Annotated in this window: 60 protein-coding genes and 1 other annotated feature (2 of these 61 only partly in view); of the genes, 36 read left to right on the top strand and 24 right to left on the bottom strand. The window is 46.0% G+C overall.

Annotated features, from left to right (window positions below; all coding sequences use genetic code 11):
• Together cydC and NSQ12_RS20500 are read left to right on the top strand one after the other, a co-directional pair.
• Positions 1 to 396, top strand: the final stretch of a protein-coding gene (gene cydC, locus NSQ12_RS20505) for a thiol reductant ABC exporter subunit CydC (protein ID WP_038428019.1). It extends 1,332 nt beyond the left edge of the window; the window shows 396 of its 1,728 coding nt (coding positions 1,333-1,728); its start codon lies off the left edge, out of view; it ends in the stop codon at positions 394 to 396.
• Positions 397 to 481: 85 nt separating this feature from the next.
• Entirely contained in the window at positions 482 to 1,312 is an 831-nt protein-coding gene (locus NSQ12_RS20500; RefSeq protein WP_038428017.1) for an NAD(P)H-hydrate dehydratase, read from the top strand.
• Between the two features lie 14 nt (positions 1,313 to 1,326).
• Here NSQ12_RS20500 and NSQ12_RS20495 read toward each other — a convergent pair whose 3' ends face one another.
• On the bottom strand, positions 1,327 to 2,700 hold the full coding sequence (locus tag NSQ12_RS20495) for a cytosine permease (protein WP_198878393.1): 1,374 nt from the start codon (positions 2,698 to 2,700) through the stop codon (positions 1,327 to 1,329).
• Between the two features lie 211 nt (positions 2,701 to 2,911).
• Between NSQ12_RS20495 and sigY the strand changes: the two genes are divergently transcribed.
• From sigY to NSQ12_RS20465, 6 genes are read left to right on the top strand one after another with little or no spacing between them, the layout of a single operon-like run.
• On the top strand, positions 2,912 to 3,448 hold the full coding sequence (gene sigY, locus NSQ12_RS20490) for an RNA polymerase sigma factor SigY (protein WP_339175518.1): 537 nt from the start codon (positions 2,912 to 2,914) through the stop codon (positions 3,446 to 3,448).
• Positions 3,441 to 3,761: a YxlC family protein gene (locus NSQ12_RS20485; RefSeq protein ID WP_003227289.1), complete on the top strand. Its 321-nt coding sequence runs from the start codon at positions 3,441 to 3,443 to the stop codon at positions 3,759 to 3,761. Before sigY ends, NSQ12_RS20485 begins: the two co-directional genes overlap by 8 nt.
• The gene (yxlD, locus tag NSQ12_RS20480) at positions 3,758 to 3,964 is read left to right on the top strand and encodes a sigma Y negative regulator YxlD (RefSeq protein WP_003227291.1); all 207 of its coding nucleotides are present in this window, start codon (positions 3,758 to 3,760) and stop codon (positions 3,962 to 3,964) included. Before NSQ12_RS20485 ends, yxlD begins: the two co-directional genes overlap by 4 nt.
• Positions 3,961 to 4,149: a sigma Y negative regulator YxlE gene (gene yxlE / locus NSQ12_RS20475; RefSeq protein ID WP_003227293.1), complete on the top strand. Its 189-nt coding sequence runs from the start codon at positions 3,961 to 3,963 to the stop codon at positions 4,147 to 4,149. The genes yxlD and yxlE overlap by 4 nt, the downstream gene beginning before the upstream one ends.
• 6 nt (positions 4,150 to 4,155) lie before the next feature.
• A complete protein-coding gene (locus tag NSQ12_RS20470; RefSeq protein WP_024573403.1) occupies positions 4,156 to 5,043 on the top strand; it encodes an ABC transporter ATP-binding protein in 888 nt (295 codons plus the stop codon).
• Positions 5,040 to 5,816 carry an ABC transporter permease subunit gene (locus tag NSQ12_RS20465; RefSeq protein ID WP_069703604.1) on the top strand — a complete coding sequence of 259 codons (777 nt, stop codon included), beginning with the start codon at positions 5,040 to 5,042 and terminating at the stop codon, positions 5,814 to 5,816. The genes NSQ12_RS20470 and NSQ12_RS20465 overlap by 4 nt, the downstream gene beginning before the upstream one ends.
• Here NSQ12_RS20465 and NSQ12_RS20460 read toward each other — a convergent pair.
• Entirely contained in the window at positions 5,813 to 7,015 is a 1,203-nt protein-coding gene (locus NSQ12_RS20460; protein ID WP_069703605.1) for an MFS transporter, read from the bottom strand. The two genes, NSQ12_RS20465 and NSQ12_RS20460, sit on opposite strands and share 4 nt — an antisense overlap.
• A gap of 103 nt (positions 7,016 to 7,118) precedes the next feature.
• Entirely contained in the window at positions 7,119 to 8,762 is a 1,644-nt protein-coding gene (gene katX / locus NSQ12_RS20455; RefSeq protein WP_015385023.1) for a catalase KatX, read from the bottom strand.
• Positions 8,763 to 8,890: 128 nt separating this feature from the next.
• Between katX and NSQ12_RS20450 the strand changes: the two genes are divergently transcribed.
• The 7 genes from NSQ12_RS20450 to licH all read left to right on the top strand — a co-directional run bounded on the left by NSQ12_RS20450 (position 8,891) and on the right by licH (position 15,243).
• Entirely contained in the window at positions 8,891 to 9,481 is a 591-nt protein-coding gene (locus NSQ12_RS20450; RefSeq protein ID WP_086344479.1) for a DNA-3-methyladenine glycosylase, read from the top strand.
• A 28-nt stretch (positions 9,482 to 9,509) separates the two neighbouring features.
• A complete protein-coding gene (locus tag NSQ12_RS20445; RefSeq protein ID WP_009968374.1) occupies positions 9,510 to 9,668 on the top strand; it encodes a hypothetical protein in 159 nt (52 codons plus the stop codon).
• A gap of 162 nt (positions 9,669 to 9,830) precedes the next feature.
• Complete coding sequence (gene licR / locus NSQ12_RS20440) at positions 9,831 to 11,756, top strand: transcriptional regulator LicR (RefSeq protein ID WP_191603930.1); 1,926 nt, start codon at positions 9,831 to 9,833, stop codon at positions 11,754 to 11,756.
• A gap of 128 nt (positions 11,757 to 11,884) precedes the next feature.
• A complete protein-coding gene (licB, locus tag NSQ12_RS20435) occupies positions 11,885 to 12,193 on the top strand; it encodes a PTS lichenan transporter subunit IIB (protein ID WP_003218755.1) in 309 nt (102 codons plus the stop codon).
• 15 nt (positions 12,194 to 12,208) lie between these two features.
• Positions 12,209 to 13,567 (top strand): PTS lichenan transporter subunit IIC, encoded by a 1,359-nt coding sequence (gene licC / locus NSQ12_RS20430; RefSeq protein WP_339175512.1) that lies wholly within the window; start codon positions 12,209 to 12,211, stop codon positions 13,565 to 13,567.
• Between the two features lie 18 nt (positions 13,568 to 13,585).
• A complete protein-coding gene (gene licA / locus NSQ12_RS20425) occupies positions 13,586 to 13,918 on the top strand; it encodes a PTS lichenan transporter subunit IIA (protein ID WP_195727693.1) in 333 nt (110 codons plus the stop codon).
• Positions 13,915 to 15,243 (top strand): 6-phospho-beta-glucosidase LicH, encoded by a 1,329-nt coding sequence (licH, locus tag NSQ12_RS20420; RefSeq protein WP_003244285.1) that lies wholly within the window; start codon positions 13,915 to 13,917, stop codon positions 15,241 to 15,243. The genes licA and licH overlap by 4 nt, the downstream gene beginning before the upstream one ends.
• Before the next feature lie 33 nt (positions 15,244 to 15,276).
• Here the strand turns inward: licH and NSQ12_RS20415 are convergent, their stop codons facing one another.
• From NSQ12_RS20415 to NSQ12_RS20385, 7 genes are all read right to left on the bottom strand, one after another.
• Positions 15,277 to 16,368: a branched-chain amino acid aminotransferase gene (locus NSQ12_RS20415; protein WP_003244231.1), complete on the bottom strand. Its 1,092-nt coding sequence runs from the start codon at positions 16,366 to 16,368 to the stop codon at positions 15,277 to 15,279.
• Between the two features lie 140 nt (positions 16,369 to 16,508).
• The gene (locus NSQ12_RS20410; RefSeq protein ID WP_003242574.1) at positions 16,509 to 17,267 is read right to left on the bottom strand and encodes an SDR family oxidoreductase; all 759 of its coding nucleotides are present in this window, start codon (positions 17,265 to 17,267) and stop codon (positions 16,509 to 16,511) included.
• A gap of 90 nt (positions 17,268 to 17,357) precedes the next feature.
• On the bottom strand, positions 17,358 to 18,536 hold the full coding sequence (gene dltD / locus NSQ12_RS20405) for a D-alanyl-lipoteichoic acid biosynthesis protein DltD (protein WP_003227323.1): 1,179 nt from the start codon (positions 18,534 to 18,536) through the stop codon (positions 17,358 to 17,360).
• Positions 18,536 to 18,772: a D-alanine--poly(phosphoribitol) ligase subunit DltC gene (gene dltC / locus NSQ12_RS20400; protein ID WP_003227325.1), complete on the bottom strand. Its 237-nt coding sequence runs from the start codon at positions 18,770 to 18,772 to the stop codon at positions 18,536 to 18,538. Before dltC ends, dltD begins: the two co-directional genes overlap by 1 nt.
• Positions 18,773 to 18,788: 16 nt before the next feature.
• Positions 18,789 to 19,976, bottom strand: a complete 1,188-nt coding sequence (dltB, locus tag NSQ12_RS20395) for a D-alanyl-lipoteichoic acid biosynthesis protein DltB (protein ID WP_003227327.1) — start codon at positions 19,974 to 19,976, stop codon at positions 18,789 to 18,791.
• The gene (dltA, locus tag NSQ12_RS20390; protein WP_195727694.1) at positions 19,973 to 21,484 is read right to left on the bottom strand and encodes a D-alanine--poly(phosphoribitol) ligase subunit DltA; all 1,512 of its coding nucleotides are present in this window, start codon (positions 21,482 to 21,484) and stop codon (positions 19,973 to 19,975) included. The genes dltB and dltA overlap by 4 nt, the downstream gene beginning before the upstream one ends.
• A 17-nt stretch (positions 21,485 to 21,501) precedes the next feature.
• The gene (locus NSQ12_RS20385; RefSeq protein ID WP_003227330.1) at positions 21,502 to 21,651 is read right to left on the bottom strand and encodes a teichoic acid D-Ala incorporation-associated protein DltX; all 150 of its coding nucleotides are present in this window, start codon (positions 21,649 to 21,651) and stop codon (positions 21,502 to 21,504) included.
• 149 nt (positions 21,652 to 21,800) lie between these two features.
• On the opposite strand from NSQ12_RS20385, the gene NSQ12_RS20380 reads away from it, so the two are divergent.
• The 6 genes from NSQ12_RS20380 (at position 21,801) to NSQ12_RS20355 (ending at position 26,426) form a co-directional block, all read left to right on the top strand.
• Positions 21,801 to 21,935 carry a hypothetical protein gene (locus NSQ12_RS20380; RefSeq protein WP_021480955.1) on the top strand — a complete coding sequence of 45 codons (135 nt, stop codon included), beginning with the start codon at positions 21,801 to 21,803 and terminating at the stop codon, positions 21,933 to 21,935.
• Between the two features lie 162 nt (positions 21,936 to 22,097).
• Positions 22,098 to 23,033: a 1,4-dihydroxy-2-naphthoate polyprenyltransferase gene (locus tag NSQ12_RS20375; protein WP_017697250.1), complete on the top strand. Its 936-nt coding sequence runs from the start codon at positions 22,098 to 22,100 to the stop codon at positions 23,031 to 23,033.
• 141 nt (positions 23,034 to 23,174) lie between these two features.
• A complete protein-coding gene (gene ywaC / locus NSQ12_RS20370) occupies positions 23,175 to 23,807 on the top strand; it encodes a GTP pyrophosphokinase YwaC (protein ID WP_003244564.1) in 633 nt (210 codons plus the stop codon).
• 128 nt (positions 23,808 to 23,935) lie between these two features.
• Positions 23,936 to 25,129 carry an MFS transporter gene (locus tag NSQ12_RS20365; protein WP_017697251.1) on the top strand — a complete coding sequence of 398 codons (1,194 nt, stop codon included), beginning with the start codon at positions 23,936 to 23,938 and terminating at the stop codon, positions 25,127 to 25,129.
• A gap of 6 nt (positions 25,130 to 25,135) precedes the next feature.
• A complete protein-coding gene (locus tag NSQ12_RS20360; protein WP_339175507.1) occupies positions 25,136 to 25,519 on the top strand; it encodes a carboxymuconolactone decarboxylase family protein in 384 nt (127 codons plus the stop codon).
• Positions 25,520 to 25,586: 67 nt separating this feature from the next.
• Positions 25,587 to 26,426 carry a helix-turn-helix transcriptional regulator gene (locus NSQ12_RS20355; protein ID WP_339175505.1) on the top strand — a complete coding sequence of 280 codons (840 nt, stop codon included), beginning with the start codon at positions 25,587 to 25,589 and terminating at the stop codon, positions 26,424 to 26,426.
• 48 nt (positions 26,427 to 26,474) lie between these two features.
• Here NSQ12_RS20355 and ywaD read toward each other — a convergent pair whose 3' ends face one another.
• From ywaD to ywaE, 3 genes are all read right to left on the bottom strand, one after another.
• Positions 26,475 to 27,842 carry an aminopeptidase YwaD gene (gene ywaD, locus NSQ12_RS20350; protein ID WP_003242515.1) on the bottom strand — a complete coding sequence of 456 codons (1,368 nt, stop codon included), beginning with the start codon at positions 27,840 to 27,842 and terminating at the stop codon, positions 26,475 to 26,477.
• A 155-nt stretch (positions 27,843 to 27,997) separates the two neighbouring features.
• Positions 27,998 to 29,239, bottom strand: a complete 1,242-nt coding sequence (tyrS, locus tag NSQ12_RS20345; RefSeq protein ID WP_160221895.1) for a tyrosine--tRNA ligase — start codon at positions 29,237 to 29,239, stop codon at positions 27,998 to 28,000.
• A gap of 41 nt (positions 29,240 to 29,280) precedes the next feature.
• Positions 29,281 to 29,495 (bottom strand) — a binding site (T-box leader).
• Entirely contained in the window at positions 29,490 to 30,005 is a 516-nt protein-coding gene (ywaE, locus tag NSQ12_RS20340; protein WP_003227345.1) for a tyrZ transcriptional regulator YwaE, read from the bottom strand. It overlaps the preceding feature by 6 nt.
• A 150-nt stretch (positions 30,006 to 30,155) precedes the next feature.
• Between ywaE and NSQ12_RS20335 the strand changes: the two genes are divergently transcribed.
• Entirely contained in the window at positions 30,156 to 30,869 is a 714-nt protein-coding gene (locus tag NSQ12_RS20335; RefSeq protein ID WP_024572602.1) for a TIGR02206 family membrane protein, read from the top strand.
• Between the two features lie 109 nt (positions 30,870 to 30,978).
• Complete coding sequence (locus NSQ12_RS20330; protein ID WP_015714932.1) at positions 30,979 to 31,839, top strand: glycosyltransferase family 8 protein; 861 nt, start codon at positions 30,979 to 30,981, stop codon at positions 31,837 to 31,839.
• Positions 31,840 to 31,891: 52 nt separating this feature from the next.
• Here the strand turns inward: NSQ12_RS20330 and sacY are convergent, their stop codons facing one another.
• The 3 genes from sacY to epr all read right to left on the bottom strand — a co-directional run bounded on the left by sacY (position 31,892) and on the right by epr (position 36,531).
• Positions 31,892 to 32,734, bottom strand: coding sequence for a transcription antiterminator SacY (sacY, locus tag NSQ12_RS20325; RefSeq protein ID WP_015714931.1), 843 nt, complete (start codon positions 32,732 to 32,734; stop codon positions 31,892 to 31,894).
• A 53-nt stretch (positions 32,735 to 32,787) separates the two neighbouring features.
• The gene (gene sacX / locus NSQ12_RS20320) at positions 32,788 to 34,167 is read right to left on the bottom strand and encodes a SacY negative regulator SacX (RefSeq protein WP_003243800.1); all 1,380 of its coding nucleotides are present in this window, start codon (positions 34,165 to 34,167) and stop codon (positions 32,788 to 32,790) included.
• A 426-nt stretch (positions 34,168 to 34,593) separates the two neighbouring features.
• A complete protein-coding gene (gene epr, locus NSQ12_RS20315; protein ID WP_339175499.1) occupies positions 34,594 to 36,531 on the bottom strand; it encodes a minor protease Epr in 1,938 nt (645 codons plus the stop codon).
• 227 nt (positions 36,532 to 36,758) lie between these two features.
• On the opposite strand from epr, the gene celB reads away from it, so the two are divergent.
• Complete coding sequence (gene celB, locus NSQ12_RS20310; RefSeq protein WP_106073271.1) at positions 36,759 to 38,090, top strand: PTS cellobiose transporter subunit IIC; 1,332 nt, start codon at positions 36,759 to 36,761, stop codon at positions 38,088 to 38,090.
• Between the two features lie 49 nt (positions 38,091 to 38,139).
• On the opposite strand, the gene glxA is transcribed toward celB, so the two are convergent.
• The gene (gene glxA, locus NSQ12_RS20305) at positions 38,140 to 38,520 is read right to left on the bottom strand and encodes a glyoxalase GlxA (RefSeq protein ID WP_003227362.1); all 381 of its coding nucleotides are present in this window, start codon (positions 38,518 to 38,520) and stop codon (positions 38,140 to 38,142) included.
• A gap of 120 nt (positions 38,521 to 38,640) precedes the next feature.
• On the opposite strand from glxA, the gene NSQ12_RS20300 reads away from it, so the two are divergent.
• On the top strand, positions 38,641 to 39,828 hold the full coding sequence (locus NSQ12_RS20300) for a class I SAM-dependent rRNA methyltransferase (protein WP_339175497.1): 1,188 nt from the start codon (positions 38,641 to 38,643) through the stop codon (positions 39,826 to 39,828).
• A 33-nt stretch (positions 39,829 to 39,861) separates the two neighbouring features.
• Here NSQ12_RS20300 and NSQ12_RS20295 read toward each other — a convergent pair whose 3' ends face one another.
• From NSQ12_RS20295 to NSQ12_RS20280, 4 genes are all read right to left on the bottom strand, one after another.
• Complete coding sequence (locus tag NSQ12_RS20295) at positions 39,862 to 40,059, bottom strand: YwbE family protein (protein WP_015385004.1); 198 nt, start codon at positions 40,057 to 40,059, stop codon at positions 39,862 to 39,864.
• A 33-nt stretch (positions 40,060 to 40,092) separates the two neighbouring features.
• The gene (locus NSQ12_RS20290; protein ID WP_015250930.1) at positions 40,093 to 41,295 is read right to left on the bottom strand and encodes a major facilitator superfamily domain-containing protein 6; all 1,203 of its coding nucleotides are present in this window, start codon (positions 41,293 to 41,295) and stop codon (positions 40,093 to 40,095) included.
• 103 nt (positions 41,296 to 41,398) lie between these two features.
• Entirely contained in the window at positions 41,399 to 42,076 is a 678-nt protein-coding gene (locus tag NSQ12_RS20285) for a CidB/LrgB family autolysis modulator (protein ID WP_128441942.1), read from the bottom strand.
• Entirely contained in the window at positions 42,058 to 42,444 is a 387-nt protein-coding gene (locus NSQ12_RS20280; RefSeq protein ID WP_003227375.1) for a CidA/LrgA family holin-like protein, read from the bottom strand. The genes NSQ12_RS20285 and NSQ12_RS20280 overlap by 19 nt, the downstream gene beginning before the upstream one ends.
• Before the next feature lie 105 nt (positions 42,445 to 42,549).
• Here NSQ12_RS20280 and NSQ12_RS20275 point away from each other — a divergent pair, with 105 nt between their 5' ends.
• From NSQ12_RS20275 to NSQ12_RS20245, 7 genes are all read left to right on the top strand, one after another.
• The gene (locus tag NSQ12_RS20275) at positions 42,550 to 43,455 is read left to right on the top strand and encodes a LysR family transcriptional regulator (protein ID WP_015250931.1); all 906 of its coding nucleotides are present in this window, start codon (positions 42,550 to 42,552) and stop codon (positions 43,453 to 43,455) included.
• 7 nt (positions 43,456 to 43,462) lie between these two features.
• Complete coding sequence (thiM, locus tag NSQ12_RS20270; RefSeq protein ID WP_339175493.1) at positions 43,463 to 44,278, top strand: hydroxyethylthiazole kinase; 816 nt, start codon at positions 43,463 to 43,465, stop codon at positions 44,276 to 44,278.
• Positions 44,278 to 44,946, top strand: a complete 669-nt coding sequence (gene thiE / locus NSQ12_RS20265) for a thiamine phosphate synthase (RefSeq protein WP_015250933.1) — start codon at positions 44,278 to 44,280, stop codon at positions 44,944 to 44,946. Before thiM ends, thiE begins: the two co-directional genes overlap by 1 nt.
• Before the next feature lie 156 nt (positions 44,947 to 45,102).
• Positions 45,103 to 46,548 carry a ferrous ion permease EfeU gene (gene efeU / locus NSQ12_RS20260; protein ID WP_160221892.1) on the top strand — a complete coding sequence of 482 codons (1,446 nt, stop codon included), beginning with the start codon at positions 45,103 to 45,105 and terminating at the stop codon, positions 46,546 to 46,548.
• Positions 46,545 to 47,702, top strand: a complete 1,158-nt coding sequence (gene efeM, locus NSQ12_RS20255) for an iron uptake system lipoprotein EfeM (RefSeq protein WP_029726199.1) — start codon at positions 46,545 to 46,547, stop codon at positions 47,700 to 47,702. Before efeU ends, efeM begins: the two co-directional genes overlap by 4 nt.
• 18 nt (positions 47,703 to 47,720) lie before the next feature.
• Positions 47,721 to 48,971: an iron uptake transporter deferrochelatase/peroxidase subunit gene (gene efeB / locus NSQ12_RS20250; protein WP_029318658.1), complete on the top strand. Its 1,251-nt coding sequence runs from the start codon at positions 47,721 to 47,723 to the stop codon at positions 48,969 to 48,971.
• An 88-nt stretch (positions 48,972 to 49,059) separates the two neighbouring features.
• Complete coding sequence (locus tag NSQ12_RS20245) at positions 49,060 to 49,662, top strand: DsbA family protein (RefSeq protein WP_124059396.1); 603 nt, start codon at positions 49,060 to 49,062, stop codon at positions 49,660 to 49,662.
• A 30-nt stretch (positions 49,663 to 49,692) separates the two neighbouring features.
• Here the strand turns inward: NSQ12_RS20245 and NSQ12_RS20240 are convergent, their stop codons facing one another.
• The 3 genes from NSQ12_RS20240 to slrA all read right to left on the bottom strand — a co-directional run bounded on the left by NSQ12_RS20240 (position 49,693) and on the right by slrA (position 52,140).
• Complete coding sequence (locus NSQ12_RS20240; RefSeq protein ID WP_029726201.1) at positions 49,693 to 51,234, bottom strand: cation acetate symporter; 1,542 nt, start codon at positions 51,232 to 51,234, stop codon at positions 49,693 to 49,695.
• Positions 51,231 to 51,539 carry a DUF485 domain-containing protein gene (locus NSQ12_RS20235; RefSeq protein ID WP_003227392.1) on the bottom strand — a complete coding sequence of 103 codons (309 nt, stop codon included), beginning with the start codon at positions 51,537 to 51,539 and terminating at the stop codon, positions 51,231 to 51,233. The genes NSQ12_RS20240 and NSQ12_RS20235 overlap by 4 nt, the downstream gene beginning before the upstream one ends.
• Positions 51,540 to 51,981: 442 nt before the next feature.
• On the bottom strand, positions 51,982 to 52,140 hold the full coding sequence (gene slrA / locus NSQ12_RS20230) for a transcriptional regulator SlrA (protein ID WP_003243648.1): 159 nt from the start codon (positions 52,138 to 52,140) through the stop codon (positions 51,982 to 51,984).
• A gap of 354 nt (positions 52,141 to 52,494) precedes the next feature.
• Between slrA and slrC the strand changes: the two genes are divergently transcribed.
• The 4 genes from slrC to galT form a co-directional block, all read left to right on the top strand.
• Positions 52,495 to 53,166, top strand: a complete 672-nt coding sequence (gene slrC / locus NSQ12_RS20225) for a transcriptional regulator SlrC (RefSeq protein ID WP_003227396.1) — start codon at positions 52,495 to 52,497, stop codon at positions 53,164 to 53,166.
• 17 nt (positions 53,167 to 53,183) lie between these two features.
• Positions 53,184 to 53,567, top strand: coding sequence for a GtrA family protein (locus tag NSQ12_RS20220; RefSeq protein ID WP_003227398.1), 384 nt, complete (start codon positions 53,184 to 53,186; stop codon positions 53,565 to 53,567).
• Between the two features lie 80 nt (positions 53,568 to 53,647).
• Positions 53,648 to 54,820, top strand: a complete 1,173-nt coding sequence (locus NSQ12_RS20215; protein ID WP_339175486.1) for a galactokinase — start codon at positions 53,648 to 53,650, stop codon at positions 54,818 to 54,820.
• Between the two features lie 3 nt (positions 54,821 to 54,823).
• Positions 54,824 to 56,146 carry the 5' portion of a UDP-glucose--hexose-1-phosphate uridylyltransferase gene (gene galT, locus NSQ12_RS20210; RefSeq protein WP_339175484.1) on the top strand. Its footprint extends 219 nt past the window's final position, so only the first 1,323 of its 1,542 coding nucleotides appear in the window; its start codon is at positions 54,824 to 54,826; its stop codon lies beyond the right edge, outside the window.

Genomic DNA, 56,146 nt, shown 5'->3' with positions numbered 1-56,146 from the left:
GCCGCAAAGCAGGTCAAGCTGCATGACTACATTGAGTCATTGCCTGACGGATATCATACCTCTGTACAGGAAACGGGCATCCGTTTTTCCGGTGGAGAGCGCCAGCGGATCGCACTTGCGAGGATTTTGCTGCAGGACACACCGATCATCATCCTCGATGAGCCAACAGTCGGCCTCGATCCTATTACCGAACGTGAATTGATGGAAACGGTGTTTGAGGTGCTGAAAGGAAAAACGATTTTATGGATTACCCACCATCTCGCGGGAGTGGAAGCTGCTGATAAAATCGTATTTCTCGAAAACGGCAAAACAGAAATGGAAGGAACCCATGAGGAGCTTCTGGCGGCAAACGAACGGTACAGCCGCCTGTATCACCTTGATGTTCCTGTAAAATAGAAGACAGCCCTAAAAGGCTGTCTTTTTTGTTTGAAAAAGAAAAGGGACAGGAAAAATAGGAAAAGAAAGCAGAGGAGGGATAGAGATGAATGTTCCATATTGGACGGAAGAGCATGTAAGGGCCACGCTTCCTGAAAGAGGTGCGGAGAGCCATAAAGGCACGTACGGTACGGCTTTGCTTCTGGCTGGAAGTGACGACATGCCGGGGGCAGCGCTGCTTGCAGGGCTTGGGGCCATGCGGAGCGGTTTAGGCAAGCTTGTCATCGGTACATCAGAAAGCGTAATCCCGCTAATTGTTCCTGTTTTGCCCGAGGCGACCTATTGGCGTGACGGCTGGAAAAAGGCGGCGGATGCTCAGCTTGAAGAGACGTACCGGGCCATTGCCATCGGACCGGGCCTTCCGCAAACGGAAAGCGTACAGCAGGCAGTCGATCATGTGCTTGCTGCTGATTGTCCTGTTATTTTGGATGCCGGAGCGCTGGCGAAGCGCACATATCCGAAACGGGAGGCTCCCGTCATCCTCACGCCGCACCCGGGCGAGTTTTCCCGAATGACAGGGGTGCCCGTGAACGAATTGCAGAAAAAAAGAGCGGAATATGCAAAGGAATGGGCGGCTCAGCTGCAGACTGTCATTGTGTTAAAAGGAAACCAAACCGTCATCGCGTTTCCTGATGGAGACTGCTGGCTCAATCCAACCGGAAACGGGGCGCTCGCCAAGGGCGGAACCGGTGACACGCTGACGGGCATGATATTGGGGATGCTCTGCTGCCATGAAGATCCAAAGCACGCCATATTAAACGCGGTCTATTTGCATGGTGCGTGCGCCGAGCTCTGGACGGACGAGCACTCCGCTCATACGTTGCTCGCTCATGAGCTATCTGACATCCTGCCCCGCGTGTGGAAACGATTTGAATGATAAAAAAGCTGTCTTCAGAGAGAAGACAGCTTTTCTTGATACCCCGCCCGTTTTTTCAGACGCGGTTTCATTAATACATAGTAAAGCACAGAAGGCACGGCCAAGCCGATAATCCATGCGATGTCTCCGCCGCCAAACATTTTGGCAAGCGGTCCGATGTAAAAGCTTGTGTTGATAAACGGAATTTCCAGCAAGATAGACAGAACGAACGCAATTGTGGTGATCCAATTGACCTTTCCATAAGGCCCGTTTACGTCGAACATGGCTTTGACTTGATACTTTCCGTGGCGAACGAAGTAGTAATCGACTAAATTGATTGCCGTCCACGGAATTAAGAAATAACTGATGAAAAAGATAAAATTCAAAAACAGCTCCATAAAATTGCTCTGTCCCAGTAGGCTTAAGACTGTGCCGACAAGCGTGACACCCAGGATCATGATGATTCTGACTTTGGGCGTGACTTTTAATTTCAGAAACGGCTCCAGCGTTGTTGTCGTGGACATGAAGGCCCCATACAGGTTAAAAACATTAATTGCCATTTGTCCAAATAGCACAATGATCAGCATAATAAACGAGAAGGGACTGAACAATTGGACAATCTGGCTGCCTGAGTTTGCCGTAAAGTCAGGAAGTGAGGTTGTCAGCAATGCGCCGAGCAGCATCATCCAGATGGAGCTGACAGATGTACCTGCATAGCTGTACCAAAATGTTTTTGAAGCCGGTGTTTTAACTGGCAGATATCTTGAATAATCGGCAACATACGGCGCGTAGGCAAGCTGCCACGTCGCAACTGCGCTGACTGCCACCAAGAAAATTGGCAGATCAATCGCTCCGGGAATCCAGCTGCCTGCCGGAATCGGCAATTGAAAAATGAGAATCGTTGCAGCAAAAAATACAGCAAAAGAGGTCCAAGAAAGGATTTTTTGCATTTTGTGAATCAAATCATGGCCGAAAATGGTGAGTAAAAAACATACGGCGCTTAAGCCTATAATGCTCCATGATCCCGGGATGGGAACAAAGCTGCTTAAGGTTCCGGCCGCCAGAATCGTGCTGCTTGCGAAGAAACCAAGGTAGATAAACATGACTAAGAAGAGGGGAAGAATCGCTCCGATTACGCCGAATTGGGCACGGCTTTGAATCATTTGCGGGATGCCTAGCTGAGGGCCTTGCGCGGAATGAGACGCCATAAATATGGCACCGATTAAGGTTCCGCAAATAATAGCGGCAACACTCCAAAACAGATTAAGTCCCATTGCAACGGGAATCGTGCCGGTCACTAACGTGGTGATATGCATATTAGCCCCGAACCATACGGGAAATAAATCTTTCGCTTTACCATGTCTCTCTTCATTCGGAATATATTCAATCGTTCGCCTTTCTACTTTCAATGCATCGTCCTCCATATTGGATGTTTTTTTGAAATCGACATAAAGTCATAGCTTAACAGACTATAAGGGGGTTTACAAATAAGGATATGCAGCCAAACGGCCGGGAAGCCTGATCTGTCAATGGCTGAAAAGAATTGTAAAAAAGATGAACGCTTTTGAATCCGGTGTCGTCTCATAAGGCAGAAAAACAAAAAAGGGGGGATCACGGTCATTGGATACACATGAAGAACAGCGGCTGATCCAGCAGGCGAAAGAGGGAAACGACGAGGCGTTTACAGCCCTTTTCCACTATCACTATTCTTTCTTATATAAATACTTGTTAAAGCTTTCCCTTCACCCCGATCTCAGCGAGGAACTTGTTCAGGAAACCTTTCTGAAAGGGTACATCCATTTAAGAAGCTTTCAGGGCCGTTCAAAATTCTCCACATGGCTGATCTCCATTGCATCGCGGCTCTATCTCGATCACCAGAAAAAGAGAAAGAGAGAATGGAAACGGAATCAGACAGTTACGGAGGAAACAATCCGCAAGATCAAGTGGGACGTGTCGGCGAAAGGGGCAGAGTGGAGCGAAACGCTCGATCTGTTTTCAAAGCTGGACCCTAAACTGTGCACACCGGTTTTATTAAGGCATTACTACGGCTATACCTACGCTGAAATCGGGGTGATGCTTCAAATCAAAGAAGGCACTGTAAAGTCCAGAGTTCATAAAGGGCTCCAGCAAATCAGAAAGGAGTGGGACGATGAATAAAGAAAAGCTTTCTGATCATTTAAAGTCAGAATGGAAAAAAATTGATCAAACAGCCAATCCCTCTATACCGAATCAAAAAGAACTGCTTCACCAGCTGTCACAAATGAAAGCTGAATACAGAAAAAAACTTCTTCAAGAGATCATTTTATTTGTATTCTGCGCGCTGATGGTTGTGAGTGCTGCAATCTTAGCTTTCACTCAAGCTCCTGCTGTGTTTATTGTGCTTCAGGTTTGTGTGCTTGCGGTGCTGCCGATTTTGATTGCGGCTGAGAAAAAAAGGCATCTCGGCGAATGCGAGGTGAAACGCGGATGACACAAACAGAAATTATCATAACGGTTGCGGCTTGTCTCATCGTATTGGCGCAGGGAATCTTTTTATTTATTGATGCGAAAAAACGTAATCGCATGGCATGGGTTTGGGGGATTGTCGGATTGATTCAAGCACCGATGCCTCTGATTTGTTATTACTTTTTTGTCATTAGGCCGGATCGGAAGAAAAGGGGGATCAAGCAATGAATATTTCTTGGGAAATGATTTTGCCGCTGATTGTATTACAGCTGGCTTTGGCGGTGTTTGCCCTCATCAGCTGTATAAAAGAAGAGCGGACGAACGGGCCAAAGTGGATGTGGGCTGCAATCATCGTATGTATCAATATTATCGGGCCGATATTATTTTTCACCGTCGGCAGAAAGCAAAGGTAAGCCGATATGCTGTCTATTGAATCATTATGCAAATCGTACAGGCATCATGAAGCTGTAAAGAATATCAGTTTTCACGTGAATGAAAACGAGTGTGTCGCGCTATTAGGTCCCAATGGAGCCGGCAAAACCACGACTCTGCAAATGCTGGCCGGTCTGCTTTCGCCAACCTCCGGAAACATTAAGCTGTTAGGAGAAAAAAAGCCGGATCGGCGTTTGATTGGGTACCTCCCGCAGTATCCAGCTTTTTATTCCTGGATGACCGCAAATGAATTTTTGACATTTGCGGGGAGACTGTCCGGCCTTTCGAAGAGAAAATGCCAAGAGGAAATCGGCGAGATGCTGGAATTTGTGGGTTTGCACGAAGCGGCGCACAAAAAGATCGGGGGCTATTCAGGAGGCATGAAACAAAGACTCGGTCTGGCACAGGCACTGCTCCATAAACCGAAGTTTTTGATATTGGATGAACCGGTGTCTGCGCTTGATCCGACAGGACGGTTCGAGGTGCTGGACATGATGCGGGAGCTGAAAAAGCATATGGCCGTTCTGTTTTCTACACATGTTTTGCACGATGCAGAACAGGTGTGTGATCAAGTGGTGATTATGAAAAACGGTGAGATTTCATGGAAAGGCGAGTTACAGGAGCTGAAACAACAGCAGCAAACGAACGTTTTTACCCTTTCAGTGAAAGAGAAGCTGGAAGGTTGGCTTGAAGAGAAGCCTTACGTCTCAGCTATTGTCTATAAGAATCCGTCCCAAGCGGTTTTCGAGCTGCCTGATATACACGCTGGCCGGTCATTATTAAGTGACTGTATCCGAAAGGGATTGACCGTCACCCGCTTTGAACAGAAAACGGAGTCTCTAGAAGACGTCTATCTAAAGGTGGTGCACGCATGAAGGTGATGATGGCGCTATTGCAGAAGGAGTGGCTGGAAGGATGGAAAAGCGGCAAGCTGATTTGGCTGCCGATTGCGATGATGATCGTCGGGCTGACACAGCCGCTGACCATTTATTATATGCCGGAAATCATCGCACATGGAGGGAACCTTCCTGACGGCATGAAAATCAGTTTTACGATGCCCTCCGGGTCTGAAGTGATGGTCAGCACGCTTTCTCAATTCAACACGCTTGGCATGGCTCTCGTCATCTTTAGCGTGATGGGCAGTGTAGCCAATGAAAGAAATCAAGGGGTAACAGCGCTGATTATGTCGCGGCCTGTGACGGCAGCCCATTATATCGTGAGTAAATGGCTCATCCAAAGCGTGATCGGCATTCTGTCATTCGCAGCTGGATACGGGCTTGCTTATTATTACGTCCGGCTGCTGTTTGAGGACGCATCATTCAGCCGCTTTGCCGCAAGTCTTGGTCTTTACGCTCTTTGGGTGATATTTATTGTGACTGCCGGCCTTGCCGGAAGCACGATATTCCGGTCTCTCGGAGCAGCTGCGGCTTGCGGGATCGGGTTCACAGCAGCTGTTTCCTTTGCTGTTTCACTATTCCCAGATCATGCGAAGTGGCTTCCGGCCGAGCTTTGCAAACAGGCGGAGCATATCCTTCTTCATGGAAAGCGGGCAGATTTTTTCGGATGGTCACTCACTTTCTCCATACTGTGCATCATGCTTCTTGCCATGTTTTCTGTGTGGCGCTTCCAGCGGTATGAAAGCTATTAACTGATCATGTTACGTTTTTGCGCGAGCATCACAAAAGAGGCGGCAAATGCCAGCGACCCAGCTCCATAAAAAACTCCCGCAAGCCCGAAAAGCTGTGCGATTTTCCCGGCAAGAAGGGGTCCGAGGAAGATGCCTAGCGCATAAAATGATTGATAAAACCCCATCACTGACATTTTTAAACGGACAGAACTGATTTCGACGACATGGCTTAGCAGCAGAGGAAAAACGAAGCCGAGCGCCAGCCCGATACAGGCGTGTGTGATGCAAACAGTGAACAATGTGGCTGAATAAGGAACATATAGCAAGCAGACCCCGGTGACAGCAAAACTAATGAGCATCACGAAGTAAGCGATACGGCTTGTAAAGCGCAGAAACACAAAGCTTAATGTGGCGGCTGCGTGTGGGAGGAAAAAGGCGCTCATCACCCAAAGAAGCTCCGCGTCGCCCATTCCGAGCTGATTCATGTAAAGCGGCGTAAAACCAAACACTGTGATAAATAATACGGCATGGGCCGTCATAGACAGGATGGTGAAAAGCTTCAGCTTTGGCAGCCGCAATGTATCTTTGATGTACTGATTGACACGAATGGTGCCACGGTTTGCGGGAGGAGCAGACGGATCCTGAATAAAGCAGCAGATCACCAGACCTGCGGCAGAAGCTGCCAGCGCCATCCAAAAAGGAACCTGCCTCCCTAAATGGGCTGCGGCGAGCCCGCAGAACACAATGCTGGCAAACTGAGGCATGACGGTAAAAAACTGCATGATGCCCATTGCTTTTGATGCATTGCCATTGTTGAAATAATGTGCGTATAAAATGGTCGCCATCACCCACGTAGAAGCAGTGATTCCCGCGAAAAGCCGGGCGGCCAGCACGAAGAAGAAAGAATCAAACATCAGAAAAAGCAGGCTGCTGAGGACGGAAAAGCCGAACCCGGCAATTAACAATTGCTTGCGCAAGGAAAACAGGATGTCTGACAAAAGGCCGAGCGGGAATCGCAGAAGGATTTGCGTGACCCCGTAGCTGCCGAGAATGATGCCGATTGCGCCATATGAAAAGTGCAGATCCTCCAAATACAGACTGAATACAGGAACGTAAATATAGCCTGAAAACCAGAAACAAAATACCATGCATAAAAAAACGGCGTGATCTAAGGCGCCGATTGTTTTTTTCTGAGGAATCAAGTCCTGCTGTAATTCCATCGTATCTCTCCACCCCTTTCCTTCCAGTACAACACAATTGTTGAAAGCGTTTCAATAGAAAAATAAAAAAACAGGGCTTCAAAAAAAGCCCTGTTCGCTTTTGTTAATACGGATCAGATGGATGGCTCTCCTGTTCAGCCTGCTTTGCAGCCTGTTCCGTTTCAGTTGTGCCGATCGGCCCGTTGCTGTTGTTTTCGGAAACCTTTTTTAGCCCTTCTGCTACGCGTTTTCCGTAGTCAGGATCAGCTTTTGTGAAATTCTCAATCATTTGATCCTGAATTTCTTTTCGGCACGTAGAAAGCGTATTCACCAAATTCGTAATCAATTCGTTCCGCTCAAATTCAGTAAATCTCCGGTACGTTTCTCCAGCCTGTCCGAAGTTGTTTGTTCTGTCAATCGCTTCACGCTTTACATCACCTTCGACATGCGGCGTATGGTCTTTTCCGTCCTGCTTCGCTTCCTTCAGCCCGCCCATAATGGATGGCTCATAGTTGACGTGCGGGTTTTGTCCTTCTGCTCTATCGACCCGATATTGCATTTGCCCGCCTTCCTGGTTGGTGGCGACATGCTTTTTCGGCGAGTTGATCGGAAGCTGCAGGTAATTTGCGCCTACACGGTAGCGCTGCGTATCAGAGTAGGCAAACGTACGCCCCTGGAGCAATTTGTCGTCTGAAAAATCAAGCCCGTCGACAAGCACCCCCGTTCCAAATGAAGCTTGCTCCACTTCCGCATGGTAGTTTTCCGGATTTTTGTTCAGCACCAATTTGCCGATCGGTTTCCATGGGAAATCGTCTTTATACCACAGTTTTGTCGGATCAAGAGGATCAAAGTCCAGTTCAGGATGCTCATCATCGCTCATGATTTGAGCATACACTTCCCACTCTGGATAATCGCCATTTTCAATCGCGTCATATAAATCCTGTGTGGCATGGTTAAAGTTTTTCCCTTGAATCTCTTCTGCTTCCTTCTGTGTCAGGTTGCGGATGCCCTGCTTCGGTTCAAAATGGTATTTCACGAGAACGGCCTTGCCTTCCTCATTCACCCATTTATAGGCATGTACGCCTGAACCCTGCATTTGCCGGTAGTTGGCCGGAATGCCCCAAGGCGAAAACAAGAAGGTAATCATGTGTGTCGCTTCTGGAGATTGAGAAATGAAATCGAAAATACGTTCACCATCCTGGATGTTGGTCACTGGATCAGGCTGAAATGCATGTACAAGATCCGGAAATTTCAGCGGGTCGCGGATAAAAAAGATTTTCAGGTTGTTCCCGACCAAATCCCAGTTTCCGTCTTCTGTATATAGCTTTACAGCAAAACCGCGCGGGTCTCTCAATGTTTCAGGCGAGTGTTTTCCATGATTCACAGTTGAAAAACGGACAAATGCCGGTGTTTTCTTGCCTTTTTCCTGAAAGAGCTTGGCCCGTGTGTATGTTGAAATCGGTTCATCTCCGAAGCTTCCGTACGCTTCAAAATATCCATGTGCACCTGCTCCCCTGGCATGAACAACCCGCTCTGGGATGCGTTCCCGGTCGAAGTGGCTGATCTTTTCGAGAAAATCATAGTTCTCAAGTGTTGTAGGCCCTCTATTCCCGACGGTTCTCACATTCTGGTTGTCAGTAACAGGATGTCCCTGCCTATTCGTTAAGGTATCCTCTGACTCGTTTTTCCCGGATGTCTTATGAGAAAGCGCTTCCTCGCTCCCTTGGGCATTTGATTGGTGCTGCTTGTTTTGATGATCATCTTTCAATGGTTGGCCCTCCTTTTTTGAACGGTAACAATATTCCCTGAATGGAAAGATTTTAAAACAGCCGTTTTTTTTGATCTGCTTCGGGAATGGTACAATGTACAAAAATCGGTAAAAGGAGAGGTCGATTCGTGACGAGAGAAAAAAATCCGCTTCCCATCACGTTTTATCAAAAAACCGCTCTTGAGCTTGCCCCATCGCTTCTGGGCTGCCTTCTTGTAAAAGAAACAGACGAAGGCACAGCGTCAGGCTATATTGTGGAAACAGAGGCCTATATGGGTGCTGAAGACAGAGCGGCCCACAGCTTTAACAACCGCCGGACGAAGCGGACTGAGATCATGTTTGCAGAAGCTGGGCGGGTATATACATACGTGATGCACACCCATACATTGCTGAATGTCGTTGCCGCGGAAGAGGATGTCCCGCAAGCGGTATTAATCAGGGCAATTGAGCCGCATGAAGGCCAGCTGTTAATGGAGGAGAGAAGGCCGGGCAGGAGTCCGAGGGAATGGACAAACGGACCCGGAAAGCTGACGAAAGCGCTTGGCGTCACGATGAATGACTACGGACGCTGGATCACGGAACAGCCGCTTTACATCGAAAGCGGGTACACACCGGAAGCAATTTCAACCGGCCCGCGCATCGGCATTGACAACAGCGGGGAGGCACGCGATTATCCATGGCGTTTCTGGGTGACGGGAAACAGGTACGTGTCGCGTTAGCATGTTTAAGGAAGAGGCAATCAGGGGAATGGTTGAGAAAAAAGAAGGGAGAATCGGAGCTTTGAAAAAGATGATCAAAACCGTTATCAAATGGGCGCCGGTCATTTACCCGATTGTTCGAAAAATCATGAAGGACCGCAAGGCGTCTAAACAAAAGAATATGTCCGCATCTAGAACAGCCGGCTGATCCCGGCTGTTTTTTTATAGGTCAGTTTTCCCTCTAGTCCTCCGGATGTTCATTGACTTGCCATTCTCTCCATTATAGAATTTATATACATTTCGCATCCCTTCATCATCCTTTCTGCCTATTCACTGAATCCCTGCATCTACTAGTTAGGAGGTTTTTCTCATGCTTCATGGGCGACTACGTGATATTCTGCGCTTGCTGATGGCGGCTGAAGCCCCGGTGACAAGTTCGTTTTTTGCCGCGCAATTAAACGTAACGACGCGGACAGTCCGCAATGATATAAAGGAACTTCAAGGTGTGCTAAGCGGCCACGGTGCCTTTGTACAATCTGTAAGAGGCTCCGGCTACAAGCTCCGCATTGATGACGAGCAAGTATTCAGAACACTGCTGCAAGATGAATTTCAGCAAAAAAAGGGCCTGCCGGTATTGCCGGAGGAGAGAATGGCCTATCTTATGAAACGTCTGCTGCTGGCGGACCATTATCTCAAGCTCGATGAACTTGCTGAAGAACTATTTATCTCAAAATCTACACTCCAAACGGATTTAAAGGAAGTAAAGAAACGTCTGCTGCCTTACCGCATCGTCATGGAAACACGTCCGAATTACGGCTTCAAGCTGCGCGGGGACGAGGTGCAGATGAGGTACTGCATGGCGGAGTACATTGTTGATGAAAGAGAAACGGAGATAGATGTTTTAAATGAAAAGGCTGATATTTTGCCAAAAGAAGAAATTGAGATCATCCGTTCCGCCATCTTGAAAAAAATGAAAAACGACCGCATCCCTCTGTCCAACATGGGACTGAATAACCTCATTATCCATATCGCTATCGCCTGTAAACGGATCAGAACGGAAAACTATGTTTCTCTTTTCCCGAAAGATATGGATCATATCCTGCATCAAAAGGAGTACCAGGCTGCAGAAGCCATCGTAAAAGAGCTGGAATCAAAGCTTGCCGTTACGTTTCCGAAAGACGAGACGGCCTACATCACCATGCATCTCCTTGGCACAAAACGAATGACACAATCACAATGCGGAGAGGACACATTTTCAATAGAAGAGGAAACCGATCAGCTGACACTTGCCATGATCAAAGCTGTTGATCGTGAACTGAAGCTTGGCATCCTGCATGACAAAGAGCTGAAAATCGGCTTGGCACTGCATATGAAGCCGGCGATCACCCGCAACCGATACGGCATGAATCTTCGAAATCCGATGCTGGCAGCGATCAAGGAACATTATCCACTCGCTTTTGAAGCCGGGATCATTGCCGGAATCGTGATAAAGGAACAAACGGGTATTGAGATTCATGAAAACGAAATTGGATATTTGGCTCTCCACTTTGGCGCCGCGATTGAACGAAAAAAAACAGAAAGCCCGCCGAAACGCTGTATCATTGTATGCGCATCGGGAGCCGGAAGCGCCCAGCTTCTGCGCGAAAAACTGCGTTCCCATTTCGGCAAGCGGCTCGATATTCTTGGAACGGCTGAGTATTATAGTCTTGATCAAATGTCCTACGAATCAATTGATTTTGTCATCAGCACCATTCCGATTAAAAAAGAGCTCCCTGTACCAGTACTGAAGGTTAACACCATCTTAGGCGGAACTGACTTTACAAAAATAGAATCTATTCTGAGTGATGAAAAGGAAAAAGCCAATCGCTACCTAAAAAAAGAACTCGTTTTTTTTCAGGAGGATCTGCGCTCAAAAGAAGAAGTGATTCAATTTTTAGGGCAGAAAGTGGTCGAATGCGGCTTTGCCGATGAAGAAATCATAGATTCCATTTTTGAAAGAGAAGACATGTCGCCAACGTGTTTTGGCAATCTTGTTGCCATCCCGCACCCGCTTGTTCCGCAGACGAAAACAACGTTTTGGGCCGTTTGTACGCTCAAAAAACCGATCGATTGGGAGAGTCAGCGAGTTCAGTTTGTCTGTCTGCTTTGTGTCGAAAAGGAGAACAAAGCGGATTTGCAAAGCATGTATAAACTGCTTGGCAGCATTTTGGATGACCCGGCGGCGGTGAACCAGCTGATCAAATGCCGTTCATATCAAGAGCTTTCGGATGTGTTTGACCAAAAAATGCTGAGCTGACAGCCTGTATATACCTTTTTTCCGTTGCCTGCGGAAAAACCCTGAGTGTTTATGAAAGCGATTTCATAATATGATGATAGCAACAGCAGGACATTACAAAATTGATCAAACTCTAGGGGGTCTTTTACATGAATATATTACTCGTTTGTGCAGCAGGCATGTCTACTAGTTTACTGGTGAGCAAGATGGAAAAAAGTGCGCAGGAACAGGGAAAAGACTATACCATTTGGGCAGTTTCAGGCGATTCTGTACAAAATCATATCGATAAAGCGGATGTATTGCTTCTTGGTCCGCAAGTCCGTTACATGCTTCCGCAGCTCAAAAAATTAGGAGAGTCAAAGGGGGTTCCGGTAGACGTCATTAATACCGTCCATTATGGCACGTGCAATGGGGCGGAAGTGCTGAAATCAGCTGAACAGCTTGGACATGTGTCATAGAGAGGGGCGGGCTATGTGAATAAAGTCAATCAGATCTTAGAAGAAAAGGTCATGCCTATAGCGGGAAGAATTGCGGGACAGCGTCATTTGCAGGCGCTGCGTGATGGTATCATCCTCACGATGCCCCTGATTATCATCGGTTCCTTTTTCCTCATCATTGGCAACCTCCCGATCCCGGGATACGCTGAGTTTATGGCAAAAACGTTTGGCAGCTCCTGGTCTGAAAAACTGGCCTACCCAGTCGACGCGACCTTTGAAATTATGGGTCTTGTCGCCGCGTTCGGCATCGCCTACCGGCTCGCCGAGAAATACGGCGTTGATGCCTTGTCGGCCGGAGCCATTTCCCTTGCGGCATTTTTATTAGCAACACCTTATCAAGTGCCGTTTATGCCGGATGGCGCGACGAAAGAAATCATGGTTGGCGGCGGGATTCCGCTTTCGCTCATGGGAAGCAAAGGCCTGTTTGTCGCCATGATTATCGCAATGGTGTCCACAGAGATTTACCGCCTCATTATCCAGCGCAATTTAGTCTTCAAAATGCCGGACGGTGTTCCGCCGGCGGTAAGCAAGTCATTTGTCGCGTTAATCCCCGGCTTTGCCGTCATCTTCCTGACTTGGGCAGCCCGGCTGATTGTTGAAGCGACACCGTTTGAAAGCCTTCATAATATTGTAAGCGTTTTATTGGGGACTCCGCTTTCCATTCTGGGAGGAAGCCTTGGAGGAAGCCTTGTCGCCGAAGCCGTCAAAATGCTTTTATGGGCCTGCGGCCTTCACGGTGCAAACATTGTTGGCGGCGTCATGGCACCGATTTGGTACGGCGCAATGGATGCCAACCGGATCGCATTCCAAGCTGGTGAGGAGCTTCCTAAGATTTTCACCCAGCAATTTTTCGATATCTGGGTCAATATTGGCGGAAGCGGCGCCACATTGGCACTGGTTGTCACGATGTTCCTGCGCGCCCGAAGCAAACAAATGAAGCAGCTCGGGAAGCTTGCGGTCGGCCCGGCCATCTTCAATATTAACGAACCGATTATATTCGGAATGCCGATCGTCATGAACCCAATGCTCTTACTTCCGTTTATCATCACGCCGCTTGTCACAGTGACACTCACGTACATCGGAATGAGCACCGGCCTTGTCGCCAAACCGGCGGGTATCGCAGTGCCGTGGACCATGCCGCCGATCTTTTCAGGCTACTTGGCGACAGGAGGAAAAGTCTCAGGCGCGGTCATGCAAGCCATTAATATTGCCGTGTCCTTTGTTGTCTACTATCCATTCTTCAGAATGTGGGATAAGCAGAAGCTGAAAGAAGAAAACGATCTGGAGCTGGTCCAAACGCCTGCAGCATCAGATGACAAAGAAGCGGCTCTGTAGAGAAAGGAAGTGAATCGCGTGAATGAGGAAATGGAACAAATCATTTTTCAAATCATCCTTCACGGAGGAAACGGTAGGAGCTCCGCAATGGAGGCCATTGCCGCTGCGAAAAGCGGTGACGCAGAAGAAGCGCGGAAAAAGCTTCAAGACGCTGCTGAAGAATTGTTAAAAGCCCATCATTATCAGACAGAGCTGATCCAAAATGAAGCGGGCGGAGAAAAGACGGAAATGACGCTTCTGATGGTTCATGCACAGGATCATTTAATGAATGCAATGACAGTGAAGGATATGGCTGCAGAGATCATTGAGTTATATGAAAAAATCACCGAGCAAAGGGGAGCAAGCATATGACAAAAGGATTGAAGATTGTAACGATTGGCGGAGGTTCAAGCTATACGCCCGAGCTAGTGGAGGGGTTCATTAAACGGTATGATGAGCTGCCTGTCCGAGAATTATGGCTTGTCGATATCCCCGAGGGCGAAGAAAAGCTGAATATTGTCGGCACACTCGCCAAACGGATGGTTGAAAAAGCTGGCGTCCCGATCGACATTCATCTTACGCTCGACCGGAGAAAAGCGCTGAAAGACGCAGACTTTGTCACGACTCAATTTCGCGTCGGACTTTTGCAGGCAAGAGCAAAGGATGAGCGCATTCCGCTAAAATACGGAGTGATTGGCCAGGAAACAAACGGCCCGGGAGGCCTGTTTAAAGGATTGCGCACAATTCCGGTCATCCTTGAGATCGCAAAGGACATAGAAGAGCTTTGCCCGAACGCTTGGCTTGTTAACTTCACAAACCCTGCCGGCATGGTAACAGAAGCCTTGCTTCGCTACTCCAACCTGAAGAAAGTCGTCGGTCTCTGTAATGTTCCAATCGGCATCAAAATGGGCGTAGCCAAAGCGCTTGATGTAGATGTGGACCGCGTAGAAGTCCAATTCGCCGGACTGAACCATATGGTATTTGGGCTGGATGTTTTCTTGGACGGCGTAAGTGTGAAGGAGCAAGTCATCGAGGCGATGGGCGACCCGAAAAACGCGATGACAATGAAAAATATCTCAGGCGCCGAATGGGAACCGGATTTCTTAAAAGCGCTCAATGTCATCCCTTGCGGCTATCACCGTTACTATTTCAAAACAAAAGAGATGCTGGAGCACGAACTGGAAGCATCACAAACGGAGGGCACCCGCGCAGAAGTCGTACAGAAGGTCGAAAAAGAGCTGTTCGAGCTTTATAAAGATCCGAACCTTGCGATCAAACCGCCGCAGCTGGAAAAACGGGGCGGAGCTTACTACAGTGATGCAGCATGTAACTTAATCAGCTCCATTTATAATGATAAACATGACATTCAGCCGGTGAACACAATCAATAATGGTGCAATAGCGAGCATTCCAGACGATTCCGCAGTTGAAGTGAACTGTGTGATGACGAAAACTGGCCCTAAGCCAATTGCTGTCGGCGACTTGCCGGTGTCTGTCCGTGGCCTCGTCCAGCAAATCAAATCCTTTGAACGTGTCGCGGCAGAAGCGGCAGTTACAGGTGACTATCAAACTGCACTCCTTGCCATGACGATTAACCCGCTTGTCCCGTCCGATACTGTGGCCAAACAGATTTTAGACGAAATGCTGGAAGCGCACAAAGCGTATCTGCCGCAGTTTTTCAACAAAATTGAAGCGTAAAAAAAGCCGGCCTGTAATGGGCCGGCTTTTTTCTTACTTGCTTTCAGTCAGCGCTGCGACTTCGGTCGTCCATCCGAATTCGTCTGCGACAGCGCCTTTTTGAATGCCTGTAATCGTGTCATATAGTTTTTTTGCGATTTCCCCTGTTTCACCGTTGTTGATCGAAAGTGTTTCATCCTGCCAAATCAGCTCGCCGACTGGGGAAATAACAGCTGCTGTACCAGTTCCGAAGGCTTCTTCCAGGATGCCGTCTTTATGGGCTTGGATGACCTCATCGATCGCAATTTTTCGTTCTGAAACTTGAAGGCCCCAATGCTTAAGCAAGGCGATGACTGAATTGCGCGTAATGCCTTCCAGGATGCTTCCGTTCAGCATCGGCGTTACGATTTCACCGTTGATTTTGAAGAAGATGTTCATGCTTCCGACTTCTTCGATGTATTTCTTCTCAATGCCGTCCAGCCAAAGCACTTGGGAAAATCCTTTCTCTTCGGCGACCTGCTGCGCTTTTAAGCTTGAAGCATAGTTCCCTGCGGTTTTGGCATTTCCTGTTCCGCCTTTTACCGCACGGACAAATTCACTTTCAACAGCGATTTTGACCGGCTTAATGCCTTCTTTGTAATAAGAGCCGACCGGAGAAAGAATGATCAAGAGCTTATACGTATGAGATGCCGCAACACCAAGGAAAGGCTCGGTTGCGATGATGAACGGACGGATGTAAAGGGACGTGCCCTCCGCATTTGGAATCCAGTCTTTATCAATTGCGACAAGCTGCTTTAAGCCTTCAAGAACCTGTTCTTCATCAATTTGCGGGATGCAGAGGCGGTCGTTTGATTGATTCAGGCGTTCCATATTTTTTTCCGGTCTGAAAAGCAGAACATGGTCATCCTCTGACACGTAAGCCTTTAACCCTTCAAACACGGTTTGGCCGTAGTGATAGACCATTGCAGCCGGATCCATTGATAAGGGTTGATAAGGAATGATTCTTGGATCGTACCAACCTTTATCTGCGGCATAGTCCATTACAAACATGTGGTCTGTAAACACTCTTCCGAACGAAAGCTGATTTGGGTCTGGTTTCGGTTTTTTTGTTGATGTCAATTCAACGCGAATTGTTTGTTTAGTCATGGTCAATCTCCCTGCTGTTAAATTGTTTATATTATCAAACTTATTTGAAAATAATTATATTCTATTGTATACCTTCAACAAATAATCGCAATAGGTTTGCTCAAATTTGTAAGAAATTCATATGAAAAAAGCAGGAGAAATTAATTCTCCTGCGTGTTCATTTGCTCGAATAACCTGTCATAATCGGCGCGAGTGGCATCCCGAAGACCTTCAACACGTTCATTTGTAATCTCCTGTTTGCCTTCCTTCAAGCCGTCCAAGAAATATTGAACATATTCTTCAGATGAAATGCCCCGGTACGTCAGGCCTTGTTTATCGCGTGATTTTTGGTTTAAGCCCGTGTCCACCATAGGCGGTGCCATTTCAATCACTTCCACGCTCGTGTCGCGGAGCTGGTGTCTGAGCGTAAGCGAGAACGAGTGAAGTGCCGCTTTTGTTGCGCAGTACACCGGATAAACAGCTAACGGGTTAAACGCAAGCCCGGATGTGACCTGAACGATTGCCGCCTCGGGCTGCTTCATCAAATGAGGTGTGAAAAGGGCGGATAAATGGACAGGCGCTTGGAAATTAAGTTCAATTTCATCACCGTCCACAAAAAGCTCCTCTGTCCCTTTTTTAAAGTCAATTTCCTTTTGAATGCCGGCGTTGTTGACGAGAACATTCAAGTTCGGATATTCCTTTAAAGCCCATTCATACAATGCTTCCCGCTGCGAACGGTCTGCAACATCACATTGCTTTGTATGGATGTTTGGGAGCTGCTGCTTCGCTTCTGCAAGACGTGCTTCGCTGCGTCCGCAAATGATAACTTCATTGCCAAGTTCCAGCAGGCGCTTGGCCAGTTCAAGCCCGATGCCAGCAGAACCCCCTGTGATTAAAACCGTATTATTTGTCATCTTCATTGGATGTAACACCTCTTAATTAAGTTGGCTGTGATTCCTTTACTATTACAAATCTTAGCAGGAAATATGCAGCCGCGTCCTATGAGATGCTCAGGATGAAGTGACTTTTCCGGTTTTATAAAATTCGTCAATTGCTTTATCGACATACACCCAGCCTTTCCAGCCGATGTGAATGGTGTCTTTCATGAAATACGGGTCATATTCATGCCCTGAGAAATCAGCAACCTGGAAGCCCTTCGCTCTGATTTGTTTATTTACCTTTTTGTAATAGTCAGTGCGTCCTTTTTTCGGGAAGCCCGTGTAATCGTACCATTTCCCGTTAACAGGAATGGTGACAAACATAGGCTCTGCGCCCGCATCCTTCAGGATATCGAGCATCATTTCAAAGTCGCCATATTCCGGTGACACCGCATACGATCTTCCTTTGTTTTTCCCTTTCAGCTTAGGCACTTTCGGCTTCAGCTTTTTATAGACAGGGTTGTCGATGTGAAAATCGTTAGAACCGGAGTGGCGTTTGCCCGATTGATCCGCTAGTTTATTCAATTCAGACCATGACTTATCCTTTACTGACTGCGAGATATAGCGCTTTGGCCCGGATGATTCTGTCGTTGAATAATACAGATCTTTCTTTTCCAGCATGCTGTAATACACTTTCGCCGCCGGCTTCAGCGCGTTCACTTTCCACGTCTGACCGTTTACCATTGCTTTGTACAGCTCAGAAAGAATGGCATCGTTTTGCACAGCCTTAAAGCGAAGCATGCGTTTCATCATTTTCTTTTTAATTTCAGGATCGATCTGATCGTTAAATGCCAAATCAAGCCCTTGCAGCGCAGAATAGTTCGGCGCGAAATGCTGTTCATCAGACCCGCGCTTAATAAACCATTGCGGAGACACGATGAATACGATTTTTTTGCCCTTCAGCTGATCCATGTGGGCAGCGAAGTTTAAAGAATGAATCAATGACTGGGATCCGCCTTTGCCGACAAGGTATGGCGTGAATCCCTCATTGTTTACCTGAAAATAATTAGATGGGTGGAACTCGTCCAGCCGAGAAAGCTCAGAAGACCCGTAAATCGGAAGATATGTCGGATCTTTGAGCATCTGATCTTGTAAATATAGCCCTTGAAACATACTCGGATTCAAGGCTGTTGCTGACTCTTTCACACGCTTATCGGTGATGAAGCCTGTCAGCCATGAAGATGGAATTGCGATGGCGCCTGCGAATAGAATAAACGCCAAAATAATTGGACCGAAAAAACGCTTTTTCATTATTTCAACTCAGACAGCTGATTTACAATGTTGTTAGGTGTATTCCAAACGTCCCGGTCAAATTCAGTGATCGGCACTAAAATATCAAAACGGTTTTCAATCGCAAGCAGCAATTCTACTGTTCCAAAAGAATCAAGCAAACCTTCTTCAAAAATTTCAATATCAGGATTTTCCTTTACGATGTCATCCTGGCAAACCTCTGCTAAAACGTCTAATACCTCTTGTTTAAAATCCATAGCTTTCTAATCTCCTTTAATGGTGGTGATGAAATGGTTTTCCTGAGAAAATATAAAACCCGAAGCAAACGAAATGGAATGTGATCACAATAGCGAGAATGGTTGTCCAGCGGTTGGACGGCAGCCATTTATATTTCTTATTCCACTTCTCGAAAAAGTTGTAACACGTCATCAGAACGGCGTGATAGAGGCCGTAAATGATATATTGCGGCGCGAGCCCGTGCCAAACCCCCATCAGCATAAACAGCAGGAAATACCCGATGTTTGAGACGGCCATACGGTTTTTGATCCACTTTTTCTTAGTCATCCAAAATACGAATCTCATAAACACATAATCTCTGAACCAAAATGACAGAGACATATGCCAGCGATTCCAGAAATCTTTAATATTTTTACTGATAAACGGTTTATTAAAGTTTTCTGGTGATTTAATGCCCATAATGTAGCTGACCCCGACGGCAAACATCGTGTAGCCGGCGAAATCAAAGAATAAATACATGCTGTAGCCGTACATGTACAGCAGGTTCCCAAGAATCTTATTGTGCGTGATTGCGGGAAGATTCATGATGAAGTACGTATTGATCGCGTAGCCGATAATAAATTTATACAGGAAACCGATGAAGATTTTATGGATTCCCGTATACAGCAGGTCGGCGTATTCTTCTTTCGTCCAAGCCTTCTGTTCATCCTTGACGAACCGGCGGTATCTGTCGATCGGGCCGGAGGAAATCGTCGGGAAAAACAGGATGAAATACAGCAGGCGGTGCAATGGCAGCTGTTCTTTCAGCAGTCCGTCTCTTGCTTCCATAATCAGCTGAACGCCTTTAAAGGTTAAATATGAAATCCCTAAAAAGCTGATCAGGTTATGCGGCGGATGATGCGGCTGCGGGTGTGAAAGAAACGGCCATATTTTTGACAGAAATAAAGGCAGAATAGACGCGATAACAGCTCCGCAAAAGACAAAGCCGCTGTTCGCTTTCTGCCGGTATGCCAGATAGCCGCTGATCAGGAGCACCTGCCATATTGTAAACAGGCACAGCGCGATGACCCCGTGTAAGTCGTGCGAAAAAATTAAAGCCAATATAATGATAGATATGAACATGTTGTATGCTTGAAATCTTTTTCCGTTTAAGCCGAGAATGATCGTCGGCAGAAGAAGAATGCCAAGCAGTATAAAGAATAAAAACGAGCTGTAAGGCGTCATACAAGAACCTCTTCGCCAATGCGTTTTCGGTCAATTTTGCCGTTAGCCGTCATTTGAATGTGATCCTGATAGATAAATTTTCTCGGGATCATATATGCCGGAAGAGAAGCGGCAAGCTCTTTTTTAATAGCGCTTGTCAGCTGGAATTCCTTCTCGAACTCATGCTCCTCAGGCACAATAGCAGCGATCAGGTACTCAACTGTTCCGTTTGGCTGATAAGGAATCACGACAGCAGAACGAACGTACTGTGACTGTCTGACATGGAACTCGATTTCCTCCAGCTCCATTCGATAGCCGTGAAGTTTAATCTGAAAATCCAAACGTCCTTGGCAGAAAATCTGACCGTCTTGAATAAAGCCGGCATCGCCAGTTCGGTATGCCCACTGGCCTTCATGAGAGAAAAACGCTTTTTCCGTCAGCTCTGGCTCACCAAGGTAGCCTCGGCTTACACTCGGCCCTGCAATGACGATTTCTCCTTTTTCTCCATCAGGAAGCGGCTGTCCCTGTTCATCCATAATGAAAATGTTCATATCTGGTTTGGCGAAGCCCACTGGAAGCGATTCGCTGCGGCTGATGACGTCAGCCGTAATTTCAACCGATGTGACAGCCACTGTCGCTTCAGTCGGGCCGTACGTATTAAAAATCTTCGCTTTCGGAAAACGCTCAAGCAGCGCTTTTGCCACAGAAACCGGAAGAACCTCTCCGCAAAACATAAATGTGTCCGCATGAGGCAGCAGATCCTGTGAAAAACCCGGATCCATCAGGCACATTTGCACAAAGGAAGGTGTTGATGTCCACACATTCAACCCGGACTTCTTCAGCTCTTCAAATAAGACTTTCGGCTTGTTCACAGCATCCTTTGTCACGCAATGTAAAGTCCCGCCTGATTGAAGGCACGGATATAGGTCCATGACAGACAAATCAAATGAGAACGGCGCTTGGTTTAAAAATATTTTTCCTCCGCTGACTGGAAAGTCTGCACAAATCCAGTCTGTGAAGCTTTGAAGATTCGCAGCGGAAATCTGCACGCCTTTCGGATTTCCTGTGCTTCCAGAAGTGTAAATGATATAAAACGTTTCGTGTTCTTTGACCCATTGATCTTGGCTGACAGAGCCGCCTTCGTTTTCCAGCAGTTCTTCCGCAGAAACTGTCTGAATCTGCTGGCCGACTGCATCAATTGAGAGTCCTGCTGCATGGATCAGCAATTCTGCTCCAGAGCTTTCGATAATTTTCACAATCCGTTCGGACGGAATAGAAAGGTCAACCGGAATATAAGGATGTCCCGCTTTGACACTTCCCAAGAAGGAAACGATCATATGCGGCTCCATGTGGCCGTACACAAGGATAGGAGATTTCTTTTCCCCAGAAATGCGTTTTTGGATCGCGGCAGCCGCGCGGTCAGACTGCTCCCATAATTCCTGATACGTGAGCGACTGGCCTTGAGAGCGGAAGGCATCGGTTTGCGGATAAGTTTCCGCATGTGTTTGAATAGCATGTAAAAGTTTCATAGTTATTCTCTCTCCAATTAGAAATCGTTATAAATATATGAACCGGTATTCGCGGTGTGAAAACCATACATAAAAAACAAAACAAGCAGTATCATCAAATAAAAGCCTGTATGACATGTCCACTTGACAGCGGGTTTTTCATACAGCTGTTTCATTAATTGCAGCATATCAAAAATTCCCTTCCCGTTTTTTCGACAATCACATGATTATTTGACGATCAGATGCTCAAAAAGTTTCATTTTTTCCCTAATCTCCCTCAAATTAATATATCGGCGTATGTTTTTGAAAATGAATCTTTATACCTGCAAGGGCAAGAATGGAATGTTTCGAGCTGATTCATAATAAAGGAAAAGATAGCTGGAGTCAAAAGATCTTTTTAACTTTTAAAAAGTGTAATGTACTTAAAAAAATTTTTCTGTACCTGTTCGTTCAAGTGAAAGCAGAAACCTAATGAAATCAGGGCGAGAAGCGTATAATAAGAAAGAAAACGCCTTCTTGCGGTATCTTGTGAAATAAGGGAGAAGTCATTATGATAGATAAGGAAGCAAAAGGAGTTTTTTATTAAGCTGCCGGCTGAAAAAAAGTAAGCCTTTTAATAGAAAGGAAGAGGAAGATGAACCAAACAAATAAGGGTGAGGGTCAGACAGCGCCGCAAAAAGAAAGCATGGGGCAGATCCTTTGGCAGTTAACCCGTCCTCATACGTTAACCGCATCGTTTGTGCCTGTGCTGCTCGGAACCGTTTTGGCGATGTTTTATGTGAAGGTTGATCTGCTGCTGTTTTTGGCTATGCTGTTTTCTTGCCTATGGATCCAGATCGCGACGAACTTATTTAATGAATATTATGATTTTAAACGCGGATTAGATACAGCAGAATCAGTCGGAATCGGAGGGGCCATTGTACGCCACGGAATGAAGCCTAAAACGATTTTGCAATTAGCTCTGGCCTCATACGGGATTGCCATTTTGCTCGGTGTCTATATTTGTGCGAGCAGCAGCTGGTGGCTTGCGCTGATCGGCCTTGTCGGCATGGCGATCGGCTACCTGTATACAGGCGGGCCGCTGCCGATTGCGTACACGCCGTTCGGTGAATTATTCTCAGGCATTTGCATGGGTTCGGTGTTTGTGCTGATTTCGTTTTTCATTCAGACAGATAAGATCAATATGCAAAGCATTTTGATTTCCATCCCGATTGCGATTCTTGTCGGCGCGATTAACCTGTCGAACAACATTCGTGATATTGAAGAGGACAAAAAAGGCGGACGCAAAACATTGGCGATTTTGATGGGGCATAAGGGAGCTGTTACTCTGTTAGCTGCGTCGTTTGCCGTCGCTTATATCTGGGTTGTCGGCTTGGTTATTACCGGTGCCGCAAGCCCATGGCTGTTTGTCGTCTTTTTGAGCGTGCCTAAGCCGGTTCAGGCAGTGAAGGGCTTCGTCCAAAAAGAAATGCCGATGAATATGATTGTCGCAATGAAATCAACAGCCCAAACAAATACATTTTTCGGATTCTTGCTCTCGATCGGATTATTGATCAGCTATTTCCGATAATAAAAAAGACCGCTCGTTTCGTGCGGTCTTTTTTTGTTACAATCGACCGCATTTTGTAAAAAAATTCATAGAACCTTGCAGCAGACAGGGACGTCTAGTACATGGACAGCGGATAAAGTTCCGTTAAAGGAGATGACGAAAATGGATTTATCTGTAACACATATGGACGATTTAAAAACAGTAATGGAAGATTGGAAAAATGAATTATTAGTTTATAAATTTGCGCTAGATGCGCTCGATACAAAGTTCTCAATTATCAGCCAGGAATATAACCTCATTCACGGACACAACCCGATTGAACATACAAAATCCCGTGTCAAAAGCTTTGAAAGCATCGTGAATAAGTTAATGAGAAAGGGCTGTGAGATTACGACGAAGGAAATGAAGGAGCATATTCACGACATTGCCGGCGTGCGCATCATCTGTTCATTTATTTCTGACATTTATAACGTCGTGAATGTGTTGAAGCAGCATGAAGATTTGAGAATCGTAAAGGTAAAGGATTATATCCAGACACCCAAACCGAATGGCTATCGAAGCCTGCATTTAATCATTGAGATGCCTGTGAATTTAACGAACCGTGTGGAATACGTCAAAGCAGAAATTCAAATCCGGACAATCGCGATGGATTTCTGGGCGAGCCTTGAACATAAAATTTATTATAAATTGAACAATGACGTTCCTAAGCAATTAACAGATGAGCTGAAAGAAGCCGCGGAGATTGCCCATTACCTAGATGAGAAAATGCTGGGGATTAAGAAAGAAGTGGATTGATAACAAAAGCGAAGCCTGACAGGGTTTCGCTTTTTTGCTTTGCTTGCTAGTACTTTTTATACCAGTATAAACTCACTTCTGTTTCCAGGATTGAACCTGCTTTATCATGCATGGGAAAGGAGGTAAACATGAACCATTCCATTTCATTATCGAGAGGTTTGATTTTTCTTATCGCGGTGACTAGCGGGTTTACGGTAGCTAATGTCTATATCAATCAAACATTGCTTGTCAGCATGGCAGGCACGTTTCATGTGACGCCGGCACAGGCTGGGATGATTGCTACATTGGCGCAGATTGGCTATGCGGCGGGGAACCTTCTGCTTGTTCCATTGGGAGATCTTTTTGAACGCCGCCGCTTAATTGTGAGCCTGCTATTCTTAGTGGGGGTTTGTTCGGCCGCTTCAGCGTTAGCTGTAAGCTTTCCATGGCTAGTCATCACAAATTTATTATTGGGATTCTTCACGATTATTCCTCAAATCCTTGTGCCGTTTGCGGCAGGTTTAGCAAATGACAGGAACAGAGGAAAAGTACTCGGAAACGTAGCCATCGGCTTGGTTTGCGGAATTTTAGGGGCGAGAGTGGTCAGCGGGGCGATAGATGCCCATTATGGCTGGCGCGTGATGTATTGGATTGCCTGTGCAGCAGCCGTCATCATTATGTTGATCATTCACTTCTGCTTTCCGAAAAGCAAAGGGACACATGCATTTCATTACGGAAAACTCATTTCTTCATTATTTCCGCTTTTGATCAAGGAGAAAGTGTTAAGAAAAGCATGTGTAAACCAAGGCTTCATGTTCGGCGCCTTCAGTTTATTTTGGACGACGTTAGTGTTTATGGTGAGTGAACCTCCATTCTCGTTTGGCAGCCAGACTGCCGGAACAATCGGTTTGGTGGGAATTGGCGGGGCTTTTGCAACTCCGCTGATCGGCCGGATTATTGATCAAAAAGGAGCTGCTTTTTCCAACAAGCTTTGTATGTCTTTTACCTTATTGTCATTTGTTTTATTAATGGCAGGCCAGACTTCATTGATTGTGATTGTATTGGGCGCTTTATTCATCACCATGGGCATTCAGGCGAATCAGGTGGCGTGTCAGGCGGAGATTTTCCAATTGTCGGCTGAAATGAGAAGCAGATTGAATGGCCTCTTTATGGTCAGCACGTTTTTAGGCGGCGCCTTGGGATCGTATGCAGGAGGTGCAGTCTGGATGCTGTTTCATTGGAACGGTGTTTGTATTCTGGGGATGATCATGGTCGGTATTGCCTTCAGTTCAAGGATTACCATAAATCGTACTACTAAAAAAACGATATTGGAAGGGAGATAGAAGCTGGTGCGAACAAGTGAACGTTATAAAAAAGGGTTAGATATTCTGAAACAAATTGATGAGGAGAACTATGAAGCGATCGTGGACAATTTTAAACATTCTATCGCTCCGGACCTTGGTGTGCTTGCCGTGGAGTTTAACTACGGTCAGATTTTTTCAAGACCAGGTCTTGATCTGAAATCCAGATTATTAGCAACCGTTGCTGGATTGACTGCATTGGGCAATACCCAGCAGCTAAAATTCTATATTAACGGAGCCCTGAATGTCGGATGGGCACAAGAAGAACTCATAGAAGTCATGATGCAGATGATTATTTACTCAGGTTTTCCGAATGCACTGAATACCATTCTTCCTGTGGCCGCTGAAGTATTTGGAGAACGAAACAAATAATATAAAAACCTTCTCCTTTTTATGTAGAATACTAATAGGAAATTCTATGCAAAAGGAGAGTGTGTATGTGGACAGTATGGCAGAAAAACGGAAAGAGCTAGGGGAGTTTTTAAAACTGAAAAGGGCACAGCTTTCTCCGCAAGAGTTTGGATTGCCTATGGGTACCAGAAGGAAAACAACAGGCTTGAGAAGAGAGGAATTAGCCCAGCTGTCCGGTATAGGTGTCACATGGTACACATGGCTGGAGCAGGGAAGGGATATTCGGGTATCAACACAGGTACTGGAAAGCATATCGAGAGTGCTCAAATTGAATTATGAGGAAAAGCGTCATGTCTTTCTGTTGGCTGGCCATCATGTTCCTTTAGATGATCAGGATGAAGATAATAAGAGCCTTCCTCTGGCTGTGCGGCACTTTATTGATCATTTAACCAATTGCCCTGTTTATGTGACTGACGAAAAGTGGGACGTTATTGCTTGGAACACAGCAGCTTGTGCTGTGTTCGGCAATTTTGGCCAAATGGGCAGTAAGGAAAGGAATGCCATATGGCGATGTTTCACCTCGAAGGAGTATCGGGATCTGCTTGACGACTGGGAAAGCCACGCCAAAAAACTTATCGCACAGTTTCGATCGACAGCCAGCCGGTTTATTGGGGAAGCATGGATAAAAGAGCTGATCGATGAGTTAACTGAAAGAAGCCCGGAATTTAAAAAATGGTGGAACCACCACGAAGTATTAGGCACACACGCAGGAGAAAAAGTACTTCATCACCCGGCAGCCGGAACAATGGTGATGGAGCATATGACATTACAAATATATGACTCTCCTGATTTGAAACTGACCATTTATCGCCCGTTAGAAAAAGAAAATACAGTTGATAAACTGAAAGCTTTACTTATAGACGGCTAAACAGCTGATCATTATAAAAAAAAGACGGCACCCAAGTGCCGTCTTTTTTTATTTGATATCTTCAAAAATGTCAGATGCTTTCGCCTTCATTTGTTTCTTAATGGTTTTCGGTTTCTTCTCTTTTTTCACAGCCTCATAGACAGCGGCTGTCACAAGATCGCCTGCTTGCTGGAGGCGTTCTTTGCTGATATGTTCGATCGAGTCTTCAGGGGTATGATACCACGGCTCAACTTCTTCTGTTTCCGGGTCTCCCCAAATAAAGTTGGCGGAATCAATGCCGGCTTCGTGGAATGGCACATGATCAGATGATCCTCCCTGTGTCAGAGACAGGCTGTCAAATCCAATTTTTTCAGCAGCCGTACGGCTGGATTCCCAAACATAGTTAGATTGGCCATCCAATGTGTTGACATACAGCTCAGACGCTTTTTCCCAGCTTGTGCCTACCATATCTAAGTTGAAGTTCACTTCGCTTCGTTTCAGCTCTTTTTCTGATAGATGATCTACATAGTGAGAGGAGCCGAGCAGGCCGAGCTCTTCGGCGCCGAAAGCGATAAAGCGGATTTCTTTATCAGATGGAACGCTTTTTAAGACACGTGCCATCTCCAGCATAACAGAGGTTCCTGAGCCGTTGTCATTTGCTCCGGGTGAAAAAGGAACACTGTCGTAATGGGCCGTCACGTACACAATGTCTGGATGTTTGATGTTCTTTGGTTTTTTGATTCCGATGATATTCTGGGAGGTTTGGTTTGTGAATGCTTTTAGTTTTAAGGTGGCTTCTTTTTGCTGGGTAAGTGCTTCGCCGTCTTCTTTCTTAATGCCGACGACCGGAATGCCGACTTTATTTCCCGACAGGTTTGGCGTCATAGGCACGAGGCTTTCTTTGTTGTTATAAATGATGACAGCTTTCGCTCCGGCGGCTTCGGCATTTTTGGCTTTCTCGTAATAAGTCAGGTCTCCTCTGGAAATCAAGGCGATTTTGCCCTTGGCGTCAGCGGTAAAGTCCTTTTGATAGCCCAATCCCGCATTGTAAAGCGGGGCCGTCAGCCCTTGTTCTTCAGTCGGAGCTGAGCCGGACGCCGCTTGGAGAAGAATATCGCGTCCTGCTGAAGACAGTGTTCCCTCAAGCCGGTCAGGAATGTTGAATCGTTGAACCTTCACATCAAGCTTTAATTTTCTCATTGATGAGGCGATCAATAGGGCACTCTTTTTTTCAGCTGCAGTTCCGGCTATTCTGGGGCCGATTGCTTCACTTAGCTGAGAAATGGTAGAGTACGCATGTTTTGCTTTGAATGGAAGCTCGCGCTCGCTATTTGATATTTGTACAGCGTGCGCGGCAGGGGTGACACTCTGTGCCGGCAAGAGCAGTGTGCCGGCAGTTAAAACAGCCATTGTCATGACAGTCAAAAGCTTTTTCATCAAAAATAAACCTCCCCTAAATGTATGGTTGGGGAATATTTCGGGATGCTAAAGGAGTTTCCTGCAAGATGGAGAGCGTTTTTGAAAAGACAGTGCTTTATACCTGCAAAAAAACGCTTATGAATGAAGGGTCATAAGCGTTTCGGAATATCAGACTATTGGAGCTTTAAAAACTTGCGTTTGCCGACTTGGATGATCATATTCTCTCTTATCTCTGCTTTGGTGTGAACATCTGTTATTTTCTCTCCGTCGATGCGTACACCGCCGTTTTGAATCATGCGGCGCGCCTCGCTCTTCGAAGAGAGGAGCTTCAATGTAACGAGCAGATCGACAATCGCGATTGTTTTCTCGCCTTCCCATTGGACAGACGGAATATCATCAGGAAGGCTGTTTTCCTGAAAGACTGTTTTAAACGAGTGTTCGGCAGCTTCTGCTGCTTTCTCTCCGTGATACATTCGGACGATTGTTTTGGCTAAAAGCATTTTGGCATCACGCGGATGAACTGCGCCGGTTTCTAAGTCTTTCACGAGCTGTTTTTTCTCTTCAAGCTCTAAGTCTGTTGCCAAGTGGATGTATTTTTTCATCAGGCTGTCGGGCAGTGACATCGTTTTTCCGTACATGTCGTTTGGATGTTCGTCAATGCCGATGTAGTTGTGTTTCGACTTTGACATTTTTTCGACGCCATCCAAGCCTTCCAAGAGCGGCATAAGGATGACGACTTGTTTTTCTTTGTTGTATCGTTCTTGGAAATGCCGTCCCATGAGGACATTGAAATGCTGATCCGTTCCGCCTAATTCAATATCACTTTCGAGAACGACAGAATCATATCCCTGCATCAATGGGTAAAAGAATTCATGCAGTGAGATTGGTTTTTGCATGGCGATGCGTTCTTCAAAGTCGTCGCGCTCCATCAGGCGGGCTACCGTTATTTTCCCTGCTAATTCAATGACATCTTCCAGATTCAATGTTTTCAGCCATTTTGAGTTATAGTGAAGCTCGACTTTTTCTGGATCAAGCACTTTTCCGAATTGCTCAAAGTAGGTTTTGGCATTGTGCTGAACTTCTTCATCAGTCAGTTGCTTTCTGGCTGCCGATTTTCCGGTCGGATCACCAATTTTTCCTGTGAAATCCCCAATTAACAGCTGGACAATGTGGCCGTTTTCTTGAAATTGGCGAAGCTTATTTAACACAACCGTATGGCCCAAATGTACATCCGGTGCAGACGGATCTAATCCGAGCTTAATTTTAAGCGGCGTGCCCGTGGAAATTGATTTCACGAGCTTTGCCTTTAATTCCTCCGGCGGTATGACTTCGTGGGCGCCTGTCATGTATAGCTGAAGCTGTCTTTCTACCTCTTTTTGCTGTGACGCTGTGAGCTGCTCAAATGTTCTCATCATTTTTCCTCCTTTTTTACAAACACAAAAAAGAGCCCATCCCAATAAGGGACGTAGCTCAATGCACGCGGTACCACCCTGGTTGAAGACATTGTCTTCCGCTCATTCGAATAACGGTTTCCCGTTCTTTGCTACTTTTAAGGTTCACAAAGAAAGCTCGGGGAGGTAATTCACGTTTGCTGTGTGCCGGCTCGCACCTTCCGCCGGCTCTCTGAAACAGGGAGACAAACCGCTACTGGATTCCCGTCAAAGCTTATGTTGTATGAAGATTGTCAGCTACCTTTCTAAGCAGCCCTGTCAATATTTTCTGTTCGTCCTTCGTCATTCCCGCAATGAGCTCTGTTTCCCCTTTGTGAAACTCCGGGTAGAGTTCTTCGATCGCTTGTTTGCCGGAATCGGTGATAGAGACAAACACGAGTCGCCGATCTCTTGTGTCGATGCTTTTACGGCAAAAACTCTTTTTTTCGAGCGTTTTGATCACGTTGCTTGCTGTAGCTGTAGATATCCCTGACAGCTCAGCGATTTTTCTCGTTTCGAGCGCTCCCCATACCCATAGATCATAAAGAATGGAGAAAGCGGTCCAAGAAAGGTTATAGGAAGAAAGAACCTCAGTCTCCATTTTGACACGGAGCCTTTGTGCAGACCGATACAGATTCGTAGCGATCGAAATGGCTTCTAGGTTGAGTGACTCGACGGGCATTTGTTTGAGCTTAGAAAGTGTATCGTGTTCTTCCTTCCGAAGCTGCTGATGTTGATGTGAACGTTCCATTTTTTAGGCCTGCCTTAAATTATCAGAATCATTAGCTATGAAACGAATTGTAACAGAGGATGATGTGAACTTCAAGCCCATATATCGGTTGAATAAAAAAAGCCCAAACAACGCCAAAATAAACAAAAAACCGCAAACGGGGGTGCAGTTTTGCAAAAATATGTTCAATCCGTCTATAAGCATGATCCGTTTCATCTGTTTTCGACAGAGCATGTAGTGACGTTAGCGATTATCGCCCTTTTGGCCATTCTGTTGTTTTTGTTCCAAGAGGGGGTCAAGCAGCCGAGGGCCAGCCGGTTTTTACGTTCTCTGTTTGTGTTTCTTTTGCTTGGTTCGCAAATCGGCTATCAAATATGGATGGTCGCCACGGGCAGGTGGTCGGTGCGCACTTCATTGCCTCTCCAGCTTAGTGACCTGTCGGTGTATTTGTCTGCTATTATGTTAGTGACAAAAAGCAGAAAGCTGTTTGTGTTTTTGTTTTTTGCCGGCATCGGCAGTTCGATTCAGGCTCTTGCCACTCCTGACCTCGGTATGTTTTCATTTCCGCATATCCGATATATCCTCTTTTTTATTTCTCACGGGTCTGTGTTTTTATCCTGTCTGCTGATGGCTGTGATTGGCACCTACAGAATGGGCCAGCGCTCGTTATGGGTGACAGTCCTGCTTGTTAATGTGTACGGCGTCTGTATTTTCCTGATTGATCGCTGGCTTGGCGCGAATTATATGTATTTGACGAAAAAACCGGGCGGATCCTCTCTCTTAGATGTTCTCGGGCCATGGCCGTGGTATATCGTCTCGGCTGAAGCCATCACAATCGCAAGCTTTTTCATTCTTTATTGGCTTTATCGCATCTTCAAAAAATGACACCTTTTTTGTTGTATCACACATTCTGTTTAAAAAAATGTCGGAGAACGTGTTTATTTTTTTGAAAAAGGGTATGTAACTTGTACAACAAAAAGGGAGATGAATACCATTGAGGAAAGATGAAATCATGCATATCGTATCATGCGCAGATGATAATTATGCTCGTCATTTAGGTGGGATGTTCGTTTCTTTATTGACTAACATGGATCAGGAGAGAGAGGTAAAATTATACGTCATTGATGGCGGAATTAAGCCTGATAACAAAAAAAGACTGGAAGAAACCACTTTGAAATTCGGAGTGCCGATTGAGTTTTTAGAAGTGGATACCAAAATGTATGAACATGCGGTAGAGAGCAGCCATATTACAAAAGCCGCGTATTACCGCATTTCGATTCCCGACTTAATTAAGGATGAAAGCATCAAACGAATGATTTACATCGATTGTGATGCGCTTGTCCTAGAGGATATTTCTAAGCTATGGGACTTAGACATTGCGCCATACACCGTAGCCGCTGTTGAGGATGCGGGGCAGCATGAACGCCTGAAAGAAATGAACGTCACTGATACAGGGAAGTATTTTAACTCAGGTATCATGATTATTGATTTTGAGTCTTGGAGAAAGCAAAACATCACAGAAAAAGTCATCAACTTTATCAATGAACACCCAGACGAAGACTTTCTTGTGCTGCATGACCAAGATGCACTGAATGCGATCTTGTATGATCAGTGGTATGAACTTCATCCGCGCTGGAACGCTCAAACCTATATCATGTTAAAGCTGAAAACCCCATCGACTCTGTTAGGGCGGAAGCAATATAATGAAACAAGAGAAAACCCGGCAATCGTGCACTTCTGCGGCGGAGAAAAGCCTTGGAACTCCAATACAAAACATCCGTATCGCGATGAGTATTTCCATTACATGTCCTATACGAAGTGGAATACGATTGGGAATCCGGCGATCAACCAATAATACAGATATAAAAAAACGCTTTTGAGATGATCAAAAGCGTTTTTTGTTTGTCTCAGCGTGCGACTGACCGTTGGTAGAACCGCTGAATATGCATGGCGATGTAGCACAATTCTTTTTCAGGAAATTCAAAGCCGTATTCCTTCTTCACAAAGGTGCCGATGCTTAGGGCACACAGGAAGGCATCCTTAAACTTCTCTTTAATGATGTCGATCATTTCTGCGTCCAGCTCGTAAATGGATTCGCCTGCTTTGATATGCTGAATGGCAAAGCGGAGATGGGTCACAAGCCGTTCATAAGAGATGGTATCTTCAACGATATTAATAGACAGTTGAATTTCGATAATCTCGATAATATCACGGATCATTGTTGTAATATCAAGCGTTTGTGTCATATCGCCGGCATTGTTTCTTGCTGTGTGGATATGCATGGCGATATTGCCGATTTCATCATCAGGAATGTGAATCCCCAGTTTATCTTTAATCAGTGTTCTGGCCCATAAGCCGATCTGGAACTCCTTTGGATAAAGGACTTTGATTTCATTCAGCAGCGGATTTTTGATAACCATCCCATTGCTCAGGCGTTCAATTGCAAAAGAAAGATGGTCTGAAAAAGCGACATGAATGCGCTCGTTGATTTTGATGTTCAGCTCTTTTTCGGCATGAGAGATAATTTGCTCAGAAATCTGAATGTGGTCTTCAGGCAATGTTTCTAAAATCTCTTCGAACTGTTTATAGTCAGCTGTATCTTTTCTGACAAAGGTTTTTTCTATTTTCGACTGGTCGACAATATCATTTTTCTTTTTGTCGAACCCAATTCCTGCACCCAAGAGAATCTTCTCTTCATTTTGATCCTTTACGACGACAGCATTATGATTTAAGATTCTTTTAATTTTCATAGCTTTTTTGTCCTTTCATCCCCCGTTTTATGAATGAAAACGAATAAATCCAGTTATTCTGTCTCTTCTTTAAACCCGAGAAACAATGTAGCTATAAAAGCAGAGACGGCTGCGATCAAAAAACCGATCATATAATGAACAAAATTCGCGGCGCCAAACGGCAGCACAATTGAAATCATCGGAATGCCTGTCAGCCCGTAGGAATTTGCCACAACTTGTACCGCAACCACGTACGCTCCGCCAATAGCACCGCCGATGGCTGCTCCGATAAAGGGACGGATCAATTTGAGATTTACCCCGAATACAATCGGCTCAACAATGCCTAAAAACGCGGTCAGAGAAGCGGGGAGAGCAATTTTCTTCAGGCTTGATTGTTTCGTTTTGAGGAATACCGCAAGCCCCGCTCCGCCTTGGGCCACATTCGCCATCGACCATATCGGCACTAAAAAGTTGACACCGACATGCGGATTAGCAAGCAGCGTTGCCTCAATTGCATAAAAGCTATGATGCAATCCAGATAGGACGATGGTGGAGTAGATGCCGCCGAAAAGGGCTCCGGCGGCAATGCCGGCGTGATCATAGATATAGACGATCGATTGTGTCATGATCTGGCCGATGATGGACGCGGCGGGATTCATCACAATCAGCGCGAGGCACCCTGTCACCATGACCGTAATAAAGGGAATGATCACGACATCAAGCGACTTCGGCACAATCGATTTTAATAGCTTCTCAATTTTGCTCATGACAAAAACGGAGAGAAGAATCGGTATCATGGAACCCTGATACCCCATCATCGGGATATGAAGCCCCCATATGTCTAAAGAAGACGGGGTTTTGCTGCCGAGCATAGACGGGTCCAGCAGATCAGGATGCGTCAAAAGCCCCGCGATCACTGCCCCTAGGTATGGGTTGCTGCCAAATTGCCGTGCGGCACTGAAGCCGACTAAAATTGGCAGTAAAATAAAGGCTGTGCTGGACACGAGGTCGAGCATTTTAATCCATGGGCTGCCGGCAGCGAACCAGTGAAACACCTTAATCATGCCGATCAGCCCCATGAGCAGGCCGCTTGCTGTTATTGCCGGAATAATCGGCACAAAAATATCGGACAGTGTTTTCGCAAAAGCTGCGGCAGGGTTCAGCTTCCGGCTGGCTTTTTTCTGGTGGACAGGTTCTTCAGAAGGCGCGGTCTCCCATACATGAACGACTTCTTTATATATTTTGTTGACGACGCCTGCTCCGAAGATAATCTGGAAAAGCCCATAACGGAAAAAGGTGCCCTGCACACCTTGCAGGTTCTCAATAGCATGTATATCAATTTTCGTCTCGTCCTTTACATCAAAACGAAGACGGGTCGTACAATGGCTGATGCTGATAATATTGTTTTTTCCTCCTGCGAGCAGCAGTAATTCTTTTGCAATCTCTTTATGCAAGCAATCAAAACCTCCTTTGCTGAAGAAAAGTCGGCTTGTTCATCGTATCAAATGAAAAGTTGACAATCAAAATGAAAAAAGTGAGAAATACCGGCTGAAAATGACAAAAATGCCCGCGTCGACGACGGAGCATGAGTATAGGGGTTGTCCAAGGCGCCGTTATGAGCCCAACACGAAAAGAAGAGTTAAAATGCCCTGCTTTTTAGGCACTAATACTCCCTTTGCATCATTGGGTCTTGCCTGCCTGCCCAGTCACAATCCCGCCATATGTGGTGATAACTGTAATAACGTTCATTTTATGCTGTTCATGGCTGTATAGCAATAGTATGAAAAGCCTGTACAGTAGATGGGAAAAAGGTTGTGTGTGGTGTTCTTAGAATGTAAAAAACCTTTAAGACTTGGAATGCAAATCTTAAAGGTTTTTGGTTACTTTTTCGGTTTGACGGCGTTCAGCCGTTTTTGCAGCTTTGTTTTTTCATTGGATGCTTTTAATTGATTCACTGCAGACTGAGCGGATGTCTTTGATTTCTTTGTTTTGTCTTTTTCCGCTTTCTTCACTTTTGCCTTGGCAGTTTCGACTTTTTTTGCTTCAGCCGCCGCCACCTTTTTCTTCACTTTGTCTAACCGTTTTTGCAATGCCGTTTTGTCCTTGCCTGCTTGAAGCTGATTGACGGCTGATTGTGCTTTTGCCGCATTTGCATCAGTTGATTTCTTTTCAGCCGCAGATACGGATTGCTGTGCCGTCTTCAAATTGGTGCTCTTCACTTTGTTAAGGCGTTTCTGCAGGGACGTTTTTTCTGAACTTGCAGGCAGCTTGCCAATTGCTGATTGTGCGCTGTCCACATCTGTTTTCTTTTTGCTTTTTTCCGCTTTCGCAACTTTGTCTTTCGCTTGCTTTGACGCGATGTATCGTTTTACTTGGTCTAAGCGTTTTTGAAGGTTCTTTTTGTCTGTTCCGTTTGGCAGCTTGTTGATGGCAGGTTGTGCTGTATCAACGGTTTGCTGTGTTTTATATTTTTCTGCCTTTGCGACTTTGTCTTTCGCATCTTTTACATTTCTGTATGACTGTACTTTATCCAGTCTTTTTTGCAGGGCAGTTTTGGCGTCGGAGCCCGGCAGCTGGCTGATGAGTTCTCGCGCTTTGTTGATATCGGTTTGTGCTTTTGTTTGTTCCGCTTTTTTCACCGCTTGCTCTGCTGCCGCGTACGCTGAATCTGTTGCCTGTGCTTTATATTGGATTAAGCCGTAGCCAAATTGCTGATCGCGGCCTGCGGTACCAAGATCAACGATATTTCTCCACATTTCCTCGCGAAGCTGGACGTTTGTCTCGGCAGGATCACGCTGTTTTAACAAGGCAAACATGGCTGCGGCGTGCGGTGTCGCTTGGGATGTTCCGCTTCCCGTTGCATAATACTGGTTTAAGTAAGTGCTTGTGATGTTTGTCCCCGGCGCTGAAAATTCAACTTCATCTCCAGTTGTTGAGAAGGAGGCAAGCTGATTCTTTTCGTTTGTTGCTGAAACAGCAACGACACTGCTGTATGCCGCCGGATAATTCACTGGCTTGCCGTTTCCGTCGTTCCCGCTTGCGGCAACAAGCAGAACACCTTGTTCATATGCTTTGTTCACGGCGTCATGAAGGATTTTGCTGTCTGACGTCGTGCCAAGGCTCATATTGACGATGTCCATCCCGTTTGCGATCGACCAGTCAATTCCTTGGAGAAGACTTTGAAGATCCCCCGAGCCGTTCTGATCAAGCGCTTTAACCGCGTATATTTGTGCTTCCGGTGCGATGCCGTCAATTCCGTAGCCGTTATGCTTGGCTCCGATAATCCCTGCGACATGTGTTCCGTGGCCGTTATCATCTTTGTAAGAAGAGGTATAACTGACAGCTGAATACCCGCCGGCAATCGACAGGTCATCGTGGGGGGAGATCCCGCTGTCAATGACGGCAATTTTGATATTTTTTCCTGTCAGTCCTGCCTTCCAAGCCTGTTTCACCTGAATGGGCTCAAGGTTCCATTGCTCAAAGTTGTCAGAGGTGTCAGTGCCGTCTGACAGCACTTTGAAATCCGTGCTGTCTGCTGCGGTAAATGATACGTTGTTTTCTACATACAAAATATCAGGATCCTGCTTTAATTCTTTTACTGTCTCCTGGTCTGCTGTGACCGCTACCGCGGGAAGATGCTTATACTGCTGTTCAACATCAGCATCACTGTCCAGGATGGTTTCCTTTCCGGCCTTGTTTTTATAAACCACAATAACCTCTTTCTCGCTGCTGTTTTGCGCATGAGCGAGAGGGCCTATGGTGAGAAAACTGAAAAACAGAGTGACTGATACAACAAGTTTGCAAGACATGTTTTTCATGATTCATCTCCTTTTTCTATGATGTTTGATATATATATCGGAGAAAAAAAGAGAGATTAATAGTAAGAAGGAAAAAAATTTTCATAGGCAAGGTTGTTTAGCAAAATACAGATTTTTTCCGCATGAAGAGGAAATTTTCCAAATGAATTTGTAAGCGTTTTCAAAATAAGATAAAGAAAACATTGCGGAGGTTGTTCACAAAGCAATGTGAAAAGGGGGCTTTTAAGATGAGCGCATTCACTCGGGTAATGGAAGAAAAAATAATGCCTGTCGCCGGGAAAATTGCCGGACAGCGGCACCTCAGCGCTTTGCGTGACGGAATTATCCTGACCATGCCGCTGATTATTATCGGGTCTGTCTTCTTGATTTTAACGAGCCTGCCGATTCCGGGGTATGCTGATTTCATGGCGAGTGTGTTTGGGAAGGAGTGGGCTGATAAGCTCGGATATCCCGTCAATGCTTCGTTTGATATTATGGCGATGATCGCCGCTTTCGGGATCGCCTATCGGCTGGCGGAAAGCTATGGTGTTGATGCCCTTTCGGCCGGAGCGATTTCAATTGCCGCATTTCTATTGGCAACGCCGTTTGAGGTGCCGTTTACACCGGATGGCTCAACGGAGTCCATCATGGTAGGGGGCGGAATCCCGATCACGCTACTTGGCAGCAAGGGCTTATTTGTCGCCATGCTGATTGCCTTGTTTTCAACCGAAATCTATCGGTACATTATTCAAAAAAATATCGTCTTCAAAATGCCAGACGGTGTGCCGCCTGCGGTAAGCAAATCGTTTGTCGCGCTGATTCCCGGCTTTATCATTGTGTTTCTCGTGTGGCTGGCGCGTCTTCTGATTGAAATGACACCTTTTCAGAGTCTGCACAATGTCGTAGGAGACCTGCTTGGCACACCGCTTTCCATCCTTGGCGGCAGTCTCGGCGGAAGCCTGATTGCTGAATTTGTACAGATGCTGCTTTGGTCGTGCGGGATTCACGGGGCTTCCATCATTGGCGGAATCATGTCGCCGATTTGGTACGGCGCGATGGATGCCAACCGTCTTGCCTTCCAAGCGGGCGAGGCGCTGCCGAGTATTTTTACGACTCAGTTTTTTCAAATTTGGATCAATGTCGGCGGGAGCGGAGCGACACTGGCGCTTGTCCTGACGATGCTTGTCCGATCTCGCAGCAAACAAATGAAGCAGCTTGGCCGATTAGGGATTGGGCCCGCGCTTTTTAATATCAACGAGCCGATCATTTTCGGCATGCCGATTGTCATGAATCCGCTCCTTATTGTCCCATTTATCATCGCACCGCTCCTCACGATTACCGCGACTTATATCGGCATGAGCACCGGGCTGGTGGCAAGACCGGCCGGAATCGCGGTGCCATGGACGATGCCGCCGCTCATATCAGGTTACCTGGCGACAGGCGGAAAGGTGTCGGGCGCCGTTATGCAGCTGGTAAATCTGCTGATCACCTGTGCCATCTACTATCCGTTTTTCAGAATATGGGATCATCAAAAATGGCGGGAAGAGAGTGCGGTTGAATCTGGGGATAAAAATGTGTAGTGATGTAAGTGTTTAAATAATAAAAAAGCAGCGTTATGCTGCTTTTTTATTACCGCTGAAAGAACTCAATCCACTCACCGTCAGGGCCTTCGATATAGAAATAACGGTATCCGTTTGGAAGTGTTGTGATCTCCTCGTCGATAAATTTCGCGTTCATTTTTTCCGCTTTTGTATATTCAGCCGCGATGTCATCAGTCAGCAGGGCAATGTGGTGCACTTTTCCTTCAGCGGGAAGCTCGCTGCTGTAGCCTTGAATCAGTTCAATTTCTGTTTCCGGGCCGTCTTCAAAGCCAAGAAATGCAAGCTCGATTACACCGTTCGTGTGTGTGATGCGATCCTTCAATTTCATGCCGAGTACCTCTTCATAAAATGTGATGGACGCGTTAATATCTCTTACCATGATGCCTGTATGGTCAATTCGTTTTGGCATGCTGCTCCTCCTCGAAACTCTTTTTGTCTATCGTAGAAAAACCTTTCCTTTCTGTCAATGCAGACATCTTGGCGTTTTGTGGTACGATAAGAGAAAGCAAACAGAAAGAGGACGACATATATGAAGCTACTCACCCTAAAGAAAGCACACGCTGCCAAAATCAAAAAAGGCTATCCCCTTATCGAAAAAGAAGCTCTCGCAGGGAGTGCGGGGCACATGAAAGAAGGAGACCTCGTTGATATCTTGTCTGAGAGCGGCGAGTTTCTCGCGCGGGGCTATTATGGCCTGCAAAACAAAGGGGTCGGCTGGACGCTTACCCGCAATAAACATGAACAGGTTGACCAGGCATTTTTTCTCACCAAATTAACAAAAGCGGCCCAAGCGCGCGCCAAACTATTTGAGGCTCAAGATACAACAGCTTTCCGCCTGTTCAACGGTGAGGGCGACGGTGTCGGCGGCGTCACCATCGACTATTATGACGGCTACCTGCTGATTCAATGGTACAGCAAGGGGGTTTACACCTTTAAAGACATGCTGATTTCCGCATTGGATGAGATGGATCTTGATTATAAAGCGATTTACGAGAAGAAACGCTTCGACACGGCTGGACAATACGTTGAAGATGATGACTTCGTGAAAGGGAGAAGGGGCGAGTTCCCGATCATCATCCAAGAGAATGGCATTCAATACGCGGTGGATCTGAATGAAGGCGCCATGACGGGCATCTTTTTGGATCAGAGACATGTGCGCAAGGCGATCAGAGACCGCTATGCAAAAGGGAAAAACGTTTTAAATACATTTTCTTATACGGGTGCATTCTCCGTGGCGGCGGCGCTTGGCGGAGCGGAGAAAACAACAAGCGTCGACGTGGCAAACCGAAGTCTGGCCAAAACGATCGAGCAATTCAGCGTGAACAAGCTGGATTACGAAGCGCACGACATTAAAGTGATGGACGTGTTTAACTATTTTTCATATGCTGCAAAAAAGGATTTGCGCTTTGATCTGATTATTCTCGATCCGCCTTCCTTTGCGCGCACAAAAAAACGCACCTTCAGCGCGGCCAAGGATTATAAAAACCTGCTGAAGGAAACGATCGCCATCACTGCTGACAAGGGTGTCATTGTTGCCTCTACAAACAGCAGCGCCTTTGGCATGAAGAAATTCAAAGGCTTTATCGATGCCGCATTTAAAGAAACAAACGAACGCTACACCATCATTGAGGAATTTACGCTGCCGGAGGATTTCAAAACGATTTCGGCATTTCCGGAAGGCAACTACCTGAAAGTGGTCCTTCTGCAGAAAAAATAATGAAAAAGCTGCCCTGTTCAGGGGCAGCTTTTTTTATGTAGAAATGATCTGCTGGACGCGGCCGATGCGGCCATCTTCAAGCCGGACTTTAATGCCATGCGGATGAAAGCTTGATTTCGTCAAAATATCCTTCACTGTCCCTCTCGTCAGTTTTCCTGTTTTTTGATCTGCTTTCAATACAATATCAACCTGCAACCCTTTCGAAATGCTGTTTCGCTCTTGCCCGTTCATAACGCACATCCTTTCTTTTGTTCATTATAGTCATTATGGTTTAAAAGTAACAGCCGGCTGATGAAGTGTATGTTTGTTTTTTTCAGCCTTCATTAAATATAATGTCAGGCCAAAGCCTGCTATGCTCAGAATGCCAAAAAGCAAGTAGACTGCGAAAATCGATACGTAGTCAAAAATATACCCGCCTGCAAATGTGCAGAACCAGTTGCCGAACCCGTTGCCAATGGCGGCGTACATGGTCAGCGCCGTCGCTTCAACGTGTCTTGGGGTAATCTTTTTCACATATTGAAGCGCCGCCGGGATAAATAAACCGATGGCCACTCCCTGAAGAAAGACCGTCGCATATATGATCCATAGTGAAGGCGCCGTGAAATAGAGCGCCCACCTGAATAATGAGACTCCGCCTGACAGCATAATGACGTTGAGCAGCCCCATTTTATCTATAAATGTTTGGGCAAACCGCATAAATGGTATTTCTGAAATCACGCCGATGAAAAATAAAATGCCGATAGCGGAAAGAGACGCGCCGCTTTTGTCCAGAAAAAGACTGAAATACGTATTGTTCGCTAAGTTTGGAGCAAATGTCGTAAAGGTGATGATCATAAAGATGAGGAAAGTTTTGTTGCTGATAAGCTCCCGGAATCCTTTGCGGATATTGACCTTTGTTTTTGTTTTCTGCTGGCCGGGCATTTGTGAAGCCAATATGGCGGCAATGCACAGAAAGGCACAGCCAAAGATAAAGATCACGTGAATGGGGTACAGCTGGTTCGTCACCTGTCCCATGGCAAACACCGCGACACCGAAGCCGAGAGAACCAAACAGGCGGATTCCGCCATAATTGCCGTTTGTTTCTTGTGTGTACCTTAGTGAAATGCTGTCCGAAAGTGGAATAATCGTGCTTTGAAAGGCTGCAAAACAGGCCGCAATCAAAATAAACAGAGGGAAACTGTCAAATGCAATATAGGCTAATCCAATGATGCCTGTGATTGATGTGCAAACCGCCAGCAGGCCTTTCGTTTTTTGCGTATAGTCGCTGAGCATGCCCCAAAACGGCTGAAAGAAAATCATCACAATCGGGCCCAGCGACATGATCAAGCCGACCTGTGATCCGCTTAAATGCTGTTCCTTCGTTAAATACATACTGAGTAAGGGAATCATGCTGCCCGTACCGAGAAAAGCAAACAAATAAAATCCTTTTAACGCGGCATAATGCCGTCTCACCTGCAAGTTGTGCATCAAGGTGCCTCCTTTGGTATCCACAAATTACATTATATTGTAATTTGCGAGCTTTTCAATAAGGGGAAGCACATAAAAAAACTGCCCTCGAGAGGACAGTTTTTTACATAAATGAAAGTAAAAACGGCGCCGCGCAAAGCGTCATAATCGCAGCTAAGATCATCGATACGCTTGAAATCGTGCCGGACACAGAGCTGAGCTCAAATGCCTTTGACGTTCCCGCTCCGTGTGCGCTTGTGCCGAGCAGCACGCCCCGCGCGATTTCGTTATCAATACGGAAATAGCGGATGACCATCGGGCCGATCACTGTGCCGAGCAAAGCGGTTAAAATCACAAACACGGCTGTGACGGCAGGCATTCCGCCGATCATTTCAGATACGTTCATCGCGATCGGCGTTGTCACTGATCTCGGGACGAGGCTGTCAATTAAGCCGGTGCCGAGGTGAAGCCATTTCGCAATAAGAGCGGTAGAAATAATCGCGATGCATGAACCGACGGCCACATTCAAAATAATTTCCACTGCGTATTTCTTTAAAACAGGGAAATATTTATATAGCGGGATCGCGAATGCCACGGTGGCCGGCTGTAGCATATCGGTCAGTAATCCGCCGCCGAGATTATAGGACTCGTACGGGACATTCACCAGCAGCAGCAGACCGACTAACACAGCGGGCGTCATCAATAGCGGCGACGTATAAACACGCGGAAAGCGTTGATATACCTTTTTTGCTCCTAAATACACCAAAACCGTTAAAAACAAACTTACAATTCCGATGAACACGTATGCTTTTTCTCCTTTCTCTTTGCAATGAGTTGTGTAAGCGTTCCTGTAGACACCATCACGACAAACGTGCTGATGATGACAACAAGCAGAATGCTGACACCAAATTTCGACATAATGTCTCCGTATTCAATCACTCCGACGGCAGACGGGATAAAAAATAAAAGCAGCTCCCCGAGAAGCCACGCTGCACCAAGCTCTATCCATTCAAGCTTGATAATGTTAAAGTGCAATAATGTGAAAAGAATCACAATCCCTATTATACTGCCGGGAATATTTATATGAAGAAGGGCTGTCACCCAATTAATCAGCCGAGCAAATATAAATAACAGAGCGATTTGAATAACGGTTAGCAACAGTTTTTTCATATTGATGCCTCCCTTATATACTTATTGTACATAAGGTCTCGCTATAGGTAAAATATATATTAAGAATAAGAAGTATTCCTTTTGTCTATAGAAAGGGTGAAGCACATGGATATCCGCCATTTAACATATTTCTTGGAAGTCGCCCGTTTAAAAAGTTTTACGAAGGCTTCCCAATCCCTTTATGTTTCTCAGCCGACGATATCAAAAATGATCAAAAATTTAGAAGAAGAGCTCGGAATTGAACTGTTTTACCGAAACGGCAGGCAGGTAGAACTGACTGATGCCGGCCATAGCATGTATGTGCAGGCGCAGGAAATCATTAAATCATTTCAAAACCTGACGTCAGAATTAAATGATATTATGGAAGTCAAGAAAGGGCACGTACGGATTGGACTGCCGCCGATGATCGGATCGGGGTTTTTCCCGAGAGTGCTCGGCGATTTCCGTGAAAACTATCCGAATGTCACCTTTCAGCTAGTCGAAGACGGTTCTATAAAAGTCCAAGAAGGTGTCGGGGACGGCTCTCTTGATATAGGCGTTGTGGTCCTTCCCGCAAACGAAGATATCTTTCATTCGTTTACAATCGTAAAAGAAACCTTAATGCTTGTCGTTCACCCGTCCCACCGGCTGGCTGATGAGAAAGAATGTCAGCTGCGTGAGTTGAAGGACGAGCCTTTTATTTTCTTCAGGGAGGATTTTGTCCTGCACAACCGAATTATGACGGAATGTATCAAGGCTGGGTTCCGGCCCCATATCATTTATGAAACATCACAATGGGATTTTATTAGTGAGATGGTATCAGCCAACCTTGGGATCGGGCTTTTGCCGGAACGGATCTGCCGCGGCCTTGACCCGGAAAAAGTGAAAGTCATTCCGCTTGTCGATCCGGTCATCCCTTGGCACCTCGCCATTATTTGGAGAAAGGACAGGTACTTGTCGTTTGCCGCCAGAGCTTGGCTCGAACATACGAAATCGTATTTATGGGACCCGAAAAAAGAAAGTAAAGGATGATGCAAACATGGATGCACAATCAGCAGCGAAATGTCTTACGGCTGTCCGCCGGCACAGCCCACTGGTGCATAGCATAACCAACAATGTCGTAACGAATTTCACAGCAAACGGCCTGCTCGCCCTCGGCGCATCGCCCGTTATGGCGTACGCAAAAGAAGAGGTCGCCGATATGGCGAAGATTGCGGGTGCACTCGTTTTAAATATCGGAACACTGAGCAAGGAGTCAGTCGAAGCGATGATCATCGCGGGAAAATCAGCTAATGAACATGGCGTTCCCGTCATTCTTGATCCTGTCGGTGCCGGAGCAACACCGTTCCGCACTGAATCGGCACGTGACATTATTCGTGAGGTTCGCCTTGCTGCAATCAGAGGAAATGCGGCGGAAATTGCCCATACCGTCGGTGTGACGGATTGGCTGATCAAAGGTGTTGATGCGGGTGAAGGCGGAGGCGACATCATCCGGCTGGCTCAGCAAGCGGCACAAAAGCTAAACACGGTCATTGCGATTACTGGTGAAGTCGATGTCATTGCCGATACATCACATGTATATACCCTTCATAACGGCCACAAGCTGCTGACAAAAGTGACAGGCGCCGGTTGCCTGTTGACTTCCGTCGTCGGTGCGTTTTGCGCTGTGGAAGAAAATCCATTGTTTGCTGCTATTGCGGCCATTTCTTCGTATGGGGTCGCCGCTCAGCTTGCCGCACAGCAGACGGCTGACAAAGGCCCTGGAAGCTTTCAGATTGAATTGCTGAACAAGCTTTCAACTGTTACTGAACAAGACGTCCAAGAATGGGCGGCTATAGAAAGGGTGACTGTCTAATGACTCGTATTTCTCGGGAAATGATGAAAGAGTTATTATCTGTTTACTTCATTATGGGGTCAAACAATACGAAAGCCGATCCTGTTACAGTTGTACAAAAAGCGTTAAAAGGCGGTGCCACCCTGTACCAGTTCCGTGAAAAAGGCGGGGATGCGCTGACAGGAGAGGCTCGGATTGAATTTGCTGAAAAAGCGCAGGCAGCTTGCCGTGAAGCTGGTATTCCGTTCATTGTCAATGATGATGTGGAATTGGCTCTGAAGCTGAAAGCTGACGGTATCCACATCGGCCAGGAAGACGCAAATGCGAAAGAGGTAAGAGCTGCCATAGGTGATATGATTCTCGGCGTTTCTGCTCATACGATGTCTGAGGTGAAGCAAGCTGAAGAAGACGGAGCCGATTATGTCGGGCTTGGGCCGATCTATCCGACTGAAACGAAAAAAGATACGAGAGCGGTACAAGGGGTATCTCTTATCGAAGCAGTGCGCCGTCAAGGCATCAGCATTCCAATTGTCGGCATCGGCGGCATCACAATAGATAATGCCGCACCTGTTATCCAAGCGGGGGCCGATGGCGTCAGTATGATCAGCGCCATCAGTCAGGCGGAAGATCCTGAGAGTGCTGCACGCAAGTTTCGTGAGGAAATTCAAACATATAAAACAGAAAGATAATCGTTCATCTTCCTTCAAAAGGCTGTTCTGTAAAAGGACAGCTTTTTTGCTGTCCATCAAGGTTTTCAGACCTTCAAATTTTAATTGACAAAGGACAGGAACTGGCTATGATTATGTTATACAATGATAATCATTTTCAATTATAGGAGGAACATGATGGCTCGGGGGCTGGCACTTATTTTATTCAGCTTGTTGATGGTTTTCGGTTCTGCGGCACATGCGGAAGATGATCCGATCGCCGCATTAATTCAATTAAACAAGCAAATGATCAAATCCGTACAAGACGGAGATATAGACTTGGCACAGCAAACGTTTGAAACCTTCAAGGCGAAGTGGAAAAAAGAAGAACCTTCTATTAAAAAGGAAAACCTTTCTTCTCACAGTGAAATGGACGCGAATATCGCGATGATTTCTCTTTCTTTTATCAATCAAGACGCAGGCAAGCTCAAAACACAGCTTGAAGAGCTTTCGTCTCATTTAGAAACCTACCAGCAGGCTGTCGTGCTGAAAAAGACATCCTCAGGTCAATCAAGGGCGTCCTTAACAGCCTATATACAAAGCTTGAAAGACACAAAACAGTTCATAGAAAAAAAACAATTGGATGAAGCGTCATCCGCAATCGACAATTTAGTTACATCCTGGCTCGCCGTTGAGGGAGACGTCGTGTCCCAATCGAAAGAAGCCTATACGACATCGGAGGAAAATCTGGCGCTGATGAAGGCGGAGATCGGCAGCCATCCTGAAAAGGTATCAAAGCAAATTGACGAAATGATTCAATTGCTCGAGCCGATCGCTTCAAGCAGCTACAGCTGGTGGGATGCGGCGCTGATCCCGATTCGTGAAGGAATGGAGGCCCTCCTTGTCATCGGAGCGCTATTAACCATGACAAAAAAAGCGCGTGTCACGAGTTCCTCGACATGGATCTGGGGCGGAGCGTCCGCCGGCATGGCTGTTTCCTTAGCAGCCGGCATCGGTGTCACGGTTCTGTTCTCCTCCAGTGTATTCGGAGAAAACAATTTCTTGCTTGGCGGCGTTACCGGCGTACTGTCCGCTGTCATGCTTTTGTATGTCGGGGTGTGGCTGCACAGAAACGCCTCAATGGATAAATGGAGAGAAAAAATCAATATCCAGAAGTCACAGGCACTAAAAAAACGAAGCCTGCTTTCCTTTGCGCTCATTGCATTTCTGGCAGTTGTAAGAGAAGGTCTCGAAACGGTCATCTTTTTCATCGGGCTTGTCGGGAAGCTTCCGCTCACTGAACTGATCGGCGGAACTGCCGCAGGGCTTATCGTTCTCGTCATCGTCGGTGTTCTGATGATCAAGCTCGGAATGCGCATTCCATTGAAGCCGTTTTTTCTTCTATCAATGGCGGTTGTCCTGTATATGTGCGTGAAATTTCTCGGAACCGGCGTTCACAGCCTTCAGCTGGCGGGCATTCTTCCGTCTGATGCAGAAAGCTGGCTGCCGTCTGTATCGGTGCTAGGAATTTATCCGTCCGTGTACAGCACGATTCCGCAAATGTTGATTTTCCTCTTTTTACTGATTGCGCTTGTTTCAGAAGCGGCAAAACATTTTACAAACGGAAAGGAACTGACAAAATGAATTTCACAAAAATCGCTGTATCAGCCGGATGCATCCTTGCGCTGTGCGCAGGCTGCGGAGCCAATGACACATCTTCAACCAAAGAAAAAGCTTCATCTGAAAAAAGCGGGGTCACTAAAGAAATCACTGCATCCGTAAATAAAATGGAAACCATCATTTCTAAGCTGAATGACTCAGTGGAAAAAGGAGACCAAAAAGAGATTGAAAAGAAGGGGAAAGAGTTAAACAGCTACTGGCTTTCCTTTGAAAACGATATTCGCAGTGACTATCCATTCGAATATACAGAAATCGAAAAGCATCTTCAGCCAATCTACACAGAAGCACAAAAAGACAAACCGGATACAGTAAAAATCAAGACAGAATCCGAGTCATTGAAAGCGTCCTTAGAAGACCTGACAGAAGCGAAGAAGAGCGGCAAAAAGGCTAGCGATCAGCTGGCAAAAGCAGCAGATGAGTATAAAGGCTATGTCAAAAAGCAGAGTGGCCAGCTTGTCAAAGCGACTGAAGCATTTACAAGCGCTGTGAAATCCGGCGATATCGAAAAATCTAAAACGTTATATGCGAAAGCGCGTGTTTATTACGAGCGTATCGAACCGATCGCTGAAAGCCTTGGAGATCTTGACCCGAAAATTGATGCACGAGAAAACGATGTTGAAGAAGGAGACAAATGGACAGGCTTCCATAAGCTTGAGAAGGCCATTTGGAAGGATCAAGATATTTCCGGGGAAAAGGCAACAGCTGACCAGCTTCTCAAAGATGTAAAAGAGCTTGACGGTTCAATTCAATCACTGAAATTAACCCCTGAACAAATTGTTGCAGGCGCGATGGAGCTTCTGAACGAAGCCGGAATTTCGAAAATCACGGGAGAAGAAGAGCGCTACTCACGGATTGATTTAGTTGACCTTATGGCAAATGTGGAAGGCTCCGAAGCCGTTTATCAAACAGTGAAAAGCGCGCTTGTAAAAGATCACTCCGACTTGACGGAAAAACTGGATACGGAGTTCAGCGAATTTGAAGTTTTAATGGCAAAATACAAAACAAATGATCAGTCCTATACGTCTTATGATAAATTAAGTGAAAAGCAAATCAGAGAGCTGAGCACAAAGCTGACGACTCTTTCTGAAACCATGTCGAAGATTGCGAATGTGCTATAAAAGGAGTTTTGTAACATCATGAGCGATGAACAAAAAAAGCCAGAACAAATTCACAGACGGGACATTTTAAAATGGGGAGCGATGGCGGGGGCAGCCGTTGCGATCGGTGCCAGCGGTCTCGGCGGTCTCGCTCCGCTTGTTCAGACTGCGGCTAAGCCATCGAAAAAGGATGAAAAAGAGGAGGAGCAGATTGTTCCGTTTTACGGAAAGCATCAGGCCGGAATCACAACTGCCCATCAGACGTATGTCTATTTTGCTGCCCTGGATGTAACAGCAAAAGACAAAAGCGACATCATTACGTTATTTAGAAACTGGACAAGTCTCACACAGATGCTGACATCTGGCAAGAAAATGTCAGCGGAGCAGAGAAATCAATATCTGCCGCCGCAGGATACAGGTGAGTCTGCTGATTTATCCCCTTCCAACTTAACGGTCACATTCGGATTTGGGCCTAGCTTTTTTGAAAAAGACGGAAAGGACCGCTTCGGGCTGAAAAGCAAAAAGCCGAAGCACCTAGCCGCTCTTCCAGCGATGCCCAATGACAACCTGGATGAAAAGCAGGGAGGCGGGGACATCTGCATTCAAGTATGTGCAGACGATGAGCAAGTGGCGTTTCACGCGCTGCGTAACCTGCTAAATCAAGCGGTCGGCACTTGTGAGGTCCGCTTTGTGAACAAAGGCTTTTTAAGCGGAGGAAAAAATGGCGAAACACCGCGCAATCTCTTCGGGTTTAAAGATGGAACAGGCAACCAGAGCACGGAGGATGACAGCTTGATGAACTCGATCGTGTGGGTTCAGTCCGGTGAGCCTGACTGGATGACGGGCGGCACCTATATGGCTTTCCGGAAAATCAAAATGTTCCTTGAGATATGGGACCGCTCTTCCCTCAAGGACCAAGAGGATACCTTCGGCCGCAGAAAAAGCTCAGGGGCGCCTTTCGGACAGAAAAAGGAAACAGATCCCGTGAAGCTGAATCAAATTCCGTCTAATTCACACGTCAGTCTAGCGAAATCTACGGGAAAACAAATTTTGCGAAGAGCTTTCTCTTACACAGAAGGACTTGATCCGAAAACCGGCTATATGGATGCAGGTCTTCTGTTTATCAGTTTTCAAAAAAATCCCGACAATCAGTTTATCCCGATGCTGAAGGCTCTTTCAGCAAAGGATGCGTTAAACGAATATACACAAACAATCGGTTCTGCTTTATATGCATGCCCAGGCGGCTGCAAAAAAGGAGAATATATTGCCCAGCGTTTACTGGAATCATAAAAGAAGCCTTAATCGGCTTCTTTATTTAAAAAAAGTTGTAACTTTAATTGTTACAGTTTAAAATCAATTTATACGAAAGGAGATTATCATGACAGTACACATTAAAGTTTATTCAGATTACGTCTGCCCATTTTGTTTTGTTGGAAAAGCCGCTTTTGAAGAAGCGATAAAAGGAAAGGATGTTGAAGTCGAGTGGATGCCGTTTGAACTGCGCCCAAGCCCATCTCCTCAGCTTGATCCGGTCAATGATCCTTCCAAACAGTACATGTGGCAGACATCAATTCAGCCAATGGCGGAGAAATTAGGAGTCGAGATCAATTTTCCAAACGTCTCGCCCCATCCGTATACAGACCTCGCGTTTGAAGGCTTCCATTTTGCGAAGGAATACAATAAAGGACATGAATACAACACCCGTGTCTTTCAGGCATTTTTCCAAGAGGGCCAAAATATCGGCGACATTGACATCTTGACGAAGCTCGCCGAGGAAGTGGGATTAGACGGTGCATCATTCAAATCAGCACTGGAAATAAGAACATATCAGGACGTGCAGCGCCAAGCCTTGAAGCACGCCTATGAAGAGGCTGACATCACAGCCGTTCCAACCTTTATTATCGGTGACACTGTAATTCCGGGTGCTGCCGGCAAGGATGTATTTGAAAAAGCGATTTCTGACGAGCAGAAGAAAAAGTAAGGAAAAAGCTCTCGATAAAGAGAGCTTTTTTTATTCCTGTTCCATATGGACGCCAGTATGCGCCTTCACCTGTATTTCCGCAAACGTATCTTCATCAATTGTTTTATCAGACGACAGCACCGTTCCGAGCCACGCGCCGAGGAAGCCGAGCGGGATGGAAATAATCCCTGGATTAGACAGCGGAATGAGCGGATCACCGGTAAAAATAGCACCTCCGGCCGGGTCCCACACACTAGGGCTCATCGACACCAGCACAAGCGCGCTGATCAGGCCTGTCAGGCTGCCCCATAAAGCGCCTGAGGGATTGAATCGTTTCCAGAAGACTGTAAACACAATCAGCGGAAGGTTTGCGCTGGCGGCTACCGCAAACGCGAGTGCAACAAGGAACGCCACATTTAAGGATTGTGCAAAAATCGCAAGGAGAATCGAGAGCACTGACACGGCGACAGAAGCCCATCTGGCCGCTTTCATCTGTTCTTTTTCAGTTGCTTCTCCCTTTCTGATGATCTGGCTGTAAATATCATGGGCAAATGCTGAGGCGGCAGACAGCACCAACCCTGTCACGACAGCCAAAATGGTGGCAAAGGCGATGGCTGACACAAACGCGAACAGAAAGTCTCCTCCGAGTGCTTTTGCTAAAAGCGGAGCCGCCATATTTCCCGCTTGATCAGCCGCCGTAATCGCGTCAAAACCGACAAATGCCGCGGCACCAAAGCCGAGAAATACCGTCATAATGTAAAACACACCGATAATCCATGTCGCTGACACAACGGATGTACGGGCCGTCTTGGCATCCTTAACGGTATAAAACCGGATCAATATATGCGGAAGCCCGGCGGTTCCCAGCACGAGTGCCAAGTTTAACGACAAGGTCTCAAGCGGCACCTTGTATTTATTTCCGGGGTTCAAAAAATCAGCGCCCAGCGGAGTAGCCGTTTTCATCTGTTCAAACATGGTATTAAGGCTAAAGCCGAATTTCGAAAACACGATAATCGAAATCACGAGTGTCCCGGCCATCAGCAAAACGGCTTTAATAATTTGAACCCAGCTTGTCGCGATCATGCCGCCAAACACGACATAAATGGTCATCAGCACTCCGACGATGAGGACAGCCGCGGTATAATCCAGCCCTAGAAGCAGTTTGATCAGCGCGCCCGCCCCCACGAGCTGGGCGATCATATAAAAAGTAGAGATGGCAATGGTATTGAGAGCCGCGACACCGCGGATTTTCTTTTCTTTAAAGCGAGCGGCAATCATGTCTGCCATCGTGTACTTTCCAAGATTCCGAAGCGGCTCCGCCACGATGTACAAGACAACGAGATAAGCCACCAGAAAACCGATGCTGTAAAAGAAGCCATCAAATCCATATAACGCAATCATTCCGGCAATCCCGAGAAACGAGGCGGCAGACATGTAGTCACCGGCAATTGCCAGTCCATTCTGAACGCCGGTGAGCCCGCCGCCCGCCGTATAAAACTCACTCGTCGTTTTCGTCCGCTTCGCGGCAAAATACGTGATAATAAGCGTCAGGCCAACAATCGCCAAAAATAATAAAAAAGCAGTCATATTCATGTCTGTTCACCCTTCAGATCCTCTTTTAAAGCGCTTACATACTTATCGAAATGGGCGGCTCTCCGGGAATACACAGTACTCAGTATCCAGGTCATAGCGAATTGGGCGATGGCGAACAGCCAAGCCCATGAAACAGCTCCAATGGCCGGTGCATTCAAAAAGGTGAAATAAGATGTCAAAACAGGGAGTGAAAAATAAAAAACAAAAAAGAAAATCGCAGAAGGAACAATAAAAGCGCGTTTCTGCTTTAAAAAAGCTTGAAAAGACGGCGTTGCAGCAATCTGTTTATAATCAGCTTTGTACATGGCTTTCCTCCTTTTATTCGCTAAACGTAAGCAAAAAGGTACACCAATAGGTATGTACTGAAAGTCCGATTTATGCGTTGAACAATATCTGGAGGATGAAAAAAGAAGGAAGTCGTGAAGAGGTGAACACAGTGGTCTAAAGACAGGCGAAGGTTTTCAAGCTCGGCCGTGTATAAACGAGTTTGCTTTCAAAACCTCACCGAATGCAGCTTGTTCTCAGCAAAGCTGCTGTTTACCAGAGCACGGTTATCATGTTCGCATCACCTCTTTATGACAATGCATGTGCCAAGAGGTGATCGCATCACCGGCTGTCTGTCGTAGTTAGCTGACACACCGTTTGTCCTCAAGCTCAGCGCAGCGATTTGCTTTTGAATAGAGGATATGGTGAAAACTCAGATCAGGTGATAGAAAAGCCAGAGGTAAATAGATCCGCCTGTTCGGACTAGTCTTGCCGGACGGTTTTTTTGTGGTTTTTCTTTCTCGATGCTGTCTCAGATTCTAAAAACTGCCTCACATCATGAATGCCTAATCCAATGGATCTAGCTTCTTGAATTAACATATGCCAACCTTTGTCCAAATCTTTTTTAACATGAGTTTTCATAGTAACCTCCAATTGTATAAAATGTTTTCCTGCAACATGCGGGCAATAAAAGACAAGCCAGCGCGATGATGAGGCGAGTACAACAAATTTCACACATAGTTGCTCGGTGTTCACAAACTGAAGGAAAAACCACCTACCTATTCCCTAAAAAAATGACTAATATAACCAATGGACCTTATTTATAATAATAAACAATTAAATACTGACTGGATAGTATGTAAATGAAAATAAATCATTTAGCCTATTAAAAATGACCCCTGGGAAACCGAATAGCATAACTGTTCAAAGAAATAAATACCGCTAAAGATTGATCCGGTGTAAGATAAGGGTAATCATTACCGCCAGGAGAAAAATATGAAAAAAAACAAATTTCAAATTAAAAGAGAAGCAACATTTGAAAGTTTTATAGACGCTGGCGTGAATTTGTTGATTGACCGAGCGTATGATCCGGTTTCTGTAGAAGATATCAGCAGAGCCGCCGGGTACAGCAAAGGAGCATTTTATGTTCATTTTGTCAGCAAGGACGATTTTCTGCTGTACCTTCTCGAAAAACGTCAGATGAAAAAAAAGATCATTATAGGGTATCTTGATCAAATGGAGCGGGAGTCAGTGAAATCGCTGACATTGGACGAGGCTGCAAAACACGCTGCAGAACTGCTTTATTCCTATTACATAAATAAGCCGTCGTGGGACATCACCTCGTTTGCCATGAACATGCCGACATATAAAGTCTTAAAGAAATGCAAGGCCTATGTCCGGCTGTACGAATTGTGGGTGGAAGAAAATGTGTTATATATTAAGTGGCTGAAGGAGAGAAAGCTGATTGACGCCTGTATTGATCCTGAATATACGGCTAAAATAATATGTGCAGTCCTCGACGGAATCATCAAACAATCATATGTATTGGGCCAGCCAGCCACCTTCCGCAGCTTTTTAGACGCACTTTCGGTATTTTTTACTTTAGACAGAGAGCACGAGAGGCCAAGAATTTTGAAAAGTTTTTCAGAAAGCGAGGAACATCAGTGAAGTATAGAGAAATAATTATGTATATCATTATGGGGGTTTTCACAACCATTGTGAATATCGCCAGCTTTTATATATTGGTAGAGATCATGAATGTGGATTACAAAGCCGCCACTGTCGCCGCTTGGATTTTGTCCGTGCTGTTTGCTTACATAACAAATAAATTATATGTGTTTCAGCAAAAAACACATGATCTGCAGAGCCTGCTGAAAGAGCTCACTGCTTTTTTCAGCGTACGGGTCCTGTCTCTCGGCATAGATTTAGGCATGATGATCATTCTTGTCGGCCAGTTCAATACAAATGAAACCTTGGCCAAAATACTCGACAACGCGGTCATTGTTGTCGTCAACTATGTTGCGAGCAAATGGCTCGTCTTTAAAAAAACAAAGGAAGAAGGTGTATGAGAGGACTACAGCATATGATCTGCCGTTTTCTATGGAGAAATAAGGGGAATAAAAAATAAAAACCAGAAAGGTGATTGCACATGCGGGAAGAGCTAAAGGGGATATTTGCAAGTGTATTCGGAGAAAAAGAGGGGTTACGGTTTTTTTTCGCACCTGGAAGAGTGAATCTGATTGGAGAACATACAGACTATAACGGCGGGCATGTCTTTCCGTGCGCGCTGTCAATGGGTACATATGCTGCTGTTGCAGAAAGAAAAGACGGGGTTGTCCGGATGTATTCAGACAACTTTAAAGACGCGGGGATCAAGGAATGCAGTCTTGACGACATTCGCTATCAAAAAGAAGACGACTGGGCGAACTATCCAAAAGGCGTTATTTATGAATTTCAACAGAGGGGATATGCAGTTCCCCATGGCTTTGACATTGTATTTTCAGGGAATATTCCAAACGGGGCGGGGCTGTCGTCTTCCGCTTCTATTGAACTGCTGATGGGGGTTGTGCTCCAAAGCTATTTTCATCCTGAAGTAGATGCGCTTGAGCTTGTGAAAATGGCGCAGCATGCGGAAAACCATTTTATCGGCGTCAATTGCGGAATTATGGACCAATTTGCAATTGGAATGGGGAAAAAACATCATGCGATGCTGCTGAACTGTGACACGCTTGACTATGAATATAGCAAACTCAATGTCTCAGGCCTCGCGCTGGTCATCGCGAACACGAACAAAAAAAGGACATTGGCTGACTCCAGCTATAATACGAGACGCCAAGAATGCAATGATGCATTGCTTGATCTGAAAAAAGGCCTCGATATTGCAGCACTGGGCGACATCAAGCCTTCTGATTTCGATGCGCATTCCAGCCTGATCCAAAATGAAACGAACAGACGCCGGGCAAAGCATGCTGTATACGAAAATCATCGTGCTATTAAGACGGCCCATATGTTCAAAGAGAACAATATAGATGAAATCGGGCAGTTAATGAAGGAATCCCACCTTTCATTGAAGGATGACTATGAAGTAACATGCCCTGAACTTGATGAGCTTGTGTTTGCGGCATGGGATCACGAAGGTGTAATTGGATCAAGAATGACGGGAGCAGGCTTTGGCGGATGCACCATCAGCATTGTAAAAGATGAATTCGTTGATGATTTTATTCAGAAGGTTGGAGACAGATATCAAGAAAAAACAGGGCTCCGAGCGGATTTTTATGTCGCGGATATCGGAGAGGGAGCGAGAGAACTAAAGGGGGAGTGACATATGAGTATTTTTGAACATCTGGAACAGCTGCTTGAGTATGGCCTGGAACGAAAATTGATTTCGATCTGGGATCGGGAATATACGACAAACCGTCTTTATGAAGCGCTGGGCATCACACATCCCGAGCCGATCTCCAGCACCAGCATTAAGCAGTCACAAAGCCTGCCGGACTTGCTTGCTCCCATCTATAAATGGGCTGCGGAAACCGGCCGAATGGAAGCGGATACAGATACGTACCGTGACCTGCTCAGCGCAAAGCTGATGGGCTGTTTTGTACCTGCTCCGTCCGAGGTCATTCGCAAATTTGAAGAGACAAAAGCATTATACGGCCCAAAACAGGCGACAAAGGAATTCTATCAATATTCAGAGGATGTCTATTATATACGGACTGACAGAATCGCCAAAAATGTTCATTGGACGGTGCCGACCGAATATGGCGAACTGGAAATGACCATTAACCTATCAAAGCCTGAAAAGGACCCGAAAGCGATTGCGGCTGCAAAAGAGCAGGAACAGACAAATTATCCGATGTGTTTGCTGTGTAAAGAAAATGTCGGCTTCGAGGGAAGCGTGAATCATCCAGCCCGGCAAAATCACAGAATCATTCCGGTCACCCTTGAGGACGAACAATGGTTCCTGCAATTCTCGCCATATGTCTATTATCCAGAGCACTGTATTGTCTTAAAAGGTGAACATGAACCGATGGAGATCAGCAAAAAAACATTTGAAAGGCTGCTGTCATTTCTCGGGCAGTATCCGCATTATTTTATCGGTTCAAACGCGGATCTGCCGATTGTCGGCGGCAGCATCCTAAGCCATGATCATTTCCAAGGCGGCGCGCATGATTTTCCAATGGCACGTGCAGAAGCGGAAGACGTTTATGAATTAAATGATTATCCCGGCGTGTCGCTGGGCTTAGTGAAGTGGCCGATGTCTGTGCTCAGGCTCCAAGGAGACGAACCGGGTCATGTCGCCGAAGCTGCTGACCATATCTTCCGCACGTGGCAGACGTATTCCGATGAAAAAGCCGGCATTGCCGCCTATACAGGCGATACGCCCCATAATACGGTCACACCGATTGCGCGGCGCAGGGGAGGCTTGTACGAACTCGATATCGTACTGAGGAACAACCGGACGGATGAGGAGCATCCATTAGGAATATTTCATCCTCATCAAGAAGTCCACCATATTAAAAAAGAAAATATCGGCCTGATTGAGGTCATGGGATTGGCGATATTGCCGGGCCGCTTACAGGAGGAAATGAAAGAAACGGCAGCGGCGCTATGCTCTGCTGATCCGAAAACAGCCTTAGAACAAAATCCG

Origin of the sequence: Bacillus sp. PS95 (genome assembly GCF_037963565.1) — a bacterium.
Taxonomy (GTDB): domain Bacteria; phylum Bacillota; class Bacilli; order Bacillales; family Bacillaceae; genus Bacillus; species Bacillus subtilis.
This window is presented reverse-complemented; position numbering and strand designations above follow the sequence as displayed.

What these genes read in the sequence shown, in the direction of transcription:
- NSQ12_RS20240 (WP_029726201.1), bottom strand. Translation starts at nt 51,234, where the DNA reads ATGAATATGACTGCTTTTTTATTATTTTTGGCGATTGTTGGCCTGACG.
- NSQ12_RS20300 (WP_339175497.1), top strand. Translation starts at nt 38,641, where the DNA reads ATGAAGCTACTCACCCTAAAGAAAGCACACGCTGCCAAAATCAAAAAA.
- slrA (WP_003243648.1), bottom strand. Translation starts at nt 52,140, where the DNA reads ATGAAAACTCATGTTAAAAAAGATTTGGACAAAGGTTGGCATATGTTA.
- yxlE (WP_003227293.1), top strand. Translation starts at nt 3,961, where the DNA reads ATGAATATTTCTTGGGAAATGATTTTGCCGCTGATTGTATTACAGCTG.
- NSQ12_RS20410 (WP_003242574.1), bottom strand. Translation starts at nt 17,267, where the DNA reads ATGAAGATGACAAATAATACGGTTTTAATCACAGGGGGTTCTGCTGGC.
- glxA (WP_003227362.1), bottom strand. Translation starts at nt 38,520, where the DNA reads ATGCCAAAACGAATTGACCATACAGGCATCATGGTAAGAGATATTAAC.
- NSQ12_RS20500 (WP_038428017.1), top strand. Translation starts at nt 482, where the DNA reads ATGAATGTTCCATATTGGACGGAAGAGCATGTAAGGGCCACGCTTCCT.
- NSQ12_RS20220 (WP_003227398.1), top strand. Translation starts at nt 53,184, where the DNA reads ATGTATATCATTATGGGGGTTTTCACAACCATTGTGAATATCGCCAGC.
- tyrS (WP_160221895.1), bottom strand. Translation starts at nt 29,239, where the DNA reads ATGATGAGAACATTTGAGCAGCTCACAGCGTCACAGCAAAAAGAGGTA.
- ywaC (WP_003244564.1), top strand. Translation starts at nt 23,175, where the DNA reads ATGGATTTATCTGTAACACATATGGACGATTTAAAAACAGTAATGGAA.
- NSQ12_RS20295 (WP_015385004.1), bottom strand. Translation starts at nt 40,059, where the DNA reads ATGAACGGGCAAGAGCGAAACAGCATTTCGAAAGGGTTGCAGGTTGAT.
- slrC (WP_003227396.1), top strand. Translation starts at nt 52,495, where the DNA reads ATGAAAAAAAACAAATTTCAAATTAAAAGAGAAGCAACATTTGAAAGT.
- NSQ12_RS20445 (WP_009968374.1), top strand. Translation starts at nt 9,510, where the DNA reads ATGGTTGAGAAAAAAGAAGGGAGAATCGGAGCTTTGAAAAAGATGATC.
- NSQ12_RS20485 (WP_003227289.1), top strand. Translation starts at nt 3,441, where the DNA reads ATGAATAAAGAAAAGCTTTCTGATCATTTAAAGTCAGAATGGAAAAAA.
- ywaE (WP_003227345.1), bottom strand. Translation starts at nt 30,005, where the DNA reads ATGGAACGTTCACATCAACATCAGCAGCTTCGGAAGGAAGAACACGAT.
- NSQ12_RS20460 (WP_069703605.1), bottom strand. Translation starts at nt 7,015, where the DNA reads ATGGAATTACAGCAGGACTTGATTCCTCAGAAAAAAACAATCGGCGCC.
- thiE (WP_015250933.1), top strand. Translation starts at nt 44,278, where the DNA reads ATGACTCGTATTTCTCGGGAAATGATGAAAGAGTTATTATCTGTTTAC.
- NSQ12_RS20465 (WP_069703604.1), top strand. Translation starts at nt 5,040, where the DNA reads ATGAAGGTGATGATGGCGCTATTGCAGAAGGAGTGGCTGGAAGGATGG.
- NSQ12_RS20380 (WP_021480955.1), top strand. Translation starts at nt 21,801, where the DNA reads ATGGAATGTTTCGAGCTGATTCATAATAAAGGAAAAGATAGCTGGAGT.
- dltB (WP_003227327.1), bottom strand. Translation starts at nt 19,976, where the DNA reads ATGACGCCTTACAGCTCGTTTTTATTCTTTATACTGCTTGGCATTCTT.
- dltC (WP_003227325.1), bottom strand. Translation starts at nt 18,772, where the DNA reads ATGGATTTTAAACAAGAGGTATTAGACGTTTTAGCAGAGGTTTGCCAG.
- NSQ12_RS20290 (WP_015250930.1), bottom strand. Translation starts at nt 41,295, where the DNA reads ATGCACAACTTGCAGGTGAGACGGCATTATGCCGCGTTAAAAGGATTT.
- epr (WP_339175499.1), bottom strand. Translation starts at nt 36,531, where the DNA reads ATGAAAAACATGTCTTGCAAACTTGTTGTATCAGTCACTCTGTTTTTC.
- NSQ12_RS20245 (WP_124059396.1), top strand. Translation starts at nt 49,060, where the DNA reads ATGACAGTACACATTAAAGTTTATTCAGATTACGTCTGCCCATTTTGT.
- licH (WP_003244285.1), top strand. Translation starts at nt 13,915, where the DNA reads ATGACAAAAGGATTGAAGATTGTAACGATTGGCGGAGGTTCAAGCTAT.
- efeM (WP_029726199.1), top strand. Translation starts at nt 46,545, where the DNA reads ATGAATTTCACAAAAATCGCTGTATCAGCCGGATGCATCCTTGCGCTG.
- NSQ12_RS20275 (WP_015250931.1), top strand. Translation starts at nt 42,550, where the DNA reads ATGGATATCCGCCATTTAACATATTTCTTGGAAGTCGCCCGTTTAAAA.
- efeU (WP_160221892.1), top strand. Translation starts at nt 45,103, where the DNA reads ATGGCTCGGGGGCTGGCACTTATTTTATTCAGCTTGTTGATGGTTTTC.
- NSQ12_RS20235 (WP_003227392.1), bottom strand. Translation starts at nt 51,539, where the DNA reads ATGTACAAAGCTGATTATAAACAGATTGCTGCAACGCCGTCTTTTCAA.
- NSQ12_RS20365 (WP_017697251.1), top strand. Translation starts at nt 23,936, where the DNA reads ATGAACCATTCCATTTCATTATCGAGAGGTTTGATTTTTCTTATCGCG.
- celB (WP_106073271.1), top strand. Translation starts at nt 36,759, where the DNA reads ATGAGCGCATTCACTCGGGTAATGGAAGAAAAAATAATGCCTGTCGCC.
- yxlD (WP_003227291.1), top strand. Translation starts at nt 3,758, where the DNA reads ATGACACAAACAGAAATTATCATAACGGTTGCGGCTTGTCTCATCGTA.
- efeB (WP_029318658.1), top strand. Translation starts at nt 47,721, where the DNA reads ATGAGCGATGAACAAAAAAAGCCAGAACAAATTCACAGACGGGACATT.
- NSQ12_RS20280 (WP_003227375.1), bottom strand. Translation starts at nt 42,444, where the DNA reads ATGAAAAAACTGTTGCTAACCGTTATTCAAATCGCTCTGTTATTTATA.
- ywaD (WP_003242515.1), bottom strand. Translation starts at nt 27,842, where the DNA reads ATGAAAAAGCTTTTGACTGTCATGACAATGGCTGTTTTAACTGCCGGC.
- thiM (WP_339175493.1), top strand. Translation starts at nt 43,463, where the DNA reads ATGGATGCACAATCAGCAGCGAAATGTCTTACGGCTGTCCGCCGGCAC.
- NSQ12_RS20215 (WP_339175486.1), top strand. Translation starts at nt 53,648, where the DNA reads ATGCGGGAAGAGCTAAAGGGGATATTTGCAAGTGTATTCGGAGAAAAA.
- NSQ12_RS20375 (WP_017697250.1), top strand. Translation starts at nt 22,098, where the DNA reads ATGAACCAAACAAATAAGGGTGAGGGTCAGACAGCGCCGCAAAAAGAA.
- licB (WP_003218755.1), top strand. Translation starts at nt 11,885, where the DNA reads ATGAATATATTACTCGTTTGTGCAGCAGGCATGTCTACTAGTTTACTG.
- NSQ12_RS20385 (WP_003227330.1), bottom strand. Translation starts at nt 21,651, where the DNA reads ATGCTGCAATTAATGAAACAGCTGTATGAAAAACCCGCTGTCAAGTGG.
- dltD (WP_003227323.1), bottom strand. Translation starts at nt 18,536, where the DNA reads ATGAAAAAGCGTTTTTTCGGTCCAATTATTTTGGCGTTTATTCTATTC.
- licR (WP_191603930.1), top strand. Translation starts at nt 9,831, where the DNA reads ATGCTTCATGGGCGACTACGTGATATTCTGCGCTTGCTGATGGCGGCT.
- NSQ12_RS20470 (WP_024573403.1), top strand. Translation starts at nt 4,156, where the DNA reads ATGCTGTCTATTGAATCATTATGCAAATCGTACAGGCATCATGAAGCT.
- sacY (WP_015714931.1), bottom strand. Translation starts at nt 32,734, where the DNA reads ATGAAAATTAAAAGAATCTTAAATCATAATGCTGTCGTCGTAAAGGAT.
- dltA (WP_195727694.1), bottom strand. Translation starts at nt 21,484, where the DNA reads ATGAAACTTTTACATGCTATTCAAACACATGCGGAAACTTATCCGCAA.
- NSQ12_RS20415 (WP_003244231.1), bottom strand. Translation starts at nt 16,368, where the DNA reads ATGACTAAACAAACAATTCGCGTTGAATTGACATCAACAAAAAAACCG.